This is a genomic window from uncultured Leifsonia sp., from assembly GCF_945957465.1.
In the GTDB taxonomy this organism is placed as follows: domain Bacteria; phylum Actinomycetota; class Actinomycetes; order Actinomycetales; family Microbacteriaceae; genus Leifsonia.
Genome location: NZ_CAMFLC010000031.1, coordinates 1 through 47,200 on the forward strand (window position 1 = coordinate 1; position 47,200 = coordinate 47,200).

The following is a 47,200-nucleotide window of genomic DNA, read 5'->3' on the forward strand; positions in this document are numbered from 1 at the left end:
GCTGCGGCTGGGGGCCCCTGGCTCTCACACTTGCTCTCGAATCCCCTCATGCGACCGTCTGGGCGGTCGACGTCAATACCCGAGCGCTCGACGTGGTGCGCAGGAACGCGCAGAAGCTCGGTCTCACGAATATAAACCCTGTGACCCCGGATGATGTTCCCGAGTCCGTGGAATTCACCACGATCTGGTCCAATCCGCCCATCCGCGTGGGCAAGAACGAGCTCCACGACATCCTGCAGCGCTGGCTGCCGCGGCTGGAGCCGGGCTCGGATGCCTGGCTCGTCGTGCAGCGCAACCTCGGCAGCGACTCCCTGCAGCGCTGGATCCAGGCGACGATGCCCGAGCTGACCACCACGCGCCAGGCGATCTCGAAGGGCTACCGGGTGCTCCGGAGCCGCCGGCCGGGGCAGTAGGCGGCCAACCGCGCGGCAGTCGTCCATCGGCGCAGGAGTCGTTCACCGGCGCAGCGGGCTCCGACCGGCGCAGCGCTCAGGCGAGCTCGATGGTGCCGGTGTAGACGAGCTCGGCCGGACCGGAGAGGGCGACGTGCTCGCCGTCCTCCGTCGCGAACATGCGGACGCCGACGGTGCCGCCCGGCACCTCCACGCGCCACTGGTCGGGAGCACCCTCCCCTGCCCAGTAGCGCACTGCCAGCGCGGCTGCTGCCGCGCCCGTGCCGCACGACAGCGTCTCGCCGCTCCCGCGCTCGTGCACACGCATCCGGATGCGTCCGATGCCGTCGCTCACGAGCGGCTCGCGCGGCACGACGAACTCGACGTTCGCCCCGTTCTCGGGCTGCGGTTCGATGTGCGGGATGTAGGAGAGGTCGGCCGCCTCCAGCTCCGACTCATCGGCGACCGCGACGACGACGTGCGGGTTGCCGAGGTCGAGGCCGAGCCCGGGCCGGGCGACGGGAAGCTCCTTCGCGCGCACGAGGGGCTCGCTGCCGTCGAGCGCCCAGCGTCCGAGGTCCACCTGGAATCCGGTGAGGTTGCGTTGCACGTCGCGGACGCCGGAGCGGGTGCCGATCGGGAGGGTGTCGCCGTCGGCGAGCTCCGCCAGGCCGGACTCGAGCAGATAGCGCACGTAGACGCGGATCCCGTTGCCGCACATCTCGGCGAGGGAGCCGTCTGCGTTGTAGTAATCCATGAACCACTCGGCCGCGTCGTCCTCGGCGAGGGCCTCCGCGCCCTCGGGGAGGTGCGTCGAGCGCACCGCGCGGATCACGCCGTCGGCGCCGACGCCGAAGTGGCGGTCGCAGATGGCCGCGATCTGCGACGCGGAAAGCGGTAGCCGCCCGTCCGGGTCGGAGTAGAGCACGAAGTCGTTGCCGGTCCCCTGACCCTTGGTGAAACGGAGCGTCGCCATCCTCACAGCCTATCGAGTGCCGAGCGGGTGAGTTGCGGGTCGTCGTAGTCGAGCCAGTGGAGGTCGGCGTAGCGCTTGAACCAGCTGACCTGGCGCCGGGCGTACCGGCGCGTCAGCTGCTGGGTCGCCGCGATGGCCTCCGACCGGTTCATCTCGCCGTTCACCTCGGCGAGGGCCTGCGCGTACCCGATCGCTCGCCGCGCGGTCACCCCGCGTTCGAGCCCGAGCGGGATCAGACCCCGGACCTCGTCGGGCAGGCCGTCGCGCCACATGCGTTCGACGCGTTCGTCCAGCCGCCGCACGAGCTCCTCGCGCGGCGCGGCGAGACCGAGCAGCACCGTCGGTCGCCAGAACTGCGGCGCCTCCGGCAGCGACCCGCTCACCGGCATTCCGGTGAGCTCTGCGACTTCGAGCGCGCGGACGATGCGCCGCCCGTTGGCCGATCCGATGCGCTGCGCCGCGTCCGGATCGAGCTCGGCCAGGCGCCGGAACAGCATCCCGGGCCCCTCTGCGAGGAGCTCGGCCTCGAGGCGCGCGCGCAGCTCCGGGTCGGTGGCCGGGAACCGGAAGTCGAACAGCACGCTCGACACGTAGAGCCCGGACCCGCCCACCAGGATCGGCGTGGCGCCGCGGGCGACGATCTCGTCGATGACACGTCGCGCCTCGGGCTGGTACCGGGCGACGGTGGCTTCGTCCGTCACTTCGAGCACGTCGAAGAGATGGTGAGGCACGCCGCGCCATTCGGAGGCCGGCAGCTTGGCCGTGCCGATGTCCATGCCCCGGTAGAGCTGCATGGCGTCCGCGTTGACCACTTCGGCCGCGCGCCCGCGCTCCCGCACTGCTTCGGCGAGGGACAGGGAGAGTTCGGTCTTGCCCGTCCCGGTGGCGCCGACGATGGCGACGACGCCCGCGGGGGCGCTTCCGGATTCCCGGCGCGGTTCGGTCTCCGGCCCGCCCGCGCTCAGCGCTGGCCGTCCGACGGGTCGTAGATCGGCATCGTGCCCACGCCGGGCGACGTGAGCGGCTCGCGCACGCGCAGTGTCGGGAGGCCGAGGGAGACCGGGCCGGCGCCCGAACCGGCCGCCGTGCCGTGGGCGGGAACCGCGCACGACTCGGCCTCCGCGCGGTCCCAGGCATCCCCCGCGCGCGTGCGGCGGATCGTCAGCGGGGCGCCGTCGGCGCTGTCGGCGATCAGGTGGTGCGGGGCGGCCTGGGTGACCCGCACGGTGACGACGTCGCCGGGGCGGGGCGTCTCGGAGCCGGCCGGGAGCTCGAAGTGGACGAGGCGACTGTCACGGGCGCGCCCGCTGAGGCGGTGCGTGTCGGCGTCTTTGCGGCCTTCACCGTTGGCGACGAGGAGTTCGACCTCGCGTCCGACGAGACGTTCGTTCTCTTCGAGCGAGATGCGCTCCTGCAGAGCGATCAGGCGGTCGTACCGGTCCTGGACGACCTCCTTGGGCACCTGGTCGGCCATCTCGGCCGCGGGCGTCCCTGGGCGGATGGAGTACTGGAACGTGAAGGCCGAGGCGAAGCGCGCCTGCTCCACGACGCGCATGGTCTCCTGGAAGTCTTCTTCGGTCTCGCCGGGGAATCCCACGATGATGTCCGTGCTGATGGCGGCGTCGGGCAGCTTTGCGCGCACGCGGTCGAGGATGCCGAGGAACTTCTCGGAGCGGTACGAGCGCCGCATCGACCGGAGGATGCGGTCGGAACCGGACTGCAGGGGCATGTGCAGCTGCGGCATCACGTTCGGCGTCTCGGCCATCGCGTCGATGACGTCGTCGGTGAAGGCGGCCGGATGCGGGCTCGTGAACCGGATGCGCTCCAGCCCCTCGATACCGCCAGCCGCCCGCAGCAGCTTGCTGAACGCCTGACGGTCGCCGAACTCCACACCGTAGGAGTTGACGTTCTGACCGAGCAGCGTGACCTCGATGGCGCCGTCGTCGACCAGCGCGCCGATCTCGGCGAGGATGTCGCCCGGGCGACGGTCCTTCTCTTTGCCGCGCAGCGACGGCACGATGCAGAACGTGCAGGTGTTGTTGCAGCCGACGGAGATGGAGACCCAGCCGGAGTAGGACGAGTCACGCTTGGTCGGCAGCGTCGAGGGGAACGTCTCGAGCGCTTCGAGGATCTCGATCTCGGCGGCGTCGTTGTGACGCGCGCGCTCGAGCAGGCCGGGGAGCGAACCCATGTTGTGCGTCCCGAACACGACGTCGACCCACGGCGCCTTCTCGAGGATGACGTTCTTGTCCTTCTGGGCCAGGCAGCCGCCGACCGCGATCTGCATGCCCGCGTGCCTGCGCTTGATGCCGGCGAGGTGCCCGAGGTTGCCGTAGAGCTTGTTGTCGGCGTTCTCGCGCACGGCGCAGGTGTTGATGACGACGACGTCGGCTTCCTCACCAGCGGCAGGGACGTAGCCCGCCGCTTCCAGCGAGCCGCTGAGACGCTCGGAGTCGTGCACGTTCATCTGGCAGCCGAAGGTGCGCACCTCGTACGTACGGGCGCGGCCGCTCTCCGACACGGCGGCCGGGGACGGCGAGAAGGTTCGGGGGTGCTCGACGGTGCTCATGATGCGTACGATTCTACGTTCGATAGGGATCGGGAATCGACCGACCTCGACCGGCGATCACTGGAACCGGACGCCGCCGCGCCGCCCTCGCGCTGCGAACGCCGCGTCCATCGCCTGGCGCACGACCGACGAGTCGTATCCCTTGCGGGCCAGGAAGCCGTGCAACCGCCTGCGCGCCGTCTCATCGTCGTAGGAGGCCAGCTGACCGATCCGCTTGACGGCCAGCTCCGTCGCACGGTGGAGCTCGTCTTCGTCGGCGATGTCGGCGAGCGCATCCTCGATCAGCTCCGGCGCGATGTGCCGTCGCTTGAGATCGAGTTCGATCGCGGAACGCCCGAGGCCCTTGCGGCTGTGCTGCGTGAACGCCAGGGTCGCCGCAAGCGACGCGTCGTCGATCACGCCCATCGCTTCGAGCCGGTCGAGCTCGGGTGCGAACACCTCCGGCGCGATCTCGCGCTTGGTGAGCAGCTGCTCGAGCTCCCACCGCGACATGCCCCGACGCGCGAGCTGCCGAATGGTGAGCGCCGTCGTCTTGCGGGTGAGCCGCTCGGTCTCCTCATCTTCGACCTCTGCCACGCGCTGTGACGCGAGCTCGGACGCTCGGTCCGGATCGTTCGCCCAGGTGTTGTTCCACCGTTCCGTCTGCTCGACGGCCGAAGACGCGGACGGCTCGTCGGAGCCCTCGCCATGAACAGGCCGGGCATCAGTCGAGCGGCCACGAGACGGGTGAGCACGAGACGACGAGGCACGCTGCCCCGCGTCCGGCAGTTCTGCTACGGGCCGGGCGGCGGCGGCGAGCCTTCCCGGGCGTCGCTCCGGTGACGCTCCTCCACGGCGCAGAGGTGTCACCGGAGCAAGATGCTCGCTCGCCCTGGCCGCATCGGTGACCTGTTCGCCGTTCCCCGCGTCAGCACCCGAGTGCGGTTCGGAGGGAAACCTCACGACCATGACGTCGGCCTCCTCGACAGTGTCGGACGTTCAGCAGCGATGACGGCTCACGCACCCTTGCGGGCCTGTAGCTTCTCCTCCAGCGAGTCGACCGTTGCAGCGGGCGTGGCCGCGGCATTCGGATCGGCGATGACACCCAGCTTGATCAGGATCTTGTTCTCGATCTCCGCCGCGATGTCCGGGTTCGCGATGAGGAAGTTGCGGGAGTTCTCTTTGCCCTGGCCGAGCTGGTCGCCCTCATAGGTGTACCAGGCACCCGACTTCTTCACGAGGCCGTGCTCCACACCGAAGTCGAGCAGGCTGCCCTCGCGAGAGATGCCGACGCCGTAGAGGATGTCGAACTCCGCCTGCTTGAAGGGCGGGGCCATCTTGTTCTTGACGACCTTGACGCGCGTACGGTTTCCGACCGCGTCGGTGCCGTCTTTCAGGGTCTCGATGCGTCGGATGTCGAGGCGGACGGACGCATAGAACTTGAGCGCCTTTCCACCGGCGGTGGTCTCGGGGCTGCCGAAGAAGACGCCGACCTTCTCACGCAGCTGGTTGATGAAGATCATCGTGGTGTTGGTGGAGCTCAGCGCACCGGTCAGCTTGCGGAGGGCCTGCGACATGAGGCGGGCCTGGAGGCCGACGTGCGCGTCACCCATCTCGCCCTCGATCTCGGCGCGCGGCACGAGCGCGGCGACGGAGTCGATCACGATCAGGTCGATCGAGCCGGAGCGGACCAGCATGTCGGCGATCTCGAGCGCCTGCTCACCGGTATCGGGCTGCGACACGAGGAGGGCGTCGATGTCGACGCCGAGCTTGCGGGCGTACTCCGGGTCGAGCGCGTGCTCGGCGTCGATGAACGCCGCGATGCCGCCGGCCCGCTGGGCGTTCGCGATGGCGTGGAGGGTCAGCGTCGTCTTGCCGGACGACTCCGGACCATAGATCTCGACGATGCGGCCACGCGGGAGGCCGCCGATGCCCAGAGCGACATCGAGTGCGATCGACCCGGTGGGGACGACCTCGACGGGGGCACGCTCGTCGCTGCCCAGTCGCATGACCGAGCCCTTGCCGAACTGACGGTCGATCTGGGCGAGTGCGGTCTCGAGGGCCTTCTCGCGGTCTGCGGGTGATGGCATTGCGGTTCTCCTTCTGGGCTTCGCTGACGAGTTCGACTGTATGGTCGACCGCCGACACTCCGGGTGCCGGCCGTCTGATTCGTGGACAACTCGTTTTCGATTGCCGCTGTGAAGGAGTCTACGCAGATCCGAACATATCTTCGAGCGATTCCAATCGGCGTGTCATCGCTTCGGCGCCGGCTTTCCCGCGCCGTACCAGTGCGACTGCGGGACCCCGGTCTCCCGGCACAGGGCGATCCACACCTCGCGCGGGGCAATGCCGGAGCTGAGGGCCTGCTGCGCGGTGCGGCCGCCCAGTTCACCGAGGACGAGGTCGGAGAGCAGCGCCTGTCCATAGCCGGAGCCGAACTCGTCGACGACGGCGCGCTGGAACTCGCTGAGCTTCATGGATTCACCTTAAACGAACGACGCCCCGCATCGTGCGGGGCGCCCCTCGGTGTTTGTCGTTGGTCGTTCAGCGGGCGACGAGGTTGGCGTCGAGCGCGGAAACGAAGTCGTCCGGGATGGTGTCGGGGATGACGGGCTCGAGGCCCTCGAGAACCGCGATGCGGTCGCCGACCTCGCGCATGATCACCGAGACCGGGGTCTCCAGCGCGTCGGCCACCGACGCGAGGATCTCGCTCGAGGCCTCCTTCTGGCCTCGCTCGACCTCGCTCAGATAACCGAGGGCGACACTCGCCTTGCTCGCGACCTGGCGTAGTGTGCGGCCCTTCTGCAGGCGGAAGTCCCTGAGCACGTCGCCGATTTCCTGACGTACAAGAATCATTTCGGAGCCTCCTTCTTCTACCCTGCCGACGAATCGAATGGATGCCAACTGTACCGCATCCATGTGAGTCACGATATCCGCGACGACTGGGCTTTTGTTGTTAATGCAGTCACCTGTAACGAGACTGCAACACGGCCTATTCCCCGGGCCGATCAGGGGCGGAGCCACTCGTTCGGAGGCGCGGTCAGAGGCCGCCGAGGCCCAGCTCGACGGCGAGTTCGAGCACCGCCCTGGCGACGGTCTGGGCGCGGATCGACTGCCGGTCGCCGCCGAGGTGCAGCTCGACGGCGTGCACACCGGACGCCGAAGCGATGCCGATGAAGACCGTGCCCACGGCGCGGCCTCCCTGGGGGTCGGGCCCGGCCACCCCCGTCGTCGAGACGCCGAGGTCCGCTGCTCGACCCCCGACGGCGAGACGCGCCCTCGCACCGGCGGCCAACTGGCGGGCGACCTCGGGATGCACCGGACCCTCCCGCTCGAGGAGCGCGGAATCCACGCCGAGCAGGGAGTGCTTGAGCTCGGTCGCGTAGACCACCGCTCCACCCAGCACGACGGCGGACGCTCCGGGAACGCGGGTGAGCTCCGCGGTGAGCCCCCCGCCGGTGAGCGACTCCGCCGTGGCGAGCGTGAGGCCGCGGTCGGCCAGCGCGCGCACGGTGCGGAACGTCAGGTCGGCGGCGGCGACGTCGTCAGGACCCGGCACGCGTGGCCCTCCTGCCGCGATACGCCTGCCAGAGGTAGTCGAATCCGGTCACGACCGTCAGCACGACGGCGGCGGTCATCAGGATGCCGTTCACCCAGAAGATCCAGTCGCCGAAGATGGTCCACAGCGGGAACAGCGCGAACGAGATGGCCACGGACTGGACGATCGTCTTGATCTTGCCTCCGCGCGACGCTGCGATCACGCCCTGCCGGATGACCACGAATCGGTAGACGGTGATCCCGATCTCGCGCACCAGGATCACGATGGTGACCCACCACGGCAGCTCGCCCAGGATCGACAGCGAGACCAGTGCCCCGCCGGTCAAGACTTTGTCGGCGATCGGGTCGAGCAGCTTGCCGAGGTCGGTGACCAGGTTGTTGCGGCGGGCGATCGCGCCGTCGACGCCGTCCGTCGCGATCGCGATGACGAACAGCACGGCGGCCGTCCACCGCAGCGGACCGTCGGCGCCGCCGTCGGCGAGCAGCATCCAGATGAAGATCGGCGCCAGGAGGATCCGCACCACCGTGATGAGGTTGGGCACGTTCCAGTTGCTCGCGCGGTTCGCGCTGCCGCCCGCCGCGGCAGGCGGGGGCGCGTCGGGTACCGACATCGCGGTCACTCCCTGCCGGTCAGCTGCCAGGCGTCCTCGTCCGAGTCGCCGTCCACCTCAGGATAGCCCTCGGTCATCTCGGCGACAGGGTCGGCCCCGTAGCGGTCGCTGTCGTCGGCCGGGACGGCCGCCGCGGCAGTGGGCGCGGGGGCGGCCGGTCGGGCGGGCGGCTCCTCCCCGCGAAGTCGCGCGAGGACCTGCGGCAGCTGCTCGGCCGTGACGAGAACGTCGCGCGCCTTGGAGCCCTCCGACGGGCCGACGATCTCGCGGGACTCCAGGAGGTCCATGAGCCGACCGGCCTTGGCGAAGCCGACGCGCAGCTTGCGCTGGAGCATCGAGGTCGAGCCGAACTGCGACGAGACGACGAGCTCGGCCGCCGCGAGCAGCAGCTCGAGGTCGTCGCCGATGTCGGAGTCGATCTGCTTCTTCTCGGCGCCGGCGGTGACATCCTGCCGGTACTCCGGCCGCGCCTGCCGCGTCACGTGATCGACGACCTTCTGGATCTCGTCCTCGTTGACCCAGGCTCCCTGCACGCGCAGCGCCTTCGAGGCTCCCATCGGCATGAAGAGCCCGTCGCCCTGACCGATCAGCTTGTCGGCACCGGGCTGGTCGAGGATGACCCGGGAGTCGGTGACGCTGGTGACGGCGAACGCGAGCCGCGAGGGCACGTTCGCCTTGATCAAACCGGTGACCACATCGACGGACGGCCGCTGTGTGGCGAGAACCAGATGGATGCCGGACGCGCGGGCCAGCTGGGTGATGCGCACGATCGAGTCCTCCACGTCACGCGGAGCGACCATCATGAGGTCGGCCAGCTCGTCGACGACGACAAGCAGGTACGGGTACGGCTTGAGCTTGCGCTCGCTGCCCTCGGGGAGCACGATCTCGTTGTTGACGACGGCCTTGTTGAAATCGTCGATGTGGCGGAAGCCGAAGCTCGCCAGGTCGTCGTAGCGCATGTCCATCTCTTTGACGACCCACTGGAGGGCCTCCGCGGCCTTCTTCGGGTTCGTGATGATGGGCGTGATGAGGTGGGGTACGCCGCCGTAGATCGTGAGCTCCACCCGCTTCGGGTCGATCAGGACCATGCGGACGTCGGACGGCTTGGCACGCATCAGCAGGCTGGTGATCATCGAGTTGACGAAACTCGACTTGCCCGATCCGGTGGCTCCGGCGACCAGGAGGTGGGGCATCTTGGCCAGGTTGGCGACGACGAAGCCGCCGCCGACGTCCTTGCCCACCCCGATCGTCATGGGGTGGGTGCTCTTGGCCGCTGCGGGCGACCGGAGGATGTCGCCGAGGGAGACGATCTCGCGGTCGCTGTTGGGGATCTCGACACCGATAGCGCTCTTTCCCGGGATGGGTGAGAGGATGCGGACTTCGTTGCTCGCGACCGCATAAGAGAGGTTCTTGCTGAGCGCGGTGACGCGCTCCACCTTGACGCCCGGGCCGAGCTCGATCTCGTACTGCGTCACCGTCGGGCCGCGGGAGTACCCGGTGACCTTGGCATCGACGCCGAACTGGGTGAGCACCTCCGTGATCGCGGCGACGATCTCCTCGTTCGCGTTGGAACGCACCTTGGCGGGCGTACCCGCGGAGAGCATCGACGCCGACGGCAGGTTGTACGGCGCGGTCGGCTGCGGGGTGTCGTCGACCGCCACCGATTCGTCGAAGTCGTCGGCCCCGGCGTGGAAGCCGGGCAGAACGGCGGGAGCCGTCGGCGCGGCCGCAGCGGTCGGAGGGGCCTCGCCGGTGAAGGCCTGCAGAGCGGTCTCGGCGTTCGCGAGTTCCCCGAGGACCTCGGTGTTGTAGTGGTCGCTCGCCGGGTCGGGCTCGAGCGCGGTCGCGAACTCGCCCTTGCCGCGCGCCGGAGCGCCGAAGACCTCGGTGAGGTCGGCCGGCGCCTCGTAGTCGGGGTCCTCCTCGCGCTGCGACTTGTTACGTCGCCACCACGGCAGATTGGTCTCGTGCGCGTCGTCCTCGTCGTCGATCCCGTCGAGCTCGACCTGCTTGGTCTTCGCCTCCTTGGCGGCCTCCTTGGCCTCCTGGCGCTCCTCGTCGGTGGCCAGCTGAGCGCCGAACAGGTAGGCGTACAGTTCGCGGACGCGCGCGGGCAGCTTGTTCGGCGGTGTCTTGGTGATGATGAAGAGGCTGAGGACGAGCAGCAGGATGACCACCGCGCCCGCACCGACCGGCGTGATCAGCCAGGACAGCGGGGCGGCGATGAGCCAGCCGAGCACGCCTCCGGCCTGTGCGAGCGACGCCATGCCGTCGCTCGGCGACGGGTGCTGGCTGAACAGGTGGCAGAGCCCGGAGACCATCAGCAGCAGGAGTCCCAGGCCGATGCCGATGCGCGTGTTGTCGTGCACCGACGACGGATGCCGGAACAGCCACGCGGCGAAGATCACCATGACCACCGGAAGCGCGAAAGCGACGCGACCGAACAGCATGCCGAAGGTGTAGGCGTCCAGCATTCGGGCGATCTTGTCGTTGATCAGGAACCACTCCACCACGGCCCCGGCGATCGCCAGCAGCACGAGGAAGAAGGGGAAGCCGTCACGACGTTCTTCTTTGGCGAGCTTCTCGGGCCCGAGCGCCCGGAACAGTCCGCCCGTGAGGTGCGCCAGCCCCATCCAGGCGCGCACAAGAGGGCTCGGCGCGTCTGCGGCGGCCGGGTAGGCGACCGTCTTCTGGGTGGCGGTCTTGGCAGCCGGCTTGCGCGCGCTCGAGCCGTCGCGCCCGGAGTTCCGGGAACGCGGAGTCGACTTGGTGCTCGTAGCCATAGGCTCAACGGTACTTCGCACGTCCGTCGGTGGGCGTTTCACGCGCCTGGAACGGAGAAAATCGCGCTCTGACCGCGCCTGTGGAGGAGTCGCCTCCCCGGATGCGCCGGCCGGCGGATGAGCCCGCCCCCTCAGCGGACCGCGCGCACCATCGTGTCCGCGATGAGCCGCGACTCCACCGTCACGTACCCTTCGCTGACATAGAGGCGCTGGGCGAAGTTGCGGCGGTCCACGCTCAGACTCAGGCGGGCGGCGCCGGAGGCCGCGGCCGTCCGGGCGATCTCCTGGAGCAGGGCGCGGCCGACCCCCTGTGCGCGCCACTGCGGGTTCACGCCGAGCGTGATTTCGGGGACGCCCGCGGCGACGAATCCGCTGCCCGGCGCGTTCGGCGGGAACAGGCGCGCCCAGCATGCACCGACGGCGGAGCCGTGGGAGTCGACCGCCACGCAGCCGAAGTCGCCCGGGCGCTTCCACCCTGCGATGTACCGCAGCACCGTGGGATCTTCCAGTACCGCGACACGAGGCCGGGCACGCGATGCGTTCCAGTTCGCGGCCTCCACCAGCATGTCGGAGAGGATGCGCGCATCTTCGCCGTTCGCCGGACGGATGTGGAACGCGGTCATGGATGCACGCTACCCGCCGGCGTGTTTCCGGCGGGTAACGGCTTCGCCCGTTCCGGGCGCGATCACGCCTCGATGACGAGCGGGACGATCATCGGGCGCCGGCGGTAGCTGGTGTTCACCCAGCGGCCGACGGTGCGGCGGACGACCTGCGAGAGCGAGTGGGAGTCGCGCACGCCGTTGTGAGCGGCGTCGGCCAGGGCCGCGGCGATCTTGGGCTTGACGTCGTCGAAGATCGCGTCGTCCTCCGCGAAGCCGCGCGCATGGATCTCCGGACCGGTGACGATCGTGCCGCTGGCGGCCTCCACGACGACGATGATCGAGATGAAGCCCTCCTCACCCAGGATCCTGCGGTCTTTGAGGTCGGCGTCCGTGATCTCGCCCACGCTCGAGCCGTCGACGTAGACGAAGCCCAGGTCGAGCTGACCGACGATGCGGGCGACGCCGTCACGCAGGTCGACGACCGAGCCGTCCTCGGCGATGATCGTGTTCTCCTCGGGCACGCCGGTGTCCATCGCGAGTCGCGCGTTGGCCACCAGGTGGCGGTACTCGCCGTGCACCGGCATCACGTTGCGCGGCTTCAGGATGTTGTAGCAGTAGAGCAGCTCGCCCGCCGCGGCGTGACCGGAGACGTGCACCTTGGCGTTGCCCTTGTGGACGACGTTGGCGCCGAGCTTGGTGAGGCCGTCGATCACGCGGTACACGGCGTTCTCGTTGCCCGGGATGAGACTGGAGGCGAGGATGACGGTGTCGCCGTGGCCCACCTCGATCTGGTGGTCGAGGTTCGCCATGCGGGCCAGCACGGCCATCGGCTCGCCCTGCGAGCCCGTCGACATGTAGACGATCTCGTCGTCGGGAAGGTCGGCGGCCTTCTTGTAGTCGATGAGCACGCCCTCGGGCACCTTGAGGTAGCCGAGCTCGGCGGCGATGGTCATGTTGCGCACCATCGAACGGCCGAGCAGCGCGACGCGGCGGCCGTTCGCCGCGGCTGCGTCGAGGACCTGCTGGACGCGGTGGACGTGGCTCGAGAAGCTGGCCACGATCACCCGGCGCGGCGCCCGGGCGATCACGGTGTCGAGCACCGGGCCGATCGACCGCTCGAGAGGAGTGAACCCCGGGACGTCGGCGTTGGTGGAGTCGGCCATGAACAGGTCGACGCCCTTCTCACCCAGCCGCGCGAAAGCACGCAGGTCGGTGATGCGGTCGTCGAGCGGCAGCTGGTCCATCTTGAAGTCGCCCGTGTGCAGCACGGTGCCGGCCGGCGTCGTGATGGCGACGGCGAGCGCGTCGGGGATGGAGTGGTTGACTGCGACGAACTCGAGGTCGAACGGGCCCAGCTGCTCGGTGCGCCCCTCTTTGACTGTGAGCGTGTACGGCTGGATGCGGTGCTCCTTGAGCTTGGCCTCCACCAGCGCCAGAGTCAGGCCGGACCCGATCAGCGGGATGTCCTGACGGAGCTTGAGCAGGTACGGCACCGCGCCGATGTGGTCCTCGTGGCCGTGCGTCAGCACGACGCCGAGAACGTCGTCGAGCCGGTCGCGGACCGGGGCGAAGTCGGGGAGGATCAGGTCGACGCCCGGCTGGTCCTGCTCGGGGAAGAGCACCCCGCAGTCGACGATCAGGAGTTTGCCTTCGTACTCGAAGACGGTCATGTTGCGGCCGATCTCGCCGAGGCCGCCGGTGGGGATGATACGCAAAGTTCCCGGTTCGAGTGCGGGCGGTTCGGAGACGAGGTTGGGCATGTGCCCTCCAATTCAGTTTTTCTGACGTGCGTCCGGGCGCGTGCCCGGGGTGGTACCGACCGCTCGACGCGGCCCTAGCGTGTGGTCCCGGCGATCTTCGGCAGGGCGCCGCCGGCGGCGGCGTTGCGATCGGGCCGGAAGTTGGAGAAGTCGACACCGGGGATGTCGCGGACGAGGTCGAGCTCGTCTTCGATCTGAGCGGCCTCCCACTCCTCGGGGCCGACGAGCGGCAACCGCACCCGCGGGCTCGAGATGCGGCCGAGACCGTGGAGGATGTACTTGGCCGCGACCGTGCCGGGCACGTGGGTCATCACGGCGCGCACGAGCGGTTCGAGCTTCCGATGGGCGGCGGTCGCGGTCGCGAGGTCGCCGGCGTTGACCGCGTCGACGATCTGGCGGTACGGCGTCGCGGCGATGTTGGCGGTGACGCCGATCAGGCCCGTGGCGCCGATCGCGAGGTGCGGGAGCACATTGGCGTCGTCGCCCGAGAAGTACATCAGATCGGTCTGGTTGAGCACCCGGCTGACTTCGCTGAAGTCGCCCTTGGCGTCTTTGATCGCCCGCACGTTGGGGTGCTTTGCGATGCGCAGGATGGTCTCGTACTTGATGGGGATACCGGTGCGGCCGGGGATGTCGTAAAGGATCACCGGCAGGTCGGTGGAGTCGGCGATCATCCGGAAGTGCGTCAGCACGCCCGCCTGGGTCGGCTTGTTGTAGTACGGGGTGACGATCATCACGCCGTCGGCACCGGCCTTCTCGCTCTGCTTGTAGAGCTGGATGGCGTGGGCGGTCTCGTTGGAGCCGCCGCCGGTGATGATCTTGGCGCGACCGCCCGCGACCTCTTTGCCGACCTCGACCAGGCGCAGCTTCTCGGGGTCGGTCAGGGTGGAGGTCTCCCCCGTCGTGCCGGTGACCACGATGCCGTCGGCGCCCGCCACGATGACGTCGTCGATGTGCTTCTCCACGCCGGCCCAGTCGACCTCGCCATCGGCGGTGAACGGCGTGACCAGGGCGACGAGCACCTGGCCGAAGGGGTTCGCGGGAGCTGCCATGGCACCAAGGCTATCGGGTCGGACGGGGCCGCCGCCTCCCCCGGCGCCTGCCGCGGCGTCGTCATCTTCGGACACATTCGCTGCGCCCCGCCCGGCCGCGCGCGTATCGTCGCGATCACCATGACTGCTCCGGCCGCCCTCCTCACCGTCTTCGCGCTCGTCGCGGTGGCGACCGTGCTCGGGCTGGTGTGGAAGACGCGGAACGGCCGGCTCCGCGCCGTCGACGGCGCCGTGCGCCTCGCGGCCGGCGACCTCGGCGCCGCACGACTGGGCCCGCGCGCGACGCTCGTGCAGTTCTCCACCGCGTTCTGCGCTCAGTGCCCGGCGACCGGGCGCGTGCTGGCCGGCGTCGCCGCAGAGCAGGCCGGCGTCGACCACCTGGACATCGACCTCACCGCGCGCCCGGAGCTCGCACGCCGATTCGACGTGCTGCAGACACCGACGACCCTGCTCGTGGACGGCGCAGGGCGCGTCCGCGGCCGGATCTCCGGCGCCGCGCGCCCGGCCGCCGTCCGCGACGCCCTCGACCTCATCCTCACGGAGTGACCATGTCAGCGAATCCCGACCCCGGCACGACACCGCGCACGGAACCGCAACCCCACGGTCGCGGCGACCGGGTCGGCGTCGACCCCCGCTCCCCCCGCTTCGGCGCCGGCATCACCGCGGTGCTCCTGCTGGCGGACCTCTTCCTCGCCCTCACGGGTGCGACGGCGGCCGCGGCAGTGCTGCTGCTGGTCATCGCACTCCTCTTCGCGTGGGGCGCCTTCGCCGGCGTGCGGCGCCACCCCTACGGCGCGCTCTACCGCGTCGCCGTCCGCCCGAGGCTGGCCCCGCCCGCCGAACTGGAGGACCCGGCCCCGCCGACGTTCGCCCAGGGCGTCGGGCTGTTCGTCACCGGCCTCGGGCTCGTGCTCTTCGCGTCCGGGGTGACGATCGCTCTGCCGATCGCGGCCGCCCTCGCCTTCGTGGCGGCGTTCCTGAACGCGGTCTTCGGTTACTGCCTGGGCTGCCAGCTGTACCTCCTGCTGGTGCGGGCCGGGCTCATCCGGAGGCCCGCGACCGCGGCCTGACTGCGCCAAACCGGGAATCCACCGAGCGCACCTCGGCCTGTCGGAGGCCGCCAGTAGTCTGGTCGAACCCCGCTCCCCCGATCTCACGGGAAACTCGTGCGCGGGGAGAAGGAGAAAGAGGTCTCATGGCAGTAACCAGCGAATCCACCACGGTTTGGACCGGCGACCTGAAGTCGGGTTCCGGCACGGTCTCCCTCGACTCGTCCGGCGCCGCGACCCTCGCGGTGAACTGGAAGGCCCGCTCGGAAGGCGGAGCCGAGACCTCCACGCCGGAGGAGTTGCTGGGAGCCGCTCACTCCGCGTGTTTCTCGATGGCGTTCTCGAACGTGCTCGCGACCTTCGGCACCCCGCCTGAGAGCATCCGGACCACTGCTGCCGTCACGTTCGACCCGTCGCAGGGCATCACCGGGAGCCACCTCCTCGTCGAGGCCACCGTGCCGGGGCTCACGGAGGGCGACTTCCAGCGTCTCGCCGATGAGGCGAAGCGCACCTGCCCGGTCTCGCGCGCGCTGGTCGGCATCCCGATCACGATCGAAGCCACGCTGGCCTGACCGATGCGCGTGCTCGTCGCCGGTGCGTCCGGCCTGATCGGCACCGAGCTCGTCCGCCGGCTCCGGGCGGAGGGCCACGACGTCCTCCGCCTGGTGCGGCGCGAGCCGCAGGGCTCGGACGAGCGCACCTGGTCGCCGTCGACGCGAACCGTCGAGGTCGGCCTGTTCGACGACACGGACGCCGTGGTGAACCTCTCCGGAGCATCGCTCAACCGGCTGCCGTGGACCGCGGCGCATCGCCGGCGCATCCTGTCATCGCGACTGGAGGCGACGGGCACGCTCGCGGAGGCGATGCGGCAGGCGGCGTCGCCTCCTTCCGTCTTCATCAGCGGGTCGGCGGTCGGCTACTACGGCGACCGGCCGGGGCAGACACTCACCGAAGACTCGGCGAAAGGCACGGGCTTCCTCTCGGACGTCGTCGACGCCTGGGAGACGGCCGCCCACCTCGCGCCGGCGCAGACGCGCGTGGTGACGGTGCGCACGGGCGTCGTCATCGGCCCGGGAGGCGCGATGGCACCCCTCCTGCCGCTCGCGAAAGCCGGACTCGTCGGCCCGATCGCCGGAGGACACCAGCACTGGCCGTGGGTCAGTCTCCGCGATGAAGCCGCCGCGATCACGCACCTGCTCGACTCGACGCTGTCCGGTCCGGTCAACGTGGTCGGCCCCCAGCCGGCAACGTCCGGCGAGGTCTTGCGCGCGCTGAGCACTGCGCTGCACCGGCCCTACGGTCTTCCGCTTCCCCGAGCGGTCGTGTCCCTGGGTCTCGGCGAAGCGGGCCGCGAACTGCTGCTCGCCGACCAGCGGGTGCTGCCGCAGCGACTGCTCGATGACGGCTTCGAGTTCCACGACGCCACTGTGCAGGAGGCGATGGCCCAACTGGTCGCGACCACGAGCTGACCCTGCGACGAGCGGCTCGCCTAGTGCGCCGCCCGCCCCGCCCGCTGCTCGCCTCGATACAGACGGATGGCCTGCCGCAGCGCTTCACGCGCACGGCGGCGGTCGCCGCTGGCGTCGTAGGCGAGCCCCAGGCGGAACCAGGCGCGCCAGCTGTCGGGCGCGGCCTCCACCTCGGCCTTGTAGGTGGGGAAGTCGGCGTCGGCCGCGTCGCGCAGCGGGCGTCCGCTCGCCCGGTGCGGGAGGACTTCGACCGGCAGAGTGCCCTCGGCCGCCATGAGCTTGACCAGCTTCTCGGTGCGGGCTCCGAACAGCAGCTCGCGCCCGATCGCCCAGGCCGCGATGAACGGCAGGATGATGAGCGCAACGCCCATCGCGATCCCGACGCCGGATCCCGAGGCGATGAGCAGCACTGCACGCTGGACCACCAGCACCAGGTAGACCAGGAGGATCAGCGCCATCAGCAGCGCTGCGAGACGGTTGCGCATCGTCGCCGCTACACCTCGCGCACGGTGGGCCGCGGTGGCTCGCCGTCCGGCTCCGCGATGCCGAGGTCGATGAGCTTGTCGAGCCCGACGACCACCCCGGTCGTCGTGGCGGCGGCTCGCACGGCGACGAGGATGCCGGCCTCGTACGCCTCCGAGCCGACCGTGTCGTGCTGGATGGTGAGGGTCTCGCCCGCCCCGCCGAAGATCACCTGCTGCTCGGCGACGACTCCCCGCATCCGGAGGCTGTGGATGGGCACGCTCGCCACCTGCTGACCGCGCGCACGCTGATCGGTGTGCGGAGCGTCGACCGGCCCGCGCTGCAGGCGGGCGGCGCCGATGAGCTCGGCGGTGCGGACGGCCGTGCCCGACGGCGAGTCGACTTTGCCCGCGCCGTGCGTCTCGACGATCTCGATCGAGTCGAAGAACCGAGCCGCGACGGTCGCGAAGGCGGTGCCGAGCGCCGATCCGAGCGAGAAGTTCGGGATGACGACCGCTCCGCCGCCGTCGTGCGCGGCCACGCGGCGCTCGAGGTCGAGGATTCGGTCGGCCGACCAGCCCGACGTGCCCACCAGCACCTTCAGGCCGTTGTCGACGGCGAAGTGCACGATCCGCTGGCTCACCTGCGGCAGAGTCATGTCCACCAGCACGTCGGCGCCGAGCATGGCGTCGAGCGGCGAACGCGAATCGAGAGCCGCCACGAGCTCGAGGTCGTCGGCGGCCTCGATGAGGCGCACCGCCACGGATCCCAGCTTGCCGGTCGCCCCGGCGACGGCCACGCGAACAGTCACCCGTCCACCCTACCCGCCGCCATCGGCGCCGACATTCGTCACGAATGTGCGCGCGCGAACTACGCTGGGGCGATGGTCTCATTCGCCGATGTCTCCGTGACCGACGCGGTCGCACACAGCATGCTGGCCGCCTACTTCGCGGAACGTGCCGCGACGTTCCCCGACTCCCAGGGCGCGTATCGCACCACCTTCCCCGATCCTGGGCAGTTCGTCCCGCCGGCGGGAGTCTTCCTGCTGGCGTACGACGACGGCGAGGCGGGATGCGGCGGCATCCGCGAACTGAGCGTCCCGCTCTCCGACACCGAGGACGGCCAGCAGATCGTCCGCTACGAGGTCAAGCATCTCTGGGTCGCCCCCGCACACCGGGGTCACGGCATCGGCCGCGCTATCCTCGCCGAGCTGGAGCACCGCGCGCGCGGGTTCGGCGCGACGGAGATCGTGCTCGACACGAACGCGAGTCTGGAGGCCGCAGGCAGCCTCTACCGCTCGCACGGCTACGAGAGCATCCAGCCGTACAACGAGAACCCGAACGCGACCGACTGGTTCCGCAAGCGGCTGACTAGGAGCGCGGGCTAGACCGGCTGCAGCTCCGGCAGGCCGGTGCGCAGCTCGACCGGGAGGTGGCCGAGGTCGTTGTGCACGACCAGCACGGGAGGCTTGGCCGAGCGGACACGGATGATCGTGAGTCCGCAGTTGGCCTGGTTCAAGCCGAGCCAGCGCCAGGCGGGGGCGTCGAAGACGTGGCGCACGAACCAGCCGATGACGAAGTTGTGCGTGACGAGGAGGTCGTGCCGGTCGCCCATCGCCGGCGTCAGGAACTCGTGGACGGCGTCTTCCATCTGTGCCCGGCCCGCCTCGATCTCGGCCTCGGTCACGGAGCCGAAGAAGGACTCGAACGCCTTGGGCATGTCGGGCGTCGGCCCGGAGGGGATGCAGTCGAACAAAAGGCTCGACGGTTGGGGATCGAGCGACGGCATGCGCTCGGCGATGATCGATGCGGTCTGCTCCGCACGCACGAGCGGCGAGTGGTACATCCCCGTGAACGGCACGCCGCTCAGCCGGTCGGCAACGAGCTGCGCCTGGCGCTTTCCACGGGGCGACAGCGGGCCGTCCGGGAGGCCGTGCTCGGCGTCCTGCTGCTCGCCGTGACGCACGAGATAGAGGTAATGAGGCACGGAGTAGACCTTTCGATGGAACGGGTGGGAGCGGCCGGGTCAGGAGACCAGGCCGGCGAAGACGTCATCGTCGACGCCTCCGACCGCTGAGACGGAGACCGGGCGCTGCGCCAGATCACGGGCGAGTTGCTGCACGTCGTCGGCGGTGACGAGGTGCAGGCGACGGAGGCTCTCGTCGAGGTCGGAGAACTCGCCGAGGCTGATCTCGGCGCGACCGAGCCGTGACATCCGGGTGTCGGAGTCTTCCAAGGCGAGGGCGGCGCCGCCCGAAAGCTGGCCGACCGCGCGGCGGAGCTCGTCGGCGGTCACCCCGCCGTCGGCGAGTCGATGCAGCTCGGCGAGCATGAGCTCGGCCACTTGGCGCGCTTTCGACGGCGCGCACCCGGCGAACAGCCCGTAGACACCGGCGTCGGAGTACGAGCCGGAGAACGAGTAGACCGCGTAGGCCAGCCCACGCTTCTCACGGACCTCCTGGAACAACCGGCTCGACATCCCGCCGCCGAGGATGGAGTTGAGCACGCTCATCGTCGTCCTGCGGTCGTCGGTCGCCACGATGCCGGGGAGACCGACGATCAGGTTGGCCTGTTCGATCGGGCGCTGCACGGTCACCACACTCGCGGAGCGCTTCACCGTCGCCGGCGTCGTCGCGCGGCGGTCGACGGGCGCGGCCTCGTGCTGCGGGTCCCAGCCGGCGGCGTCGAGCGCGCGCTGCACGCCGGCGACGAGGACATCATGATCCACCGCTCCGGCGGCGGTGATGACCAGATCGCGCGGACGGTAGTTGGCTTGATAGTGGTTCCAGACGGCATCGCGCGTGGCGGCGCGGATCGTCTCCGGCCGGCCTCCGATGGGTCGACCCAGCGGGTGGTCACCGAGCACGGCGGTGAACAACCGGTCGTTGGCGACGTCGGCGGGGTCGTCCTCCGCCATCGAGAGCTCTTCGAGGATGACGCCGCGCTCGTTCTCGAACTCGGTCGGGTCGAGCAACGACGACGTCAGCATGTCGCCGATGACCTCCACCGCCATCGGCAGATCCCGGTCCTGCACCTTGGCGTAGTAGCAGGTGTACTCCTTGGCCGTCATCGCGTTGTGCTCTCCGCCGACCGAATCGAACGATACGGCGATGTCGAGCGCGGTGCGCGTGCGCGTGCCCTTGAACAGGAGGTGCTCGAGGAAGTGCGTGGAGCCCAGGCTGCCGGGCATGGCCTCCGTCTCGTCGCGGGACCCGACGGCCACCCAGTAGCCGAGCGTCGCGCTGCGGGAGCCGGGCACATGCTCGCTCAGGATGCGCACACCGCTGGGGAGGATCGTGCGACGGACCAGTGCGTCGCCCGATGCGGCGAATGCGAGGTCGGCCAGACCGAGAGGGAGGTCGACTGCGCTGTTCATCCCCTCCACCCTACGCCAGCCCTCGATCGAAAGCGGAGACTGGGAAAATGAGGACAAACAGACTGGTCTGTCTACCACTATACTGATATCACCACCCTGACCGGTCGTCCCCCCTTGGACCGGTCGGGTGGGTCTCGCACCACCAGAGTGGAGGCCCCGCCTCCTTGTTGAGAGGAGACGACCGAATGGTCGTAAGTGCCCGAGCGACCATCAGGCCGCCCGCGCCGTCCAAGATCAAGATCCTCGCCACAGCGGACGAGCTCTTCTACCAGGAGGGCATCCACACGGTCGGCGTCGATCGCATCATCGCGGGTGCCCGCGTGACGAAGGCGACGTTCTACAAGCACTTCCGCTCCAAGGACTTGCTCATCATCGCGTATGTCGAGGGCCGCGACCGTCAGGTGCGCGAGTGGTTCGCCGCGCAGGAGCGCGAGACGGACGACCCGAAGGCCATCGCCCGCGCACTCGTCGACTCCATCAACGCCGAGGCTGTCCGGCCCGGCTTCCGCGGCGATCCGTTCATCAACGCCGCCGCTCAGTTCGCCGACGAGAACCACCCGGTGCGTGTCGCGGTGACGGCCCATCGCGACTGGTACGCCAAGCACATCGAGGAGCTGTTCCGCCAGATCGGCCACCCGCGGCCGGGAGACGCGGCCGACGACCTCATCCTCGCCCGAGACGGCGCCCTCGCCGGCGGCTACGTCGGCGACCCGATCGCCGCAGGCGCGGCTCTGCACCGCGCCCTCGACCGCATCCTCGCGGAGGCGTAGGGCAACGGAGGACATCCGGCGCGACACGCCCGGGAAACGCGGCGTGCGGAGGAGATCGGCGCGGCGAGAGCGCGAGAGTCCTCCGATGCCGACGCGGGGCGTCGCTACTCGGAGACGCGGTCGAGTTCGAGCATCTGGGCGCGCGTGAGGCGGATGCCGGCGGCCGCCATGAGCCCGTCCACCTGTTCGGGGCGGCTCGCGCTCGCGACCGGGGCCACGATGGTGCGCTTGGCCAGCAGCCAGGCGATCGCGATGCTCGCGGGCGAGACACCGTGCTCCGCGGCGATGCGGTCGAGCACAGCCAGCACGCGCATGCCCTTGCGGTTCACGTACGCGGACGCCCGGACGCTGCGGGCGTCGGCGCTGAGGTCGGACTTCGAGCGGTACTTGCCGGTGAGGAAGCCGTTGGCCAGCGCGTAGTACGGCATCACGGCGAGGCCCTGTGCGGCCGCGACGATCCGCAGCGCGCTCTCGAACTCGGACCGGTGCATGAGGTTGTACTGCGTCTGGATGGCCACGAACTTCGGCAACCCGGCGGACGCCATGATGCGCGCCTCGATGAGGCGATCCGCACTGAAGTTGGAGGCCGCCAGGTAGCGGACCTTGCCTGTCTCGATCAGCCACTCCGCCGTCGCCAGGCTGTCTTCCAGCGGAACCTCGGCGTCGTCGTCGTGGAAGTACAGCAGGTCGATACGGTCGGTCTGCAGGCGCTCGAGAGAGGCCTCCACCGCGCGGACGATGCTGACAGAGCCGAGCCCCGGGTTCTCATGGTGACGGCCCACCTTGGTCGCGACGACGAGGTCGTCGCGGTTGCCGCGCTCACGCATCCACTTGCCGATCAGGACCTCGCTGCGACCGCCGACGTAGCTGTCGGCGGTGTCGATGAAGTCGCCGCCGAGCGCGGCGAAACGGTCGAGGATCGCAAGGGACGTGTCGCCGTCGGCCGTCCAGCCGAACACGCTGGCGCCCAGGGACAGCGGGTACACCGCGAGGTCGCTCTCGCCGATGCGGCGGGGAGCGATGATCGACAGCGGCGCCGTGCGCTCGAGCCGGGTGTCGATGTCGAGCGGGCCGCCCGTGTCGGTCGACGGCTCGGCGGGGTCGACGGGCGCGGGGGGGGTCGCCCGGGGAGCCGCGGTCGCGGGAGCCGCGGTCGCGGGAGCCGCGGTCGCGGGAGCCGCGGTCGCGGGAGCCGTGGTCGCGGGAGCGCTGGTCGCAGAAGCCGTGCGCGACGCCGACGAGCCGGTCGGGGCGGACGCTGCGACGGACGGCGCGGGGGCCGCTGCCGGAGCACCCGTCTCGTCGTCCGCAGAAGCGGACCGCGACGCAGCGGCCGGGGCACGGAGTCCGACGGTCTCGAGCAGGCGCAGGGGAAGAAGCTGTGGCATCGCGTCCCCCTTCCCGTTGTTCGAGCGGTATATCACACGGGAACCCGACCCACGGCCTCGAATCGATTCGAGCGTGCTCTGCTCTGGAACGTTAAGGGCAGAGTACGGCATGCCGCCGACAGCGCACGACCAATCCGGTGAACGGCGTCGGAATCGTTCATCACAGTTTCATCACGACGTTCCGGTCGCCCGGCGGACGACCGCTCGCGCGTGCGCGATGACGGGCCCGTCGACCATCCGGCCGCCGTGCCGGAACACTCCCCCGCCGGCCGCCTCGGCCGCCGCGAGCAGCTCCACGGCATCCCCGAGCTGCTCGTCGGACGGCCGGTAGGCCCGCCGCACCGTCTCCACCTGCGACGGGTGGATGCACGCGGTCGCGGCGAAACCCACTGCCACCGCGTCCTCGGCCTCGGCGGCCAGCCCGTCCAGGTCGGCGATGTCGAGGTGCACGGTGTCGATCGCGGGCTTCCCGGCGGCGCCCGCCGCCAGCAGCACCGCTGAGCGCGCGTGCAGGGCGACGTCGCGGTAGCGACCGTCGGCATACCGGCTGGAGGTGCCGCCCAGCGACGCGACCAGGTCCTCCGCCCCCCACATCACGGCGACCACGCCGTCGGCCGCCGCCAGCTCGCCCGCGGAGCGCACACCGGCGGCCGTCTCGCACAGCGCGATCACATCGAGTCCCCGCAGCCCGGCGAGACCGTCCGCGCTCTCGGCCTTCGGGAGCATGACCGCGCGATAGGGCGTGACGGCGAGCGCGGCGAGGTCGGCGGCCTGGTCGTCCGTGCCCGACGGATTGACCCGCACGATCACCCGGGCGGGATCCAGCTCGGAAGCGGCGATCGCCTCGCGCGCAGCCGCGCGCCTCGAAGGATCGACGGCGTCCTCGAGATCGAGGATGACCGCGTCCGAGCGCTCCAGCGCCTTGTCGTACCGGTCCGGCCGGTCGGCCGGGCAGAACAGGAGTGCGGGACCCCAGGGGAAGACCGTCATGCGTCGGCCGTCCCCAGGTGGGCGTCCCTGCACCACACCATCACCTGGCGCGTCGCGGTCGCGACCACGACGCCGTCCTGGTTGCGGCCCGTGTGCTCGAGCGTGACGATCCCCTGGCCAGGCCGGGAGGCGGAGAGCCGCTTGGCGGTGACCGTGGTCTCCGAGTAGAGCGTGTCGCCGTGGTACAGCGGGTGCGGGAACGCGACCTCCGAGAAGCCGAGGTTCGCGACGATCGTGCCCTGGGTCAGCTGCGCCACCGACGCGCCGACGATCGTCGCGAGCGTCCACATCGAGTTCATCAACCGCTCCCCGAACGGCTGCCGCGCCGACCAGGCCGCGTCGAGGTGCAACGCCTGCGTGTTCATCGTGAGCGTGGTGAACAGGACGTTGTCGGCCTCCGTGACCGTCCGCCCCGGCCGGTGCAGGTAGCGGGTCTCCAGCTCGAACTCCTCGTAGTAGAGCCCGCGCTGCTCGATCTCGTTCACGATGCCGCCTCCAGCTCCACCGCGAGCGGCGCTCCGGTCGCCGCGACGACCTCCTCGACCGTCACACCGGGTGCGGTCTCGCGCAGGACCAGCCCCGCGGGCGTCACATCGATGACGGCGAGGTCGGTGATGATCCGGTCGACGCAGCCCGTGCCGGTGAGCGGGAGCGTGCACTCGCTGAGGATCTTGGGGCGGCCCTCCTTGTCGACGTGCTCCATCATCACGATGAGCCGCTTGGCGCCGAACACGAGATCCATCGCCCCGCCCATGCCCTTGACCATCTTGCCCGGGATCATCCAGTTGGCCAGGTCGCCTGCGGCCGACACCTCCATCGCACCCAGCACGGCCACGTCGACATGGCCGCCGCGGACCATTCCGAACGACAGCGACGAGTCGAAGTAGGCTGCGCCGCGCTTGACCGTGACCGTCTCCTTGCCCGCGTTGATCAGGTCCGGGTCCACGTCGGCGTCGGCCGGATACGGCCCCACCCCCAGCACGCCGTTCTCGGAGTGCAGGATCACTTCGACGCCCTCCGGGATGTAGTTGGGGATCAGCGTCGGCATCCCGATGCCCAGATTCACGTACTGCCCGTTCTGCAGCTCGCGCGCGACCCGCGCGGCGAGCTCGGTGCGTGTCAGGCTCATCGGTCGCTCCCCTCGCGGCCGGAGGCCGTGGTCGCCGGATCGGACACCGTGCGGCGTTCGATGCGCTTCTCGACGTCCGGTGCGTGCACCACCCGCTGCACGAAGATGCCCGGGAGGTGCACCGCGCCCGGTTCGAGCTCGCCCGGTTCGACGAGCTCCTCCACCTCGGCGATCGTGACGCCGCCGGCCATCGCCGCGAGCGGGTTGAAGTTCATGGCGGCGGCGTGGAAGACGAGGTTGCCGTGGCGGTCGCCCTTCGCGGCGTGGACCAGCGCGAAGTCGGGGCGCAGCGACCGCTCCAGCACGTACGATGCGCCGTCGAACTCGCGCACCTCCTTCGGCTCGCTCGCGACGGCGATCGAGCCGTCGGCGTTGTACCGCCGCGGGAGGCCGCCGAGCGCGATCTGGGTGCCGACGCCGGCCGGCGTGTAGAACGCGGGGATCCCCGCACCGCCCGCGCGGAGCTTCTCGGCGAGCGTGCCCTGCGGGGTGAGCTCGACCTCCAGCTCACCCGAGAGGAACTGGCGCGCGAACTCCTTGTTCTCGCCGACGTACGACGAGATCATCTTGCGGATCCGGCGCTCGGCGAGCAGCAGGCCGAGACCCCAGTCGTCGACGCCGCAGTTGTTGCTGACCACCTCGAGGTCGGTCGTGCCGGCCTCCAGCAGCGCTTGGATGAGCGCGCTCGGGATGCCGCACAGCCCGAAACCGCCCACGGCGAGCGTGCTCCCGCTCGGGATGTCGGCCACCGCCTCCCCCGCGCTCGCCACCGTCTTGTCGATCACCTGGGTCCCTCCCCTGTCTCCTGCAGTCGAGTACGCAGGAATTACGCCGAATCCCGCCGAGTACGCAGACTATTCGCGTACTCGGCGGTTGGAAAGGCGGTCAGCTCACGCGTCGAAGCCGAGGGCGCGGGAGATGACCATGAGCTGGACTTCGCTCGTGCCCTCGCCGATCTCGAGGATCTTCGAGTCGCGGTAGTGCCGGGCGACGGGGTTCTCGTTCATGAACCCGTAGCCGCCGAAAATCTGGGTCGCATCGCGTGCGTTGTCCATGGCGGCCTCACTGCCGATCAGCTTGGCCATCGAGGCCTCCATCTTGAACGGCGCACCCGCCATCAGCTTGAAGGCCGCGTCGTAGTATGCCAGCCGGGCCGTGTGGACCCGGGCCTGCATCCGGGCGATCTTGAACGCGATGTGCTGGTTGGAGCCGATCGGGCGGCCGAAGACGTTCCGGCTCTTCGCGTAGCGCAAGGCCTCCTCGAGGCAGCCCTGCGCGGCCCCGGTGCAGAGCGCGGCGAACGCCACGCGTCCCTCGTCGAGCGTCGCCACGAAGTTGGCGTAGCCTCGACCGCGCTCGCCGAGGAGGTTGGCCTCCGGCACCCGCACGTCGGTCAGCGTGAGGGGGTGCGTGTCGGACGTGTGCCAGCCGACCTTGTCGTAGACGGGCTCGGCCACGAAGCCGGGCGTGCCGGTGGGGACGATGATCGCCGACAGCTCCTTCTTGAGGGACCCGTCGGGGCGGCGGTCCTCCCCGGTCACCGCGGTGATCGTCACGAGGCGGGTGATCTCGGAGCCGGAGTTGGTGATGAACTGCTTGGTTCCGTTGATCACCCACTCGCCGTCGCGCAGCACGGCCGTGGTCTTGGTGCCCGAGGCGTCCGAACCGGCCTCGGCCTCGGTCAGCCCGAAACCGGCGAGCGCCTCACCCCGGGCCAGCATCGGCAGCCACTGCTGCTTCTGCTCCTCGGTGCCGCTGCGGAAGATCGGCATCGCCCCGAGGCCGACGCCCGCCTCCAGGGTCACACCGATGGACTGGTCGACCCGGCCGAGCTGCTCCACCGCGAGACACAGGGAGAGGTAGTCCTTGCCCTGGCCTCCGTACTCCACAGGGAAGGGCAAGCCGAACAGGCCCATCCGCCCCATCTCGGCGATGATGTCGTAGGGGAGGCTGCGCTTGGTGTCGTACTCGTACGCCGCCGGCGCCACGACGGTGTCGGCGAACTCGCGCACCTCGTCGCGGAGGCGGCGCTGCTCGTCGGTGAGCTCGAAGCCGGCCACGTCGAGGTCGGCCGGGCGGGACAGCTGCATGGTCATGGGAGGTTCCTGTCTGTTGTGGTGACGATCCCTGCCGCGGCGGGTTCGCCGCGGGATGTGTCGGCCGGTCGTGCCGGCGCGGTGGTGTCCGCCGGGGTGGGCGGGACGTTCGCTGCGGTGGGGTGATCCGAGGCGACCGGGAGGTCGGCGGCCGGGGCGTCGGCGTCGGCCACCGCGTCCACGACGGCGACGAGCTGATCGAGCTTGACCAGGTCGCCCGGGGCGACCGACACGGTCACGGTGCCGGCGATCGGTGCGAGCAGCCGGTGCTCCATCTTCATGGCCTCCACGACCGCCACGGCCTCTCCGGCCGCGACCGTCGCGCCGGAGGCGACGGGGACCGCGACCACGGTGCCCGGCATCGGCGAGCGCACCTCGGGATGCGCGGCGGCTTCACCGCGTTCCCGCGCCGCGAGGTCGGCGGCCACCCGCTCGGCCGGCGTGCGCAGCTGCAGAGCGCGGGAGCGGCCCCCCGCGGCGAGCCAGATGGTCGCACCGTCTCGCGCCGCGTCGAAGCGGGTGGCGATGCCGTCGAGTTCGAGCACGACGCTTTCCGGTTCGCCGGGTGTGCCGGGCTGAACGGCGATCCGGGCGGTGTGCTCCGTACCGTCATCGGCGCCGTGCACGGCGACCCGGTCGCCGAGCACCTCGACCGTGCGGCCGTCCACGTCGTACCGGGCGGCGCGCGGCGTCCCGAGCCGCCAGCCGCTGGGCGCGCCCCACAGTGCGCCGACGCCCGACGGCGGCGCGGCCGCGCGATCGCGGTGGGCCAGGAGCGCCGCCGTCACGAGTTCGGCGGGGGTGGCCGGGGCCGGCTCCAAGGCCGAGAAGCGACGATCGATCAGGGTCGTGTCCATCGTGCCGGCGCGGACCTCGTCGTCGGCGAGGAGGTCGCGCAACCAGGCGATGTTGTTCACGACGCCGAGGACCGCGGTGCCGGCGAGCGCGCGGTCGAGCCGGGCCAGGGCGCCGGACCGATCGGGCGCCCACGCGATCGTCTTGGCCAGCATCGGGTCGTAATCGGTCACGACACGCGACCCGGCGGCCAGACCGCTGTCGACGCGGATCCCGTCGCCTGTGGGCTCGCGCAGCGCGATCACGGAGCCGTCGGCCGGCAGGAAGTCGCGCTCCGGGTTCTCGGCGTAGACCCGGGCTTCGACCGCGTGGCCGGTGAGGCGCACGTCGTCCTGCGTGAAAGCCAGCCGCTCCCCCGCCGCAACCCGCAGCTGCAGCTCGACCAGGTCGACACCGGCGACCAGCTCCGTGACCGGATGCTCGACCTGGAGCCGCGTGTTCATCTCCATGAAGAAGAACTCGCCGGGACGCTCGGCCGACACGAGGAACTCGACCGTCCCGGCGCCGACGTACCCCACGCCGGCGGCGACGCGGCAGGCGGCCTCGCCGATCCGGGCACGGGTGTCCGCGTCCAGCAGCGGCGACGGCGCCTCCTCGACCACCTTCTGGTGGCGACGCTGCAGCGAGCACTCCCGCTCGCCCAGGTGCACGACGGAGCCGTGCCGGTCGGCGATCACCTGCACTTCGATGTGACGGGGTGAGGAAACGAGGCGCTCGAGGAAGAGCGTGTCGTCGCCGAAGGCGGCGGCAGCGACGCGACGGGCGGCGCGCAGCGCCTCCGGCAGGCCGGCGGGGTCGTGCACCGCCTGCATGCCTTTCCCTCCGCCTCCCGCGGAGGGTTTCACCAGCACCGGGTAGCCGATTCGTTCGGCGGCCGCGACCAGTTCATCGTCGGTCAAGCCGGGCTCCGCGACGCCGGGGATGGTCGGCACGCCCGCGCGGGCGACCTCGTTCTTGGCCGAGATCTTGTCGCCCATCACCTCCAGCGCGCGCACGCCAGGACCGACGAACACGATCCCCGCCGCCTCGCATGCCTCGGCGAGCCCGGCGTTCTCGGAGAGGAAGCCGTACCCGGGGTGCACGGCCGAGGCACCGCTGCGCCGGGCGGCGTCGACGATCGCATCGACCGAGAGGTAGCTCTCGCGAGCGGGTGCCGGCCCGATGCGCACGGCCGAGTCGGCGAGGCGCACGTGCAGAGCGTCGCGGTCGGCATCGCTGAACACCGCGATCGATCGGATGCCGAGCCGCTTCAGCGTGCGGATCACGCGGCAGGCGATCTCGCCGCGGTTGGCCACGAGAACCGAGGGGAACGGCACGCTCGAGGCGGGGGCGCTGGTGTCGGTCATCTCGATCACATCCGGAAGAGGCCGAAGGCCGGGTTGGGCAGCGGCGCGCGCGAGCACACATCGAGGGCGAGACCGAGGATCGTGCGGGTGTCCGCCGGATCGATCACGCCGTCGTCCCACAGCCGCGCCGTGGAGTAGTAGGGGTTCCCCTGGTCTTCGTACTGGGCGGCGATGGGGGCCTTGAAGGACGATTCGTCCTCCGCGCTCCACTCCTCGCCGCGCGCCTCGAGCTGATCGCGCTTGACCGTCGCGAGCACGCTCGCCGCCTGCGCACCGCCCATCACCGAGATCCGGGAGGCCGGCCACATCCACAGGAACCGCGGTGAGTACGCGCGTCCGCACATCGAGTAGTTGCCCGCCCCGAACGACCCGCCGATCACCACCGTGAGCTTCGGCACCCGCGTGGTGGCGACGGCGGTGACCATCTTGGCTCCGTTCTTGGCGATCCCGCCGGCCTCGTAGTCGCGCCCGACCATGAAGCCGGAGATGTTCTGCAGGAACACCAGCGGGATGCCGCGCTGGTCGCACAGCTCGATGAAGTGCGCCCCTTTGAGCGCCGATTCGCTGAACAGCACGCCGTTGTTGGCGACGATGCCGACGGGATGCCCGTGGAGGTGCGCGAAGCCGGTCACCAGCGTCGTGCCGTACTCGGGCTTGAACTCGCTGAACGCGCCGGCGTCCACCAGCCGGGTGATCACCTCGTGCACGTCGTACGGCGCCTGCACGTCGACGGGCACCACGCTGTAGAGCTCCTCGGCGTCGCCGAGCGCGTCGCGGGTCGGAAGGACCTCCCACGCGGGAGCCGCGGGCTGCGGCAGGGTCGCGACGATCTCGCGCACGATGGCCAGCGCGTGCGCGTCGTCCTCGGCCAGGTGGTCGACGACCCCCGACGTGCGCGCATGCAGGTCGCCGCCGCCGAGTTCCTCGGCGGACACCACCTCGCCGATCGCCGCCTTCACCAGCGGTGGGCCGCCCAGGAAGATCGTCCCCTGGTTGCGCACGATCACCGTCTCGTCGCTCATGGCGGGCACGTAGGCGCCTCCCGCCGTGCAGGAGCCCAGCACGGCCGCGATCTGCGGGATCCTGGCCGCGGACAGCCGGGACTGGTTGTAGAAGATGCGGCCGAAGTGATCGCGATCGGGGAACACCTCGTCCTGCATCGGCAGGAACGCCCCTCCCGAATCGACGAGGTAGATGCACGGCAGGTGGTTCTCGAGTGCGATCTCCTGCGCCCGCAGGTGCTTCTTCACCGTCATCGGGTAGTACGTGCCGCCTTTCACGGTCGCGTCGTTGCACACGACCATGACGTGGCGGCCCTCCACGACGCCGATTCCGGCGATGACGCCCGCGGCCGGGCTCTCGTCGTCGTACATCCCGGTGGCCGCGAGCGGCGCGATCTCGAGGAACGGGCTGCCCTCGTCGAGCAGGGTGTCGATCCGGTCACGAGGAAGCAGTTTGCCGCGCGCGACGTGACGTTCGCGGGCACGCTCCGGGCCGCCGGCCGCCGCGACGCGCAGCCGCCTGCGCAGGTCGTCGACCAGGGCGCGCTGGGCGGCGCCGTCGTCCGACCGGCCCGCAGGCCGCTCCGCTGCCGGGGCGCTCGGAACAGTGCTCAGCGTCATGGTGCTCCCGTGTCGTCGTCGACGTGAGTTAGTGTTCACTAACTCGAATTTAGGTTAGTGTTCATTAACCCGATTGTCCAGCCCGTCGGAATGCACCACCCCCGGCGGAACCCGTGCGAAAGCGACCGCGATGACCGAGACCGTTCCGGCGGAGCCGCCAGTGCGACCCACCCAGCGCAGCCAGGCCAAGGCCGATCGTCGCGCCGCGCTGCTGGAGGCGGCGGCCGCGCTGTTCGCCGAACGCGGCTTCAACGGCGTCTCGATAGAAGACCTGGGATCGGCGGCCGGTGTCAGTGGCCCGGCGGTCTACCGGCACTTCTCCTCGAAGCAGGCGGTGCTGGCCGCTCTGCTCGTCGGCGTCAGCGAGAGCCTGCTCGACGGCGGCGCAGCCGTGGAGCAGCGGGCGGCCGACCCGGCCGGGGCGCTGCGCGGCCTGATCGCCTTCCACGTCGACTTCGCGCTCACGGAAGCCGACACCATCCGGGTACAGGACCGCGACCTCGATGCGCTGGCCCCCGAGGAGCGCCGGGCCGTCCGCACCCTCCAGCGCCGCTACATCGAGCTGTGGATGCGCGTTCTCGGCGAGCTCCACCCCTCCCTCCCTGCCGACGAGCTCCGGGTCCGCGTGCAGGCCACCTTCGGCCTCATCAACTCGACGCCGCACTCCGCGCGAACCGGCTCCTCGCACACCACCGACGCCTCGGTGCGCCCGATTCTCGAGCGGATGGCCTGGGCGGCGCTGACCTCGCGCTGACGGAGGCGCCCCTCGAAGGCGTCACCCGCGTGGGTTAGAGTCCGAAGAAGCGCGACGAACCCGACGTGAGGAGCATTGGTGGGCGACGACACACCCCGGCTGAGGCTGCATCATCGGGTGCTCCGGACGCTGGCGGTCACGCTCGCCGTCGTCCTGGTCCTCGGCGTGCTCGCCGGCGGCCTCGGCGTCTGGACGGTCATGCGCTCGTTCCCGCAGACCTCGGGGAGCCTGGAACTCTCCGGCCTCAGCGCACCGGTCACGGTCGCGCGCGACGCCGCCGGTGTGCCGCAGATCACCGCGCGCACAGCGGACGACCTGTTCCGGGCGCAGGGATACGTCCACGCCCAAGACCGGTTCTGGGAGATGGACTTCCGGCGGCACGTCACATCAGGTCGGCTCTCCGAGCTCTTCGGGGCCGGCCAGATCCCCACCGACACCTTCATCCGAACGCTCGGCTGGCGACAGGTCGCCGAGCAGGAGGTGAAACTGCTCGACAAGACCTCGTTGCGTTATTACCAGGACTACGCCGACGGTGTGAACGCCTACCTCTCTGCGCACTCCGGCGCCGAGCTCTCCCTCGAGTACGCGGTCCTCGGCATCCAGAACCCCGGGTATCGCCCCGCCAAGTGGACGCCAGCCGACTCCGTCGCCTGGCTGAAGGCGATGGCCTGGGACCTGCGCTCCAACCTCGAAGACGAGATCGACCGCGCCCTGCTGGCCACGAAGCTGACAGACGCACAGCTGGCCGAGCTGCATCCCGGCTACGCCTACACGCAGCACCCCACCATCACCGCTCTGGGCGGCGGGTCGCCGGCCACGGTGACGCCGGACGCCACGCCGGCCGGCTCGTCGTCGGCGGCTGTGCGCGGCGACGCCGCCGAGACGGCCACCCTCGCCGCCGTCCCCGCGACCGTCTACCGCGATCGGCTCGAACAGGTCGCATCGAGCCTGGCCGCGCTCCCCCAGCTGATGGGTCCGGCCGGCGACGACATCGGCTCCAACTCCTGGGTGGTGTCCGGCGCCCACACGGCGACGGGGAAGCCACTGCTGGCCAACGACCCGCACCTCGGAGCCGTGATGCCGTCCGTCTGGTACCAGGTCGGCCTCCACTGCGCGACGGTGGGGCCGGACTGCCCGTTCGACGTCGCCGGCTTCAGCTTCTCGGGGCTTCCCGGCATCATCATCGGCCACAACTCCCGCGTCGCCTGGGGGTTCACCAATCTCGGGCCCGACGTCGCCGACCTCTACGTCGAGAAGGTCACCGGGAACACCTACGAGTACGACGGCACGCAGCAGCCGCTGACCATCCGGCACGAGACCATCACGGTCGCCGGAGGGGCGAACGTGCGCATCACGATCCGCTCGACGCGTCACGGACCGATCATCACCGACCTCAGCGACGGCTACGGAGCCATCGCGAAGAACCAGGCCGGGAAGTTCGGCGTGCCCGCACAGCAGTTCCAGCTGTCGCTGCAGTGGACCGCACTGACACCGGGGCCGACGGCGAACGCGATCTTCGCGTTCGACACCGCGCACGACTGGGCGAGCTTCCGCGCTGCGGCCGCCTCCTTCCAAGTGCCGTCGCAGAACCTGCTGTACGCCGATGTCGACGGCAACATCGGCTACCAGGCGCCCGGGCTGATCCCGGTGCGCGCACGCGGCGACGGCACCGTGCCGGTTCCCGGCTGGACCAGCCAGTACGGATGGGTCGGGACCATCCCGTACGACGAGCTGCCGAACGTCCTCAACCCGCCCAGCGGGTACATCGTCACCGCGAACAACGCCGCCGTCGGCCCGGACTTCCCCGCCATGATCACGAAGGACTGGGACCACGGCTACCGGGCCAACCAGATCGAGGTCCGGCTGACGAAGCTCATCGCGTCCGGCAAGAAGGTGACGCGCGCCGACATGTCGGCCATCCAGTCCGACACGTACGACGCCAACGCCGCGACGCTCGCACCCATCCTGATCGCTGTCGGCGAGAAAGCCGATCCGACCTCCGGCGTCGCCCGTGCTGCGGAGTTGCTCCGCGGCTGGAACTACCACGACGACGGCGACAGTGCAGCGGCGGCCTACTTCGCGGTGTTCTGGAAGAACCTCCTCGCCTACGCCTTCGCGCGCAAACTGCCGGCTTCGGCACCGCCGACGGGCGGCGACCGCTGGTTCGCCGTCGCCGCCGCGCTCGCGCAGCGGCCGGACTCCCCGTGGTGGGCCGACACGAAGCTCGGCACCTCCGACCGCGACGACATGTTCGCCTATGCCGCGAACCGGGCGTGGAAGGAGGCGCAGGACCGGCTCGGCGTGGACGCTCAGAAGTGGCGATGGGATGCCCTGCACACGCTCGAACTCACCAATGCGTCCTTCGGCTCATCGGGCGTCGCGCCGATCGAGGCACTGTTCAACCGCGGGCCCTACCCGGTCGGCGGCGGCTCCAGCGTCGTGGACGCGACCGGCTGGGACGCGTCCGTCGGCTACCAGGTCGATCGGGTGCCGTCGATGCGGATGGTCGTCGACCTCGCCGACTTCGACCGCAGCACGTGGATCAACCTGACCGGGGCCTCCGGCCACGCCTTCGCCCCCCACTACGCCGATCAGGCGCCGCTGTGGGCGAAGGGCGAGACCCGGCCGTGGCCGTTCTCGCCGCGGGCGGTGAAGTCCGCGGCCCAGCAGACCCTCACGCTCACGCCCTGAACGTGCTGAGCGCGACTCGGGGTGCCTCGGCTGCGGCTCAGCGGCCAGCCGGCCAGTTGCGCTCGGCGTCGCCGACGTAGAGCTGCTGGGGACGGCCGATCTTGGTGCTCGGGTCCTGCGTCATCTCGCGCCAGTGGGCGATCCAGCCCGGGAGGCGGCCGATCGCGAAGAGCACGGTGAACATCCGCGTCGGGAAGCCCATCGCCTTGTAGATCACGCCGGTGTAGAAGTCGACGTTCGGGTAGAGCCGGCGGTCGACGAAGTACTGGTCGGCGAGCGCGACCTCTTCGAGCTCCTTGGCGATGTCGAGCAGCGGGTCGTGCACGCCGAGGGCGGCGAGCACCTCGTCGGCCGACTGCTTGACGAGCTTGGCCCGCGGGTCGAAGTTCTTGTAGACGCGGTGCCCGAAGCCCATCAGCTTGACGCCGGACTCCTTGTTCTTGACGCGCTCGACGAACTTCTGCACGCTCTCACCGGAGTCGCGGATGCCCGCGAGCATCTGCAGCACCGCCTCGTTGGCGCCTCCGTGCAGCGGCCCGTAGAGGGCGTTGATGCCCGCGGAGACCGAGGCGAACAGGTTCGCCTGCGTGGAGCCGACGAGCCGGACGGTGGAGGTGGACGCGTTCTGCTCGTGGTCCTCGTGCAGGATCAGCAGGCGCTCCAGCGCGCGAGAGAGGACGGGGTTCACCTCGTACGGTTCGGCGAGCGTACCGAAATTGAGGCGGAGGAAGTTGTCGACGAAGCTCAGCGAGTTGTCGGGATAGAGGAACGCCTGGCCGATGCTCTTCTTGTGCGCGTACGCCGCGATCACCGGGAGCTTGGCGAGGAGCCGCACCGTCGAGAGCTCGACCTGCTCGGGGTCGTGCACGCTGAGCGAGTCCTGGTAGAAGGTCGACAGAGCCGAGACGGCGCTGGAGAGCACCGACATCGGGTGCGCGTCGTGCGGCAGCGCGCTGAAGAAGCGACGCAGGTCTTCGTGCAGCAGCGTGTGGCGGCGAATGCGCTCATCGAAGTCGGCGAGCTCGGCCGGAGTCGGCAGTTCCCCGTGGATGAGCAGCCAGGCCACCTCGAGGAAGGTGGAGTGCTCGGCGACCTGCTCGATCGGATAACCGCGGTAGCGCAGGATGCCGGCGTCGCCGTCGATGTACGTGATGGCCGAGCGGGTCGCGGCCGTGTTGACGAAGCCGTAGTCGAGGCTGGTCAGGCCCGTCTGCTTGGTCAGGCTCGAGAGGTCGATGCTCGACGTGCCCTGCGTGCTCGGCAGGATCGGGAACTCGGCGACGCCACCCGGGTACCGCAGTTCTGCGACGCCGGCCTCTCGGGCAGGGCCGCGCTGCTCCGCACCCGACTGATCGGTGCCGGGCTGATCGATGCCGGTCTGCCTGGTGCCGAGTCCGCTCACAACGCCTCCTGGATGGGGTTTACGGGATGCTTCGTGCGCCGTTCGTGTCAGCGCCGCTGAAAGCCGTGCTGGTACAGCCTAGCCAACCCGCGCGACAACTGTCGCATCGAGCAAAGGAGCAGGCCGTTGATTAGAGGGACTCTCCAAAGGCCAGCAAACGGGAGGCCGCGGCCGCGATCCGCTCGTCCGTCGCCGTGAGCGAGAGCCGCACGTGCTGCGGGAAGTGGTCGCCGTAGAAGACGCCAGGACCGGCGAGGATGCCGAGCTCGGCGAGCCGGCCGATGCTCTCCCAGGCGTCGCGCCCCTCCGTCGCCCAGAGGTAGAGGCCGGCTTCGCTGCGGTCGATGCGGAAGCCGGCCGCCTCGAGCGCGGGCTTGAGGAGCTCCCGCCTGGAGCGGTACCGCTCGCGCTGGGCGGCGACATGGTCGTCGTCGCCCAGCGCGACGACCATCGCGGCCTGCAAGGGGGATGGCAGCATCAGCCCGGCGTGCTTGCGCACGGTGGTGAGGCGGTCGATCAGTCGCGCGTCGCCCGCGATGAACGCGGCGCGATAACCGGCGAGGTTGGACTGCTTGCTCAGCGAGTAGACCGCGAGCACGCCGGTGAGGTCGTCGCCGATCACCCGCGGGTCGAGGGCGCTGGGGATCGGTTGCTCGTCCCACGGGTGCTCCCAGCCCAGCTCCGCGTAGCACTCGTCGCTCGCGACGACGGCTCCGAGCTCGCGTGCGCGGGCGATCGCCGCAGCCAGTTCGTCCGTCGACAGTACTCGGCCGTCGGGGTTCCCCGGGCTGTTCAGCCAGACCAACCGGGTGTCGGCGGGCCACTCGGCAGGGTCGTCCGAGGCGACGGCTCGGGCGCCGGCGAACGCCGCGCCCATCGCGTAGGTGGGATAGGCCGCGCGCGGGTGGACCACGGCGTCGCCCTCCCCCAGGCCGAGGAAGAAGGGCAGGAAGGCGACGAGCTCTTTGGAGCCGATCGTCGGCAGCACATTCTGCGGACCCAGGCCGGCGACACCGCGGCGGCGCTCGAACCAGGCCGTGATCGCCTCGCGCAGCGCGGGGGTCCCGACCGTCTGCGGGTAGGCGTGCGCGTCGGTCGCCTCGGCCAGCGCCCGGCGGATGAGGTCGGGGGTGGGGTCGACCGGCGATCCGATCGACAGGTCGACGATGCCGGAGGCGTCACCGAACGGCGCCGCCTCCCTGGCCGTGGCCGCGTAGGGCGCCATCAGGTCCCACGGGTAGTCGGGAAGCTCGCCCAGCGCCACGTCAGTGCGCCTGAGGGGGCAGTGCAGCGACGATCGGGTGGTCCTTGGCGATCACACCGACCTTGGCGGCACCGCCGGGCGAGCCGATGTCGTCGAAGAACTCCACGTTGGCCTTGTAGTAGTCGGCCCACTCCTCGGGCAGATCGTCTTCGTAGTAGATCGCCTCCACCGGGCACACCGGCTCGCAGGCACCGCAGTCGACGCATTCGTCCGGGTGGATGTACAGCGACCGTTCGCCTTCGTAGATGCAGTCGACGGGGCATTCGTCGATGCAGGCCCGGTCTTTCACATCGACGCACGGGAGGGCGATGACATAGGTCACTGTGGTTCGGATTCCCTTCGCGAAAACCGGATGGTCCTCCTAGCTTAGGACGTCTGCGCCCCCGCGGCGGCACCGCTACGGTGAGCGCGCACGTCCGGCCACGCGACGACGACGGCCGCGATCAGGATGGGACCGACGAGCCAGACCTGACCGGCGAGGTTGTCGGGGATCAGCACGGAGCCCCCGGGGCTCTGCTGCGTGAACAGCAGGATCACGGCGATGGCGCCGAGGGCCGCGCACAGGGCCGGCCACCGCGAGTCGCCGAGGAGGCGGAGGCCGACCAGCAGCGCCGTGTAGCAGAGGAGGGAGCCGATCAGCCCGAGCGGGACGGATACTCCCCACGTGACGTCGAGCTGGTGCGCGACCGTGCCGATCCCGCCGACGGCTGCCCCCGCGATCACCAGGAGCACGGCGTTGACGATCCGGGAGAGCATGTTCGAATCCTAGCCGGGTGGACAGGCCCGGCGCAGGTGATCTAGAGTCGAGCGAGTAAGGTTAGCCTTACCAACATCCCCCGCTTCCGTCCGAAGGTCCTCTGTGTTCGCGAACTTCCTCATCGGCCTCCGCGAAGGCCTCGAAATGGCCCTCATCGTCACCATCCTCGTCGCCTACGCGGTGAAGGTCGGTCGGCGGGACGTCCTCTCGAAGCTGTGGATCGGGGTGGGCATCGCGTTGGTGATCCCGCTCGGCATCGGGGCCCTGCTGACCTGGGGCCCGTACGGCCTCAGCTTCGAGGCACAGGAGATCGTGGGTGGCACGCTGTCGCTCGTCGCCGTCGGTTTCGTCACCTGGATGATCTTCTGGATGGGCAAGACGGCCCGCAGCATGAAGTCCACCCTGCAGAACCGGCTCGACTCGGTGCTCGTCGGCGCCGGCTGGGGCGTCGTGATCCTGGCGATGCTCAGCGTCGGACGCGAAGGCATCGAGACGGCACTCTTCGTCTGGGCGACCGTCGCGAGCATCGGCGGCGGCTGGGAGCCGGTCGTCGGCGCTCTGCTCGGCCTGCTCACGGCGGCCGTCCTGGGCTTCCTCCTCTACCGCGGGATGGTCCGCGTCAACCTCGGGGCGTTCTTCACCTGGACGGGCGCGTTCCTCATCCTCGTCGCCGGCGGCGTGCTCGCCTACGGCATCGGCGACCTGCAGGAGGCCGGCCTCGTTCCCGGCGCGGGGGTCCACGCCTACGACATCAGCGCCGTCATCCCGGCGTCGAGCTGGTACGGCACGGCCCTCGCCGGCATCCTCAACTTCAACCCGTCGCCCACCTGGTTGCAGGTGATCGCGTGGGTCGGCTACATCGTCGTGGTCGCATTCTTCTACGTGCGTCAGCACCGTTCGACCCACCAGCCGGCCTCCTCGCCCGCGAAACCCGGCACCGCGCCGGTCCCGCACGCGCACGCCGCCTCCTGAACGCGCCCCGCTCTCAACGCCGTCGTCCCTTCACCGCAGACCGCTCTCAGCAGAAAGGGCAGCACTCCATGCCCCGACTCCCCCGGCTCGGCACGTCCGCCGTCCTCTTCGCCGGTACCGCCGCTCTCGCACTCGCCCTCACCGGCTGCGTGCCCAACACGGCCGTCGCCGAGGCGGAGGCCATCGCCGTGACGCTCACCGACACGACCTGCACAGTGCAGACCGCCACCGCGAAGGCCGGACCGATCACGTTCCAGGTGACCAACACGGGCTCGGATGTCAACGAGTTCGAAGTCCTGGCGTCGGACAAACTGCGGATCGCAGGCGAGAAGGAGAACATCGGCCCCGGCACCACCGTGAACTACGTGGTTCAGCTCGCCGAGGGCAGCTACTTCACCGCCTGCAAGAAGGGCATGGTCGGCAGTCCGACGTCGCTCGCGGAGTTCACGGTGACGAAGGGTGACTCCGACACCAAGACCGCCGGCGAGAGCAAGCAGGTCGACCAGGCCGTCGCCAACTACGTCAGCTACGTGAAAGACCAGACGGGGCAGCTGCTCACGGCGACCAAGTCCTTCGCCGCCGCATACGAGGCCGGCGACGACGCCGCCGCACGCGCCCAGTACCCCGCCGCGCGCGCGTTCTACGAGCGGATCGAGCCGACCGCCGAGCAGTTCGGCGACATCGACCCGGCCCTCGACCTCCGCGAGGCCGACCTCGAGCAGGGCCAGACCTGGACGGGTTGGCACCGCATCGAGAAAGACCTCTGGGCGCCCGCCGGATTCACGGCGTCCGACCCGGCCGGCCGGGCCGCTCTCGGTCAGCAGCTCGTCGCCGACACCCAGAAGCTCTACGACCTCGTCCACGCCGAAGACTTCACCCTCACCCTCGACCAGATCTCCAACGGCGCGAGCGGGCTGATGGAGGAGGTCTCGCGCAGCAAGATCACCGGCGAGGAGGAGACCTTCTCGCACACCGACCTCTGGGACTTCAAGGCCAACGTGGAGGGCGCGGAGGTCGCCTACGGCAACGTCAGGGCGATCCTGCTCGAGAAGGGCAGCACAGGCAAGAACGCCGCGACGACGCTCGACGCGGAGTTCGCGACGATCGACAAGCTGCTCGCGCAGTACGCGTCCGGCGACGGCTACGTGAGCTACACCGAGCTCTCGACCGCGCAGGTCAAGGAGCTCTCCGACTCCGTGAACGCGCTGAGCGAGCCGCTCAGCCAGCTCACCTCGATCCTGGTCAAGTAGGGAACGGGTGAGCGAGAACAACGCGGAGGCCGGCCGGCCGGAGGCCGCCGCCCGGCTCGAGGGCGATGCGGGCGCCGGCCGCGCCGGCCTGTCCCGGCGCGGGATGCTCGGGCTGGCCGGAGCCGCTGTCGGTGCCGGCGTCGTCGGGTTCGGGGCGGGTGCCGCCGTCGGCCACGCCCTCGGGAGCACGCCCGCGGCCGCGACCTACCCGTTCTACGGCGCCAACCAGGCCGGCATCGTCACGCCCGCGCAGGACCGCCTCCACTTCGCCGCGTTCGACGTCGCGCCGACGCTCGACCGCGACGGGCTGATCGGGCTCCTGCGTGACTGGACGACCGCGGCCGCACGGATGACCCAGGGCCGGCCGGCCGGAAAGTACGGCCCGGCGTCCGGCCCGTCCGACGCCCCGCCCGACGACACCGGCGAAGCTCTCGACCTCCCGCCGGGCGGTCTCACGCTGACCTTCGGGTTCGGACCGACCCTCTTCACGAGCGCCGACGGCGCCGACCGGTTCGGGATCGCACAGCGGCGCCCCGCAGCTCTGGTCGACCTCCCGCACTTCCCGGGCGACGCCCTGATCGACTCCCTCACCGGGGGCGACGTGTGCGTCCAGGCCTGCAGCGAGGATCCCCAGGTGGCCGTGCACGCGATCCGCAACCTGTCGCGCATCGCGTTCGGGCGTGCGGCCATCCGCTGGTCGCAGCTCGGGTTCGGACGCACATCCTCCACCTCGCGCAGCCAGACGACGCCCCGCAACCTGTTCGGCTTCAAGGACGGCACCGCCAACATCAAGTCCGAAGACACGAAGGTCGTCGACGACCAGGTCTGGGCGGCCGCGTCCGACGGGTCGGCCTGGATGCACGGCGGTTCCTATCTCGTCGCACGCAAGATCCGCATGGTCATCGAGACCTGGGACCGGCAGCAGCTCGGCGAGCAGGAGCGCATCATCGGACGCGACAAGGGCGAAGGTGCTCCCCTGTCGGGCGGCACCGAGTTCACCCAACCGAACTTCCTCGCCCTGGCGGCGGCTGGGGGAACGAAGATCGACCCCGACTCACATGTGCGCCTCGCGCACCCGTCGATGAACGACGGCGCGCAGCTGCTGCGGCGCGGCTACAACTTCGTCGACGGCAACGACGAGCTCGGCCGTCTGAACGCCGGACTGTTCTTCATCGCCTTCCAACGGGATCCGCGCAGGCAGTTCATCCCCATCCAGACGCGGCTCGCGAAGAACGACCTGATGAACGAATACCTCAAACACGTCGGCTCGGCGATCTTCGCGGTGCCTCCCGGCGCGCGCGAGGGTTCGTACGTGGGCGCGGGTCTGTTCGCTTGACGACCCGTCGCGGATTCGTCACGAATGTCGACATTCGTGGCACGAATGTCGACATTCGTGACGAATCGACGCCCGGCGATTGCTATGACGCGGGAGTGGGCGACGGCGATTCGACGGCCGCGCGCGACACGGAGTAGTTGGCGACCCAGCCGTTGCTGCCGGCGTCGGTGACGACGACGAGGACACCGTAGCTGTCGTTCGCAAAGGTGCCGGTGCCACCGCCGTCGGGGCTCTGCGCGCCGAACTGGCCGCTGAAGCCGGCGTCCGCCAGCTGCTTCTGGATGTCGGCGTACGCCCGGGCGTCGCGCACCTTGACGGTCACGTTCCAGACCTTGCCGTGCCCGCTGCCGACACCCGCGCCGAAGACCACCGCACCCTTGTACAGCGGGACGGCCGCGGGGAAGTCGGCGGGCACCTTGTCACCGCCGATATCGACGTTTCCGCCGGTGATGTCCTTCACCGCGGTCTGGAAGCTGCAGCCCGCGAGCGCCGGCGCGACCCCCAGCACGAGGAGGGCCGCGACGGGGATCGCGAGCAGACGCGAACGACTCATGTGTCGATTATGCGCGCCGCGGATGGGCCGCCGGGCCCTCAGGCGTCCTGCCGCTTCAGCCGGGCCGCCGCGCGACCGCGCGCCGTGGCGTCGAGCTCGACCTTGCGGATGCGCACCGCCTCCGGGGTGACCTCGACGCACTCGTCCTCGCGGGCGAACTCCAGGCACTCCTCGAGCGTGAGCTGACGCGACGGCGTCATCGACTCGAACGTGTCGGCCGTGGAGGAGCGCATGTTGGTGAGCTTCTTCTCCTTGGTGATGTTCACATCCATGTCGTCGGCGCGCGAGTTCTCGCCGATGACCATACCCTCGTAGACCTCCTCGGTGGGGTTCACGAAGAAAGTCATGCGCTCCTGCAGCTGGATGATCGCGTACGGCGTGACGACACCCGAGCGGTCGGCCACGATGGACCCGTTGCTCCGCGTCACGATCGTGCCGGCCCACTCGTCGTAGCCGTGCGAGATCGCGTTGGCGATGCCGGTGCCGCGCGTGGTGGTCAGGAACTCGGTGCGGAACCCGATCAGGCCGCGCGACGGCACGATGAACTCCATGCGCACCCAGCCGGTTCCGTGGTTGTGCATGTTCTCCATGCGGCCCTTGCGGGCGGCGAGGAGCTGCGTGATCGCGCCGAGGTGCTCCTCGGGGATGTCGATGGTCAGGTGTTCGTACGGCTCCTGCGTGCGGCCGTCGACCTTGCGGGTGACCACCTGCGGCTTGCCGACGGTCAGCTCGTAGCCCTCCCGCCGCATCTGCTCGACCAGGATGGCCAGCGCCAGCTCGCCGCGGCCCTGCACCTCCCAGGCGTCGGGGCGGCCGATGTCGAGGACGCGAAGCGACACGTTGCCGATCAGCTCGCGGTCGAGGCGGTCCTTGACCATGCGAGCGGTCAGCTTGTGGCCCTTGACCTTGCCGACCAGCGGTGAGGTGTTGGTGCCGATCGTCATCGAGATCGCGGGGTCGTCGACGTGGATGGCCGGGAGCGGACGGACGTCTTCCGGGTCGGCCAGCGTGTCGCCGATCATGATGTCGGCGAAGCCGGCGACGGCGACGATGTCGCCCGGGCCGGCGGACTCGGCCGGGTAGCGGTCGAGCGCCTTGGTCATCAGGAGCTCGGTGACGCGGACGTTGTGCACGTCGCCGTCGTGGCGCACCCAGGCGACCGTCTGGCCCTTCTTGAGGGTGCCGTTGAAGATGCGCAGCAGCGCGAGGCGGCCGAGGAACGGCGACGCGTCGAGGTTGGTGACGTGCGCCTGCAGCGGGGCCGACGGGTCGTAGGTCGGTGCCGGAATGTGCTCGAGGATCGCCTCGAACAGGGGCTCGAGGTCGTCGTTGTCGGGCAGCTCGCCGTTGGCCGGGCGGTTGCGGCTGGCGGCGCCGGCGCGACCGGACGCGTAGACCACCGGCACGTCGAGCACGGCGTCGAGGTCGAGGTCGGGCACGTCGTCGGCCAGGTCGCTCGCGAGACCGAGCAGCAGGTCCTGGCTCTCCTCGACCACCTCGCCGATGCGGGCGTCGCCGCGGTCGGTCTTGTTGACGGCGAGGATCACCGGGAGCTTGGCCTCCAGCGCCTTGCGCAGCACGAAGCGGGTCTGCGGGAGCGGGCCCTCGGACGCGTCGACCAGCAGCACGACGCCGTCGACCATGGACAGGCCGCGCTCGACCTCGCCACCGAAGTCGGCGTGGCCGGGGGTGTCGATCACGTTGATCGTGATGGGGCCGTTCGGGGCATGCTTGCCCTTGTACGAGATCGCCGTGTTCTTGGCGAGGATCGTGATGCCCTTCTCGCGCTCCAGCTCGTTGGAGTCCATGGCCCGCTCCTCGACGTGCTCATGGTCGCCGAACGAGTTGGTCTGCCGCAGCATGGCGTCGACCAGCGTGGTCTTGCCGTGGTCGACGTGGGCGACGATCGCGACGTTGCGCAGATCGTCGCGGTGGGCGACGGCGTTCTCGGACATGCGTGAAGGCTCGACTCTCGTCAGAAAGAAAAAGGGGAACGGTCCATTCTAGCGTGGATCCGCTCCCCTCCTTCCTTCGTGGTCAGAGCCCCTGGGCCACCGGCGGCTCCGGCTCGTGGGGCAGGCCCCCGTCGACCGGCGCGGCCTCGTCGGATCCGGCGGCGAGCAATTCCAGGCGCAGTGCCCTGCGGGCGCGCTGCTGCTCCGGGTCGGGCAGCGGCACGGCGGCGAGCAGACGCTGCGTGTACGCCTCCTTCGGATAGCGGAGGATCTCGTCGCGCGTGCCCACCTCGACCAGGTTGCCGTGGTGCATCACCGCGATCCGGTCGGCGAGCACGTCGATGACCGCGAGGTCGTGGGTGATGAACAGGCACGCGAAGTTCATCTCCTTCTGGAGCTGCTGCATCAGCTCCAGGACGCGCGCCTGCACCGAGACGTCGAGGGCGCTCGTCGGCTCGTCCGCGATCAGCACCTGCGGCTTCAGCGACAGAGCGCGGGCGATGCCGACGCGCTGCTTCTGGCCGCCGGAGAGCTCGTGCGGGAAGCGGCTGCGGTAGGCGCGCGGCAGCTCGACGCTGTCGAGGAGGCGGTCGACCTCCTTCGCCAGCTCCTGGCCCTTGAGCCCCTTGGCCAGGCGCAGCGGCTCGCCGATCGAGTCGGCGATCTGGAGGCGCGGGTTCAGCGACGACGACGGGTCCTGGAAGACGATGCCGACGTTGCGGTGCAGTTTGCGGATCTCGTCGCGGTTCGCCTTGCTGATGTCCTGCCCGGCGACGACGAGCTTGCCCGAGTGGATGGGCAGCAGGCCGATCGCGGCGCGACCGAGAGTGGTCTTGCCCGAACCAGACTCGCCCACCAGGCCGACGACCTCGCCCTCGTGGATGGTGAGGTCGATGTCCGTCGCGGCCCGGAACGCCGGCACCCGGCCGTGCTTCGGGTACTCGATGGCGACCTTCTCGAAGTCGACCACGACCTTCCGCTTGTCCATCTCCGCCTTCTCGTGCTCGGCGGCGGCGATGCGCGCGTTGACACGGATGCGCTCCGCGTACTCGGCCTCGGGGTTCTCCGTGCCTGCGGCGAGGGCGGCAGTGGTGTCGATCTCGTCGTTCTCGCGCTGGCCCAGGTGCGGGACGGCCTCGAGCAGGGCGATCGTGTACGGGTGCTGCGGCGCGTCGAAGATGTCCTTGACCGTGCCGCTCTCGACGATGTCGCCCTTGCGCATCACGACCATGTTGTCGGCGAGATCGGCCACGACGCCCATGTCGTGGGTGATCAGGAGGATGGCGCTGTCGAGGCGGTCGCGCAGGCTGCGGATGAGTTCCAGGATCTCGGCCTGCACCGTCACGTCGAGCGCCGTGGTCGGCTCGTCGGCGATGAGGAGCTTCGGGTCGCAGGAGATCGACTGCGCGATCATGGCGCGCTGACGCTGGCCGCCCGAGAGCTGGTGCGGGTACGAGTTGAAGGCCTTCACGGGGTCGGGCAGCTCGACCATCGCGAGCAGCTCGAGCGCGCGCTCCTTCGCCTCGTGCGGCGACATGCCGAAGTGGATGCGCAGCGTCTCGACGATCTGGAAGCCGACCGTGTACACGGGGTTGAGGGCGGTCATCGGCTCCTGGAAGATCACCGCCACCTGGCGTCCGCGCACGCGGCGCATCTGCGACGAGGTCAGCCCGGTGAGCTCCCGGCCCTCCAGCTTGATCGAGCCCTGCACCCGGGAGTTCTTCGGCAGCAGGTCGAGGATCGCCATCGAGCTCGCGCTCTTGCCGGAGCCGGACTCGCCGACGATGGCCAGCACCTCCCCCGCCTTGATCGAGTAGTTCAGCTTCTTGGCCGCGGGCACCCAGACGTTGTCGACGCCGAAGTCGACGGAGAGGTCGGTGACCTCCAGCACGGGGGCGCCGACGACGACCCCGGCCCCACCGGTGGTGTTCTCGGTCATGATTCGTGGTTCCTTTCGGGGGCGCGCTCGGGCGAGGCGGAGACGGTGCGGGATGAGAGCATGGAGCCATGCCCTACGTCTCCCCCGCCGAGCGCGAGGTTTTCGTGTCCCGGTTCAACCGGGTCCTTGCCGTGCTGATCTGGGCGGCCGCTGCGGCCCTGATCGTCGGCCTTCTGGTGAGCGTGCACGATGCGCGACTGCTCTACGTGGTGCCGTGCGCGCTGTTCGCCTTCATCGGCTGGGCGATGCTCTGGCGTCCGCGCCTCACGGTCGCCGACGAGGGCATCGAGGTGGTCAACGTGACGCGTACCATCCGCATCCCGTGGCAGGCGCTCATCCACGTGGACACCAAGTACGCCCTCACGCTGTACACGCCCGGCCGCAAGTTCCCGGTGTGGTCCGCACCCGCTCCCGGCACGGCGCGCACGCTGCGCGCCACCCGCCAGGAGACCGCTGGTCGTGTCGGCAAGCCGAAGGTCGCCGACAGCGTCCGCCGCCCCGGCGACCTGCTGTCCACCGAGTCGGGCGCCGCGGCCGAGGTCGTGCGCCGCCGCTGGGCGGCGCTCCAGCAGAGCGGTGCGATCGACAGCGGCCTGGCGGACGAGACGCCCGTTTCGATCCGCTGGCACAGCACGACGCTGGCGGTGCTGGTCGTCCTCACAGCCGGCACGCTCGCTGCGCTGCTGGCGGCCTGACCCCGGCGCACCGGAGGCCACCAGCAGCGCTGCGCGGGCGGATGTCACAGCACGTCCTCCGCGAGGGCGGCGCCCGTGCGTGGTCCCGACTGGCCGTCCTCACCGGTCTCCGGCTCCTCCTCGCGCATCTTGCGCAGGTTGAACCGGCGGTGACGCGGGTCGAACGCATCGCGCAGACCGTCGCCGACGAAGTTGACCAGCAGCGCGAGGGTCACGATGAACGCGCCCGGCCACCAGAACAGCCACGGCCGGGTCTGGAACGCCGACTCGTTCGAGCTGATCAGCAGGCCGAGGGAGACATCCGGCGGCCGAATGCCGAAGCCGAGGAACGACAGCGCGGTCTCGAGCAGGATGGCCGAGGCCATGATCAGCGTCGAGGCGACGATCACGACGCCGATGGCGTTCGGGAGGATGTGCTTGAAGATGATCCGCATGTCCGACGCGCCGGCCACCCGGGCCGCCTCGACGAACTCGCGCTCACGGAGCGTGAGGAACTCGCCGCGCACAAGACGCGCGATCCCCATCCACGAGAAGAAGCCGAGCATCAGCGCCAGGAAGAACGCACCGAGGCCTCCGAACATATGACCGACGACGGAGCCGATGACCAGCGCCGGGATCACGATGAAGACGTCGGTGATGCGCATCAGGATCGCGTCGACGACACCGCGGAAGTAGCCCGCGATCGCTCCGACGACGACGCCCACGACGCTCGCGATGAGTCCGAGCACGACCATCACCAGCACCGAGTTCTGGATGCCGCGCATCGTCAGGGCGAAGTAGTCCTTGCCGATGCGGTCCT

General features: G+C 70.0%; 45 protein-coding genes and 1 pseudogene. 13 read left to right on the plus strand and 33 right to left on the minus strand.

All coding sequences use genetic code 11. From position 1 onward, the window contains the following. Positions 1–413: class I SAM-dependent methyltransferase (locus Q0Q23_RS13590; RefSeq protein WP_295124796.1), on the plus strand; the 413-nt coding region annotated here is incomplete at its 5' end. 76 nt (positions 414–489) lie between these two features. Here Q0Q23_RS13590 and dapF read toward each other — a convergent pair. From dapF to dapA, 13 genes are all read right to left on the minus strand, one after another. Further along, positions 490–1,368, minus strand: coding sequence for a diaminopimelate epimerase (gene dapF / locus Q0Q23_RS13595; protein WP_295124813.1), 879 nt, complete (start codon positions 1,366–1,368; stop codon positions 490–492). 2 nt (positions 1,369–1,370) lie between these two features. Beyond that, positions 1,371–2,264: a tRNA (adenosine(37)-N6)-dimethylallyltransferase MiaA gene (gene miaA / locus Q0Q23_RS13600; protein ID WP_295124925.1), complete on the minus strand. Its 894-nt coding sequence runs from the start codon at positions 2,262–2,264 to the stop codon at positions 1,371–1,373. 65 nt (positions 2,265–2,329) lie between these two features. Beyond that, positions 2,330–3,937 carry a tRNA (N6-isopentenyl adenosine(37)-C2)-methylthiotransferase MiaB gene (gene miaB / locus Q0Q23_RS13605; protein WP_295124816.1) on the minus strand — a complete coding sequence of 536 codons (1,608 nt, stop codon included), beginning with the start codon at positions 3,935–3,937 and terminating at the stop codon, positions 2,330–2,332. A 57-nt stretch (positions 3,938–3,994) separates the two neighbouring features. Then, on the minus strand, positions 3,995–4,513 hold the full coding sequence (locus tag Q0Q23_RS13610; RefSeq protein ID WP_295124819.1) for a regulatory protein RecX: 519 nt from the start codon (positions 4,511–4,513) through the stop codon (positions 3,995–3,997). 419 nt (positions 4,514–4,932) lie between these two features. Continuing rightward, the gene (recA, locus tag Q0Q23_RS13615) at positions 4,933–6,006 is read right to left on the minus strand and encodes a recombinase RecA (RefSeq protein ID WP_295124822.1); all 1,074 of its coding nucleotides are present in this window, start codon (positions 6,004–6,006) and stop codon (positions 4,933–4,935) included. Between the two features lie 162 nt (positions 6,007–6,168). Continuing rightward, the gene (locus Q0Q23_RS13620; protein WP_295124825.1) at positions 6,169–6,393 is read right to left on the minus strand and encodes a DUF3046 domain-containing protein; all 225 of its coding nucleotides are present in this window, start codon (positions 6,391–6,393) and stop codon (positions 6,169–6,171) included. Between the two features lie 67 nt (positions 6,394–6,460). Then, the gene (locus Q0Q23_RS13625) at positions 6,461–6,772 is read right to left on the minus strand and encodes a helix-turn-helix domain-containing protein (RefSeq protein ID WP_055915450.1); all 312 of its coding nucleotides are present in this window, start codon (positions 6,770–6,772) and stop codon (positions 6,461–6,463) included. 184 nt (positions 6,773–6,956) lie between these two features. After that, positions 6,957–7,442 carry a CinA family protein gene (locus tag Q0Q23_RS13630; protein ID WP_295124927.1) on the minus strand — a complete coding sequence of 162 codons (486 nt, stop codon included), beginning with the start codon at positions 7,440–7,442 and terminating at the stop codon, positions 6,957–6,959. 19 nt (positions 7,443–7,461) lie between these two features. Next, a complete protein-coding gene (pgsA, locus tag Q0Q23_RS13635) occupies positions 7,462–8,085 on the minus strand; it encodes a CDP-diacylglycerol--glycerol-3-phosphate 3-phosphatidyltransferase (RefSeq protein WP_295124830.1) in 624 nt (207 codons plus the stop codon). Positions 8,086–8,090: 5 nt separating this feature from the next. Continuing rightward, positions 8,091–10,868 carry a DNA translocase FtsK gene (locus Q0Q23_RS13640; RefSeq protein ID WP_295124833.1) on the minus strand — a complete coding sequence of 926 codons (2,778 nt, stop codon included), beginning with the start codon at positions 10,866–10,868 and terminating at the stop codon, positions 8,091–8,093. A 131-nt stretch (positions 10,869–10,999) separates the two neighbouring features. After that, positions 11,000–11,491, minus strand: a complete 492-nt coding sequence (locus Q0Q23_RS13645) for a GNAT family N-acetyltransferase (RefSeq protein ID WP_295124836.1) — start codon at positions 11,489–11,491, stop codon at positions 11,000–11,002. A 62-nt stretch (positions 11,492–11,553) separates the two neighbouring features. Beyond that, positions 11,554–13,230 (minus strand): ribonuclease J, encoded by a 1,677-nt coding sequence (locus Q0Q23_RS13650; RefSeq protein WP_295124839.1) that lies wholly within the window; start codon positions 13,228–13,230, stop codon positions 11,554–11,556. 74 nt (positions 13,231–13,304) lie between these two features. After that, entirely contained in the window at positions 13,305–14,282 is a 978-nt protein-coding gene (gene dapA / locus Q0Q23_RS13655; RefSeq protein ID WP_295124842.1) for a 4-hydroxy-tetrahydrodipicolinate synthase, read from the minus strand. 120 nt (positions 14,283–14,402) lie between these two features. Between dapA and Q0Q23_RS13660 the strand changes: the two genes are divergently transcribed. From Q0Q23_RS13660 to Q0Q23_RS13675, 4 genes are all read left to right on the plus strand, one after another. Further along, entirely contained in the window at positions 14,403–14,828 is a 426-nt protein-coding gene (locus Q0Q23_RS13660) for a thioredoxin family protein (RefSeq protein ID WP_295124845.1), read from the plus strand. Between the two features lie 2 nt (positions 14,829–14,830). Next, positions 14,831–15,352, plus strand: a complete 522-nt coding sequence (locus Q0Q23_RS13665) for a DUF4395 domain-containing protein (protein WP_295124848.1) — start codon at positions 14,831–14,833, stop codon at positions 15,350–15,352. Between the two features lie 125 nt (positions 15,353–15,477). Further along, positions 15,478–15,903, plus strand: coding sequence for an OsmC family peroxiredoxin (locus Q0Q23_RS13670; protein ID WP_295124851.1), 426 nt, complete (start codon positions 15,478–15,480; stop codon positions 15,901–15,903). A gap of 3 nt (positions 15,904–15,906) precedes the next feature. After that, positions 15,907–16,800: a TIGR01777 family oxidoreductase gene (locus Q0Q23_RS13675; protein WP_295124854.1), complete on the plus strand. Its 894-nt coding sequence runs from the start codon at positions 15,907–15,909 to the stop codon at positions 16,798–16,800. A 20-nt stretch (positions 16,801–16,820) separates the two neighbouring features. Here the strand turns inward: Q0Q23_RS13675 and Q0Q23_RS13680 are convergent, their stop codons facing one another. After that, positions 16,821–17,285, minus strand: coding sequence for a tetratricopeptide repeat protein (locus Q0Q23_RS13680; protein ID WP_295124857.1), 465 nt, complete (start codon positions 17,283–17,285; stop codon positions 16,821–16,823). 40 nt (positions 17,286–17,325) lie between these two features. After that, a pseudogene (gene dapB / locus Q0Q23_RS13685) lies at positions 17,326–18,073 on the minus strand (4-hydroxy-tetrahydrodipicolinate reductase); the annotation flags it as partial. 72 nt (positions 18,074–18,145) lie between these two features. Between dapB and Q0Q23_RS13690 the strand changes: the two are divergent. Continuing rightward, entirely contained in the window at positions 18,146–18,649 is a 504-nt protein-coding gene (locus Q0Q23_RS13690) for a GNAT family N-acetyltransferase (RefSeq protein WP_295124929.1), read from the plus strand. Here the strand turns inward: Q0Q23_RS13690 and Q0Q23_RS13695 are convergent. Together Q0Q23_RS13695 and Q0Q23_RS13700 are read right to left on the minus strand one after the other, a co-directional pair. Beyond that, positions 18,646–19,248 carry a histidine phosphatase family protein gene (locus Q0Q23_RS13695; RefSeq protein ID WP_295124860.1) on the minus strand — a complete coding sequence of 201 codons (603 nt, stop codon included), beginning with the start codon at positions 19,246–19,248 and terminating at the stop codon, positions 18,646–18,648. The genes Q0Q23_RS13690 and Q0Q23_RS13695 overlap by 4 nt on opposite strands. Before the next feature lie 39 nt (positions 19,249–19,287). After that, positions 19,288–20,637, minus strand: a complete 1,350-nt coding sequence (locus Q0Q23_RS13700; protein ID WP_295124863.1) for a pitrilysin family protein — start codon at positions 20,635–20,637, stop codon at positions 19,288–19,290. A 185-nt stretch (positions 20,638–20,822) separates the two neighbouring features. Between Q0Q23_RS13700 and Q0Q23_RS13705 the strand changes: the two genes are divergently transcribed. Then, positions 20,823–21,407, plus strand: coding sequence for a TetR/AcrR family transcriptional regulator (locus Q0Q23_RS13705; RefSeq protein ID WP_295124866.1), 585 nt, complete (start codon positions 20,823–20,825; stop codon positions 21,405–21,407). Between the two features lie 104 nt (positions 21,408–21,511). On the opposite strand, the gene Q0Q23_RS13710 is transcribed toward Q0Q23_RS13705, so the two are convergent. The 8 genes from Q0Q23_RS13710 to Q0Q23_RS13745 form a co-directional block, all read right to left on the minus strand. Then, positions 21,512–22,795 carry an aldo/keto reductase gene (locus tag Q0Q23_RS13710; protein WP_295124869.1) on the minus strand — a complete coding sequence of 428 codons (1,284 nt, stop codon included), beginning with the start codon at positions 22,793–22,795 and terminating at the stop codon, positions 21,512–21,514. A 171-nt stretch (positions 22,796–22,966) separates the two neighbouring features. Next, a complete protein-coding gene (locus Q0Q23_RS13715) occupies positions 22,967–23,785 on the minus strand; it encodes a CoA ester lyase (RefSeq protein ID WP_295124872.1) in 819 nt (272 codons plus the stop codon). Continuing rightward, on the minus strand, positions 23,782–24,270 hold the full coding sequence (locus tag Q0Q23_RS13720) for a MaoC family dehydratase (RefSeq protein WP_295124875.1): 489 nt from the start codon (positions 24,268–24,270) through the stop codon (positions 23,782–23,784). Before Q0Q23_RS13720 ends, Q0Q23_RS13715 begins: the two co-directional genes overlap by 4 nt. Then, positions 24,267–24,914 carry a CoA transferase subunit B gene (locus tag Q0Q23_RS13725; RefSeq protein ID WP_295124878.1) on the minus strand — a complete coding sequence of 216 codons (648 nt, stop codon included), beginning with the start codon at positions 24,912–24,914 and terminating at the stop codon, positions 24,267–24,269. The genes Q0Q23_RS13720 and Q0Q23_RS13725 overlap by 4 nt, the downstream gene beginning before the upstream one ends. Next, positions 24,911–25,699, minus strand: a complete 789-nt coding sequence (locus Q0Q23_RS13730) for a CoA transferase subunit A (protein WP_295124881.1) — start codon at positions 25,697–25,699, stop codon at positions 24,911–24,913. The genes Q0Q23_RS13725 and Q0Q23_RS13730 overlap by 4 nt, the downstream gene beginning before the upstream one ends. 105 nt (positions 25,700–25,804) lie before the next feature. Next, positions 25,805–27,010 carry an acyl-CoA dehydrogenase family protein gene (locus tag Q0Q23_RS13735; RefSeq protein ID WP_295124884.1) on the minus strand — a complete coding sequence of 402 codons (1,206 nt, stop codon included), beginning with the start codon at positions 27,008–27,010 and terminating at the stop codon, positions 25,805–25,807. Beyond that, the gene (locus Q0Q23_RS13740; protein WP_295124886.1) at positions 27,007–29,211 is read right to left on the minus strand and encodes a biotin carboxylase N-terminal domain-containing protein; all 2,205 of its coding nucleotides are present in this window, start codon (positions 29,209–29,211) and stop codon (positions 27,007–27,009) included. The genes Q0Q23_RS13735 and Q0Q23_RS13740 overlap by 4 nt, the downstream gene beginning before the upstream one ends. A 5-nt stretch (positions 29,212–29,216) precedes the next feature. Then, positions 29,217–30,833 (minus strand): carboxyl transferase domain-containing protein, encoded by a 1,617-nt coding sequence (locus Q0Q23_RS13745; protein ID WP_295124889.1) that lies wholly within the window; start codon positions 30,831–30,833, stop codon positions 29,217–29,219. 130 nt (positions 30,834–30,963) lie between these two features. Between Q0Q23_RS13745 and Q0Q23_RS13750 the strand changes: the two genes are divergently transcribed. After that, complete coding sequence (locus Q0Q23_RS13750; protein ID WP_295124891.1) at positions 30,964–31,587, plus strand: TetR/AcrR family transcriptional regulator; 624 nt, start codon at positions 30,964–30,966, stop codon at positions 31,585–31,587. Between the two features lie 78 nt (positions 31,588–31,665). Further along, positions 31,666–34,278 (plus strand): penicillin acylase family protein, encoded by a 2,613-nt coding sequence (locus Q0Q23_RS13755; RefSeq protein WP_295124894.1) that lies wholly within the window; start codon positions 31,666–31,668, stop codon positions 34,276–34,278. Positions 34,279–34,315: 37 nt separating this feature from the next. On the opposite strand, the gene Q0Q23_RS13760 is transcribed toward Q0Q23_RS13755, so the two are convergent. From Q0Q23_RS13760 to Q0Q23_RS13775, 4 genes are all read right to left on the minus strand, one after another. Beyond that, entirely contained in the window at positions 34,316–35,578 is a 1,263-nt protein-coding gene (locus Q0Q23_RS13760; protein ID WP_295124932.1) for a citrate synthase, read from the minus strand. A gap of 232 nt (positions 35,579–35,810) precedes the next feature. After that, a complete protein-coding gene (dapC, locus tag Q0Q23_RS13765) occupies positions 35,811–36,944 on the minus strand; it encodes a succinyldiaminopimelate transaminase (RefSeq protein ID WP_295124897.1) in 1,134 nt (377 codons plus the stop codon). A gap of 1 nt (position 36,945) precedes the next feature. Then, complete coding sequence (gene fdxA / locus Q0Q23_RS13770; protein WP_295124900.1) at positions 36,946–37,266, minus strand: ferredoxin; 321 nt, start codon at positions 37,264–37,266, stop codon at positions 36,946–36,948. Positions 37,267–37,310: 44 nt separating this feature from the next. After that, positions 37,311–37,700 carry a hypothetical protein gene (locus Q0Q23_RS13775; RefSeq protein ID WP_295124903.1) on the minus strand — a complete coding sequence of 130 codons (390 nt, stop codon included), beginning with the start codon at positions 37,698–37,700 and terminating at the stop codon, positions 37,311–37,313. Positions 37,701–37,803: 103 nt separating this feature from the next. Here Q0Q23_RS13775 and efeU point away from each other — a divergent pair, with 103 nt between their 5' ends. The 3 genes from efeU (at position 37,804) to efeB (ending at position 41,259) form a co-directional block, all read left to right on the plus strand. Beyond that, positions 37,804–38,673: an iron uptake transporter permease EfeU gene (efeU, locus tag Q0Q23_RS13780; protein ID WP_295124906.1), complete on the plus strand. Its 870-nt coding sequence runs from the start codon at positions 37,804–37,806 to the stop codon at positions 38,671–38,673. 68 nt (positions 38,674–38,741) lie between these two features. Then, entirely contained in the window at positions 38,742–39,923 is a 1,182-nt protein-coding gene (gene efeO / locus Q0Q23_RS13785; protein WP_295124909.1) for an iron uptake system protein EfeO, read from the plus strand. A 7-nt stretch (positions 39,924–39,930) separates the two neighbouring features. After that, complete coding sequence (efeB, locus tag Q0Q23_RS13790; protein WP_295124912.1) at positions 39,931–41,259, plus strand: iron uptake transporter deferrochelatase/peroxidase subunit; 1,329 nt, start codon at positions 39,931–39,933, stop codon at positions 41,257–41,259. 82 nt (positions 41,260–41,341) lie between these two features. On the opposite strand, the gene Q0Q23_RS13795 is transcribed toward efeB, so the two are convergent. The 3 genes from Q0Q23_RS13795 to Q0Q23_RS13805 all read right to left on the minus strand — a co-directional run bounded on the left by Q0Q23_RS13795 (position 41,342) and on the right by Q0Q23_RS13805 (position 45,706). Further along, complete coding sequence (locus Q0Q23_RS13795; RefSeq protein WP_295124914.1) at positions 41,342–41,812, minus strand: hypothetical protein; 471 nt, start codon at positions 41,810–41,812, stop codon at positions 41,342–41,344. A 38-nt stretch (positions 41,813–41,850) separates the two neighbouring features. Beyond that, a complete protein-coding gene (typA, locus tag Q0Q23_RS13800; RefSeq protein ID WP_295124916.1) occupies positions 41,851–43,767 on the minus strand; it encodes a translational GTPase TypA in 1,917 nt (638 codons plus the stop codon). A gap of 82 nt (positions 43,768–43,849) precedes the next feature. Next, positions 43,850–45,706: an ABC transporter ATP-binding protein gene (locus Q0Q23_RS13805; RefSeq protein WP_295124919.1), complete on the minus strand. Its 1,857-nt coding sequence runs from the start codon at positions 45,704–45,706 to the stop codon at positions 43,850–43,852. A 68-nt stretch (positions 45,707–45,774) separates the two neighbouring features. Here Q0Q23_RS13805 and Q0Q23_RS13810 point away from each other — a divergent pair, with 68 nt between their 5' ends. After that, positions 45,775–46,401, plus strand: coding sequence for a PH domain-containing protein (locus Q0Q23_RS13810; protein WP_295124921.1), 627 nt, complete (start codon positions 45,775–45,777; stop codon positions 46,399–46,401). A gap of 44 nt (positions 46,402–46,445) precedes the next feature. Here Q0Q23_RS13810 and Q0Q23_RS13815 read toward each other — a convergent pair. Next, positions 46,446–47,200: ABC transporter permease (locus Q0Q23_RS13815; RefSeq protein WP_295124923.1), on the minus strand; the 755-nt coding region annotated here is incomplete at its 5' end.

Excerpts from the sequence above, each read along its gene's own strand:
- Q0Q23_RS13625 (WP_055915450.1), bottom strand. The coding sequence starts at position 6,772 with ATGATTCTTGTACGTCAGGAAATCGGCGACGTGCTCAGGGACTTCCGC.
- recA (WP_295124822.1), bottom strand. The coding sequence starts at position 6,006 with ATGCCATCACCCGCAGACCGCGAGAAGGCCCTCGAGACCGCACTCGCC.
- Q0Q23_RS13805 (WP_295124919.1), bottom strand. The coding sequence starts at position 45,706 with ATGACCGAGAACACCACCGGTGGGGCCGGGGTCGTCGTCGGCGCCCCC.
- Q0Q23_RS13775 (WP_295124903.1), bottom strand. The coding sequence starts at position 37,700 with ATGCTCTCCCGGATCGTCAACGCCGTGCTCCTGGTGATCGCGGGGGCA.
- Q0Q23_RS13645 (WP_295124836.1), bottom strand. The coding sequence starts at position 11,491 with ATGACCGCGTTCCACATCCGTCCGGCGAACGGCGAAGATGCGCGCATC.
- miaB (WP_295124816.1), bottom strand. The coding sequence starts at position 3,937 with ATGAGCACCGTCGAGCACCCCCGAACCTTCTCGCCGTCCCCGGCCGCC.
- efeO (WP_295124909.1), top strand. The coding sequence starts at position 38,742 with ATGCCCCGACTCCCCCGGCTCGGCACGTCCGCCGTCCTCTTCGCCGGT.
- Q0Q23_RS13675 (WP_295124854.1), top strand. The coding sequence starts at position 15,907 with ATGCGCGTGCTCGTCGCCGGTGCGTCCGGCCTGATCGGCACCGAGCTC.
- Q0Q23_RS13660 (WP_295124845.1), top strand. The coding sequence starts at position 14,403 with ATGACTGCTCCGGCCGCCCTCCTCACCGTCTTCGCGCTCGTCGCGGTG.
- Q0Q23_RS13715 (WP_295124872.1), bottom strand. The coding sequence starts at position 23,785 with ATGACGGTCTTCCCCTGGGGTCCCGCACTCCTGTTCTGCCCGGCCGAC.
- Q0Q23_RS13665 (WP_295124848.1), top strand. The coding sequence starts at position 14,831 with ATGTCAGCGAATCCCGACCCCGGCACGACACCGCGCACGGAACCGCAA.
- Q0Q23_RS13690 (WP_295124929.1), top strand. The coding sequence starts at position 18,146 with ATGGTCTCATTCGCCGATGTCTCCGTGACCGACGCGGTCGCACACAGC.
- Q0Q23_RS13710 (WP_295124869.1), bottom strand. The coding sequence starts at position 22,795 with ATGCCACAGCTTCTTCCCCTGCGCCTGCTCGAGACCGTCGGACTCCGT.
- Q0Q23_RS13640 (WP_295124833.1), bottom strand. The coding sequence starts at position 10,868 with ATGGCTACGAGCACCAAGTCGACTCCGCGTTCCCGGAACTCCGGGCGC.
- Q0Q23_RS13745 (WP_295124889.1), bottom strand. The coding sequence starts at position 30,833 with ATGACGCTGAGCACTGTTCCGAGCGCCCCGGCAGCGGAGCGGCCTGCG.
- Q0Q23_RS13700 (WP_295124863.1), bottom strand. The coding sequence starts at position 20,637 with ATGAACAGCGCAGTCGACCTCCCTCTCGGTCTGGCCGACCTCGCATTC.
- pgsA (WP_295124830.1), bottom strand. The coding sequence starts at position 8,085 with ATGTCGGTACCCGACGCGCCCCCGCCTGCCGCGGCGGGCGGCAGCGCG.
- typA (WP_295124916.1), bottom strand. The coding sequence starts at position 43,767 with ATGTCCGAGAACGCCGTCGCCCACCGCGACGATCTGCGCAACGTCGCG.
- Q0Q23_RS13735 (WP_295124884.1), bottom strand. The coding sequence starts at position 27,010 with ATGACCATGCAGCTGTCCCGCCCGGCCGACCTCGACGTGGCCGGCTTC.
- Q0Q23_RS13795 (WP_295124914.1), bottom strand. The coding sequence starts at position 41,812 with ATGAGTCGTTCGCGTCTGCTCGCGATCCCCGTCGCGGCCCTCCTCGTG.
- Q0Q23_RS13670 (WP_295124851.1), top strand. The coding sequence starts at position 15,478 with ATGGCAGTAACCAGCGAATCCACCACGGTTTGGACCGGCGACCTGAAG.
- Q0Q23_RS13680 (WP_295124857.1), bottom strand. The coding sequence starts at position 17,285 with ATGCGCAACCGTCTCGCAGCGCTGCTGATGGCGCTGATCCTCCTGGTC.
- dapA (WP_295124842.1), bottom strand. The coding sequence starts at position 14,282 with ATGGCAGCTCCCGCGAACCCCTTCGGCCAGGTGCTCGTCGCCCTGGTC.
- Q0Q23_RS13740 (WP_295124886.1), bottom strand. The coding sequence starts at position 29,211 with ATGACCGACACCAGCGCCCCCGCCTCGAGCGTGCCGTTCCCCTCGGTT.
- Q0Q23_RS13725 (WP_295124878.1), bottom strand. The coding sequence starts at position 24,914 with ATGAGCCTGACACGCACCGAGCTCGCCGCGCGGGTCGCGCGCGAGCTG.
- Q0Q23_RS13650 (WP_295124839.1), bottom strand. The coding sequence starts at position 13,230 with ATGCCCAACCTCGTCTCCGAACCGCCCGCACTCGAACCGGGAACTTTG.
- Q0Q23_RS13705 (WP_295124866.1), top strand. The coding sequence starts at position 20,823 with ATGGTCGTAAGTGCCCGAGCGACCATCAGGCCGCCCGCGCCGTCCAAG.
- Q0Q23_RS13750 (WP_295124891.1), top strand. The coding sequence starts at position 30,964 with ATGACCGAGACCGTTCCGGCGGAGCCGCCAGTGCGACCCACCCAGCGC.
- Q0Q23_RS13810 (WP_295124921.1), top strand. The coding sequence starts at position 45,775 with ATGCCCTACGTCTCCCCCGCCGAGCGCGAGGTTTTCGTGTCCCGGTTC.
- dapF (WP_295124813.1), bottom strand. The coding sequence starts at position 1,368 with ATGGCGACGCTCCGTTTCACCAAGGGTCAGGGGACCGGCAACGACTTC.
- Q0Q23_RS13620 (WP_295124825.1), bottom strand. The coding sequence starts at position 6,393 with ATGAAGCTCAGCGAGTTCCAGCGCGCCGTCGTCGACGAGTTCGGCTCC.